General features: G+C 60.2%; 57 protein-coding genes and 1 pseudogene (1 of these 58 only partly in view). 23 read left to right on the forward strand and 35 right to left on the reverse strand.

The window, feature by feature from the left end; translation table 11 throughout:
- Positions 1–511 precede the first annotated feature (511 nt).
- The 3 genes from ACVJNE_RS22740 to ACVJNE_RS22750 all read left to right on the forward strand — a co-directional run bounded on the left by ACVJNE_RS22740 (position 512) and on the right by ACVJNE_RS22750 (position 2,774).
- Positions 512–832, forward strand: a complete 321-nt coding sequence (locus tag ACVJNE_RS22740; protein WP_499569026.1) for a hypothetical protein — start codon at positions 512–514, stop codon at positions 830–832.
- A 691-nt stretch (positions 833–1,523) separates the two neighbouring features.
- A complete protein-coding gene (locus ACVJNE_RS22745; RefSeq protein WP_499569027.1) occupies positions 1,524–2,372 on the forward strand; it encodes a TIGR02587 family membrane protein in 849 nt (282 codons plus the stop codon).
- Positions 2,373–2,381: 9 nt separating this feature from the next.
- A complete protein-coding gene (locus ACVJNE_RS22750) occupies positions 2,382–2,774 on the forward strand; it encodes a hypothetical protein (protein ID WP_499569028.1) in 393 nt (130 codons plus the stop codon).
- A gap of 269 nt (positions 2,775–3,043) precedes the next feature.
- On the opposite strand, the gene ACVJNE_RS22755 is transcribed toward ACVJNE_RS22750, so the two are convergent.
- Positions 3,044–4,354, reverse strand: coding sequence for a type II toxin-antitoxin system HipA family toxin (locus ACVJNE_RS22755; RefSeq protein WP_499569029.1), 1,311 nt, complete (start codon positions 4,352–4,354; stop codon positions 3,044–3,046).
- Positions 4,354–4,605, reverse strand: coding sequence for a helix-turn-helix domain-containing protein (locus ACVJNE_RS22760; protein WP_499569030.1), 252 nt, complete (start codon positions 4,603–4,605; stop codon positions 4,354–4,356). Before ACVJNE_RS22760 ends, ACVJNE_RS22755 begins: the two co-directional genes overlap by 1 nt.
- Positions 4,606–5,149: 544 nt before the next feature.
- Here ACVJNE_RS22760 and ACVJNE_RS22765 point away from each other — a divergent pair.
- A complete protein-coding gene (locus tag ACVJNE_RS22765; RefSeq protein ID WP_499569031.1) occupies positions 5,150–5,848 on the forward strand; it encodes a hypothetical protein in 699 nt (232 codons plus the stop codon).
- A gap of 481 nt (positions 5,849–6,329) precedes the next feature.
- Here the strand turns inward: ACVJNE_RS22765 and ACVJNE_RS22770 are convergent, their stop codons facing one another.
- The 5 genes from ACVJNE_RS22770 to ACVJNE_RS22790 are packed head-to-tail and all read right to left on the reverse strand — an operon-like array spanning position 6,330 to position 10,189.
- The gene (locus ACVJNE_RS22770) at positions 6,330–7,472 is read right to left on the reverse strand and encodes an FAD-dependent oxidoreductase (RefSeq protein ID WP_499569032.1); all 1,143 of its coding nucleotides are present in this window, start codon (positions 7,470–7,472) and stop codon (positions 6,330–6,332) included.
- Positions 7,469–7,942, reverse strand: a complete 474-nt coding sequence (locus ACVJNE_RS22775) for an SgcJ/EcaC family oxidoreductase (protein ID WP_499569033.1) — start codon at positions 7,940–7,942, stop codon at positions 7,469–7,471. Before ACVJNE_RS22775 ends, ACVJNE_RS22770 begins: the two co-directional genes overlap by 4 nt.
- A gap of 45 nt (positions 7,943–7,987) precedes the next feature.
- Positions 7,988–8,626 (reverse strand): NAD(P)-dependent oxidoreductase, encoded by a 639-nt coding sequence (locus ACVJNE_RS22780; protein ID WP_499569034.1) that lies wholly within the window; start codon positions 8,624–8,626, stop codon positions 7,988–7,990.
- 3 nt (positions 8,627–8,629) lie between these two features.
- On the reverse strand, positions 8,630–9,607 hold the full coding sequence (locus ACVJNE_RS22785) for a DMT family transporter (protein WP_499569035.1): 978 nt from the start codon (positions 9,605–9,607) through the stop codon (positions 8,630–8,632).
- Between the two features lie 9 nt (positions 9,608–9,616).
- Positions 9,617–10,189: an NADPH-dependent FMN reductase gene (locus ACVJNE_RS22790; protein WP_499569036.1), complete on the reverse strand. Its 573-nt coding sequence runs from the start codon at positions 10,187–10,189 to the stop codon at positions 9,617–9,619.
- A 246-nt stretch (positions 10,190–10,435) separates the two neighbouring features.
- On the opposite strand from ACVJNE_RS22790, the gene ACVJNE_RS22795 reads away from it, so the two are divergent.
- Positions 10,436–11,233 (forward strand): aminoglycoside adenylyltransferase family protein, encoded by a 798-nt coding sequence (locus tag ACVJNE_RS22795; RefSeq protein ID WP_499569037.1) that lies wholly within the window; start codon positions 10,436–10,438, stop codon positions 11,231–11,233.
- An 80-nt stretch (positions 11,234–11,313) separates the two neighbouring features.
- Here the strand turns inward: ACVJNE_RS22795 and ACVJNE_RS22800 are convergent, their stop codons facing one another.
- Complete coding sequence (locus ACVJNE_RS22800) at positions 11,314–12,237, reverse strand: helix-turn-helix domain-containing protein (RefSeq protein WP_499569038.1); 924 nt, start codon at positions 12,235–12,237, stop codon at positions 11,314–11,316.
- Between the two features lie 24 nt (positions 12,238–12,261).
- A complete protein-coding gene (locus ACVJNE_RS22805) occupies positions 12,262–13,170 on the reverse strand; it encodes an SMP-30/gluconolactonase/LRE family protein (RefSeq protein WP_499569039.1) in 909 nt (302 codons plus the stop codon).
- A gap of 151 nt (positions 13,171–13,321) precedes the next feature.
- Between ACVJNE_RS22805 and ACVJNE_RS22810 the strand changes: the two genes are divergently transcribed.
- On the forward strand, positions 13,322–13,621 hold the full coding sequence (locus ACVJNE_RS22810) for a winged helix-turn-helix transcriptional regulator (protein ID WP_499569040.1): 300 nt from the start codon (positions 13,322–13,324) through the stop codon (positions 13,619–13,621).
- A gap of 24 nt (positions 13,622–13,645) precedes the next feature.
- Here the strand turns inward: ACVJNE_RS22810 and ACVJNE_RS22815 are convergent, their stop codons facing one another.
- Complete coding sequence (locus tag ACVJNE_RS22815; RefSeq protein WP_499569041.1) at positions 13,646–14,056, reverse strand: PaaI family thioesterase; 411 nt, start codon at positions 14,054–14,056, stop codon at positions 13,646–13,648.
- A gap of 228 nt (positions 14,057–14,284) precedes the next feature.
- Positions 14,285–14,743 (reverse strand): carboxymuconolactone decarboxylase family protein, encoded by a 459-nt coding sequence (locus ACVJNE_RS22820; RefSeq protein ID WP_499569042.1) that lies wholly within the window; start codon positions 14,741–14,743, stop codon positions 14,285–14,287.
- A gap of 189 nt (positions 14,744–14,932) precedes the next feature.
- Between ACVJNE_RS22820 and ACVJNE_RS22825 the strand changes: the two genes are divergently transcribed.
- From ACVJNE_RS22825 to ACVJNE_RS22835, 3 genes are all read left to right on the forward strand, one after another.
- Complete coding sequence (locus ACVJNE_RS22825; protein WP_499569043.1) at positions 14,933–15,814, forward strand: RNA polymerase sigma-70 factor; 882 nt, start codon at positions 14,933–14,935, stop codon at positions 15,812–15,814.
- A 10-nt stretch (positions 15,815–15,824) separates the two neighbouring features.
- Complete coding sequence (locus tag ACVJNE_RS22830; protein WP_499569044.1) at positions 15,825–17,081, forward strand: glycosyltransferase; 1,257 nt, start codon at positions 15,825–15,827, stop codon at positions 17,079–17,081.
- 357 nt (positions 17,082–17,438) lie between these two features.
- On the forward strand, positions 17,439–18,335 hold the full coding sequence (locus ACVJNE_RS22835) for an alpha/beta hydrolase (protein WP_499569045.1): 897 nt from the start codon (positions 17,439–17,441) through the stop codon (positions 18,333–18,335).
- 689 nt (positions 18,336–19,024) lie between these two features.
- Here the strand turns inward: ACVJNE_RS22835 and ACVJNE_RS22840 are convergent.
- From ACVJNE_RS22840 to ACVJNE_RS22865, 6 genes are all read right to left on the reverse strand, one after another.
- The gene (locus tag ACVJNE_RS22840) at positions 19,025–19,519 is read right to left on the reverse strand and encodes a MarR family winged helix-turn-helix transcriptional regulator (RefSeq protein WP_499569046.1); all 495 of its coding nucleotides are present in this window, start codon (positions 19,517–19,519) and stop codon (positions 19,025–19,027) included.
- Between the two features lie 68 nt (positions 19,520–19,587).
- Positions 19,588–20,751 (reverse strand): homogentisate 1,2-dioxygenase, encoded by a 1,164-nt coding sequence (locus tag ACVJNE_RS22845; protein WP_499569047.1) that lies wholly within the window; start codon positions 20,749–20,751, stop codon positions 19,588–19,590.
- Positions 20,741–21,985, reverse strand: a complete 1,245-nt coding sequence (locus ACVJNE_RS22850) for an alpha-hydroxy acid oxidase (protein WP_499569048.1) — start codon at positions 21,983–21,985, stop codon at positions 20,741–20,743. The genes ACVJNE_RS22845 and ACVJNE_RS22850 overlap by 11 nt, the downstream gene beginning before the upstream one ends.
- Positions 21,982–22,986, reverse strand: a complete 1,005-nt coding sequence (locus tag ACVJNE_RS22855; RefSeq protein WP_499569049.1) for a fumarylacetoacetate hydrolase family protein — start codon at positions 22,984–22,986, stop codon at positions 21,982–21,984. The genes ACVJNE_RS22850 and ACVJNE_RS22855 overlap by 4 nt, the downstream gene beginning before the upstream one ends.
- Positions 22,983–24,077, reverse strand: coding sequence for a 4-hydroxyphenylpyruvate dioxygenase (hppD, locus tag ACVJNE_RS22860; protein ID WP_499569050.1), 1,095 nt, complete (start codon positions 24,075–24,077; stop codon positions 22,983–22,985). The genes ACVJNE_RS22855 and hppD overlap by 4 nt, the downstream gene beginning before the upstream one ends.
- Before the next feature lie 42 nt (positions 24,078–24,119).
- Positions 24,120–25,013: a M14 family metallopeptidase gene (locus tag ACVJNE_RS22865; protein ID WP_499569051.1), complete on the reverse strand. Its 894-nt coding sequence runs from the start codon at positions 25,011–25,013 to the stop codon at positions 24,120–24,122.
- Positions 25,014–25,102: 89 nt separating this feature from the next.
- Here ACVJNE_RS22865 and ACVJNE_RS22870 point away from each other — a divergent pair, with 89 nt between their 5' ends.
- The 4 genes from ACVJNE_RS22870 to ACVJNE_RS22885 all read left to right on the forward strand — a co-directional run bounded on the left by ACVJNE_RS22870 (position 25,103) and on the right by ACVJNE_RS22885 (position 29,600).
- On the forward strand, positions 25,103–26,116 hold the full coding sequence (locus tag ACVJNE_RS22870; protein ID WP_499569052.1) for a TRAP transporter substrate-binding protein: 1,014 nt from the start codon (positions 25,103–25,105) through the stop codon (positions 26,114–26,116).
- Positions 26,117–26,160: 44 nt separating this feature from the next.
- Positions 26,161–26,673 (forward strand): TRAP transporter small permease, encoded by a 513-nt coding sequence (locus ACVJNE_RS22875; protein ID WP_499569053.1) that lies wholly within the window; start codon positions 26,161–26,163, stop codon positions 26,671–26,673.
- The gene (locus tag ACVJNE_RS22880; protein WP_499569054.1) at positions 26,673–27,965 is read left to right on the forward strand and encodes a TRAP transporter large permease; all 1,293 of its coding nucleotides are present in this window, start codon (positions 26,673–26,675) and stop codon (positions 27,963–27,965) included. The genes ACVJNE_RS22875 and ACVJNE_RS22880 overlap by 1 nt, the downstream gene beginning before the upstream one ends.
- 102 nt (positions 27,966–28,067) lie before the next feature.
- A complete protein-coding gene (locus ACVJNE_RS22885) occupies positions 28,068–29,600 on the forward strand; it encodes a class I adenylate-forming enzyme family protein (protein WP_499569055.1) in 1,533 nt (510 codons plus the stop codon).
- 190 nt (positions 29,601–29,790) lie between these two features.
- Here ACVJNE_RS22885 and ACVJNE_RS22890 read toward each other — a convergent pair whose 3' ends face one another.
- The 4 genes from ACVJNE_RS22890 to ACVJNE_RS22905 form a co-directional block, all read right to left on the reverse strand.
- A complete protein-coding gene (locus ACVJNE_RS22890; protein WP_499569056.1) occupies positions 29,791–30,237 on the reverse strand; it encodes a DUF2441 domain-containing protein in 447 nt (148 codons plus the stop codon).
- A 301-nt stretch (positions 30,238–30,538) separates the two neighbouring features.
- Positions 30,539–31,234 carry a proteasome protein gene (locus ACVJNE_RS22895; protein WP_499569057.1) on the reverse strand — a complete coding sequence of 232 codons (696 nt, stop codon included), beginning with the start codon at positions 31,232–31,234 and terminating at the stop codon, positions 30,539–30,541.
- A gap of 167 nt (positions 31,235–31,401) precedes the next feature.
- Positions 31,402–32,607: an NAD(P)/FAD-dependent oxidoreductase gene (locus ACVJNE_RS22900; RefSeq protein WP_499569058.1), complete on the reverse strand. Its 1,206-nt coding sequence runs from the start codon at positions 32,605–32,607 to the stop codon at positions 31,402–31,404.
- Between the two features lie 157 nt (positions 32,608–32,764).
- Positions 32,765–33,649, reverse strand: coding sequence for a hypothetical protein (locus ACVJNE_RS22905; protein ID WP_499569059.1), 885 nt, complete (start codon positions 33,647–33,649; stop codon positions 32,765–32,767).
- Between the two features lie 824 nt (positions 33,650–34,473).
- On the opposite strand from ACVJNE_RS22905, the gene ACVJNE_RS22910 reads away from it, so the two are divergent.
- Both ACVJNE_RS22910 and ACVJNE_RS22915 read left to right on the forward strand, forming a co-directional pair.
- Positions 34,474–34,881: an antitoxin Xre-like helix-turn-helix domain-containing protein gene (locus ACVJNE_RS22910; RefSeq protein WP_499569060.1), complete on the forward strand. Its 408-nt coding sequence runs from the start codon at positions 34,474–34,476 to the stop codon at positions 34,879–34,881.
- Positions 34,878–35,573: an RES family NAD+ phosphorylase gene (locus tag ACVJNE_RS22915; RefSeq protein ID WP_499569080.1), complete on the forward strand. Its 696-nt coding sequence runs from the start codon at positions 34,878–34,880 to the stop codon at positions 35,571–35,573. Before ACVJNE_RS22910 ends, ACVJNE_RS22915 begins: the two co-directional genes overlap by 4 nt.
- Before the next feature lie 722 nt (positions 35,574–36,295).
- Here the strand turns inward: ACVJNE_RS22915 and ACVJNE_RS22920 are convergent.
- From ACVJNE_RS22920 to ACVJNE_RS22955, 8 genes and pseudogenes are all read right to left on the reverse strand, one after another.
- Positions 36,296–37,229: pseudogene (locus tag ACVJNE_RS22920) on the reverse strand (nucleotidyl transferase AbiEii/AbiGii toxin family protein).
- On the reverse strand, positions 37,207–38,025 hold the full coding sequence (locus ACVJNE_RS22925) for a type IV toxin-antitoxin system AbiEi family antitoxin domain-containing protein (protein ID WP_499569061.1): 819 nt from the start codon (positions 38,023–38,025) through the stop codon (positions 37,207–37,209). The pseudogene ACVJNE_RS22920 and the gene ACVJNE_RS22925 overlap by 23 nt, the downstream one beginning before the upstream one ends.
- Before the next feature lie 151 nt (positions 38,026–38,176).
- A complete protein-coding gene (locus tag ACVJNE_RS22930; protein ID WP_499569062.1) occupies positions 38,177–38,569 on the reverse strand; it encodes a hypothetical protein in 393 nt (130 codons plus the stop codon).
- A 32-nt stretch (positions 38,570–38,601) separates the two neighbouring features.
- On the reverse strand, positions 38,602–39,456 hold the full coding sequence (locus ACVJNE_RS22935) for an NAD(P)/FAD-dependent oxidoreductase (protein ID WP_499569063.1): 855 nt from the start codon (positions 39,454–39,456) through the stop codon (positions 38,602–38,604).
- Between the two features lie 12 nt (positions 39,457–39,468).
- Positions 39,469–40,743, reverse strand: a complete 1,275-nt coding sequence (locus ACVJNE_RS22940; RefSeq protein ID WP_499569064.1) for a TRAP transporter large permease — start codon at positions 40,741–40,743, stop codon at positions 39,469–39,471.
- A complete protein-coding gene (locus ACVJNE_RS22945; protein WP_499569065.1) occupies positions 40,740–41,210 on the reverse strand; it encodes a TRAP transporter small permease in 471 nt (156 codons plus the stop codon). The genes ACVJNE_RS22940 and ACVJNE_RS22945 overlap by 4 nt, the downstream gene beginning before the upstream one ends.
- A 70-nt stretch (positions 41,211–41,280) precedes the next feature.
- A complete protein-coding gene (dctP, locus tag ACVJNE_RS22950; protein ID WP_499569066.1) occupies positions 41,281–42,288 on the reverse strand; it encodes a TRAP transporter substrate-binding protein DctP in 1,008 nt (335 codons plus the stop codon).
- 110 nt (positions 42,289–42,398) lie between these two features.
- A complete protein-coding gene (locus ACVJNE_RS22955) occupies positions 42,399–43,307 on the reverse strand; it encodes a PfkB family carbohydrate kinase (RefSeq protein WP_499569067.1) in 909 nt (302 codons plus the stop codon).
- A gap of 128 nt (positions 43,308–43,435) precedes the next feature.
- Here ACVJNE_RS22955 and ACVJNE_RS22960 point away from each other — a divergent pair, with 128 nt between their 5' ends.
- From ACVJNE_RS22960 to ACVJNE_RS22980, 5 genes are all read left to right on the forward strand, one after another.
- Positions 43,436–44,440, forward strand: coding sequence for an SIS domain-containing protein (locus ACVJNE_RS22960; protein WP_499569068.1), 1,005 nt, complete (start codon positions 43,436–43,438; stop codon positions 44,438–44,440).
- A gap of 4 nt (positions 44,441–44,444) precedes the next feature.
- On the forward strand, positions 44,445–45,152 hold the full coding sequence (locus ACVJNE_RS22965) for a GntR family transcriptional regulator (protein ID WP_499569069.1): 708 nt from the start codon (positions 44,445–44,447) through the stop codon (positions 45,150–45,152).
- A gap of 30 nt (positions 45,153–45,182) precedes the next feature.
- Positions 45,183–46,118 carry an ornithine cyclodeaminase gene (locus ACVJNE_RS22970; protein ID WP_499569070.1) on the forward strand — a complete coding sequence of 312 codons (936 nt, stop codon included), beginning with the start codon at positions 45,183–45,185 and terminating at the stop codon, positions 46,116–46,118.
- Between the two features lie 64 nt (positions 46,119–46,182).
- The gene (locus ACVJNE_RS22975; protein ID WP_499569071.1) at positions 46,183–47,274 is read left to right on the forward strand and encodes a LacI family DNA-binding transcriptional regulator; all 1,092 of its coding nucleotides are present in this window, start codon (positions 46,183–46,185) and stop codon (positions 47,272–47,274) included.
- A gap of 188 nt (positions 47,275–47,462) precedes the next feature.
- Entirely contained in the window at positions 47,463–48,386 is a 924-nt protein-coding gene (locus tag ACVJNE_RS22980) for a LysR family transcriptional regulator (protein ID WP_499569072.1), read from the forward strand.
- Positions 48,387–48,393: 7 nt separating this feature from the next.
- On the opposite strand, the gene ACVJNE_RS22985 is transcribed toward ACVJNE_RS22980, so the two are convergent.
- From ACVJNE_RS22985 to ACVJNE_RS23010, 6 genes are read right to left on the reverse strand one after another with little or no spacing between them, the layout of a single operon-like run.
- On the reverse strand, positions 48,394–49,272 hold the full coding sequence (locus tag ACVJNE_RS22985; RefSeq protein WP_379015231.1) for a transporter substrate-binding domain-containing protein: 879 nt from the start codon (positions 49,270–49,272) through the stop codon (positions 48,394–48,396).
- Between the two features lie 18 nt (positions 49,273–49,290).
- Positions 49,291–50,661, reverse strand: coding sequence for an amidase (locus tag ACVJNE_RS22990; RefSeq protein WP_499569073.1), 1,371 nt, complete (start codon positions 50,659–50,661; stop codon positions 49,291–49,293).
- Complete coding sequence (locus ACVJNE_RS22995; protein ID WP_499569074.1) at positions 50,658–50,840, reverse strand: hypothetical protein; 183 nt, start codon at positions 50,838–50,840, stop codon at positions 50,658–50,660. The genes ACVJNE_RS22990 and ACVJNE_RS22995 overlap by 4 nt, the downstream gene beginning before the upstream one ends.
- A gap of 11 nt (positions 50,841–50,851) precedes the next feature.
- A complete protein-coding gene (locus ACVJNE_RS23000; protein ID WP_499569075.1) occupies positions 50,852–51,622 on the reverse strand; it encodes an amino acid ABC transporter ATP-binding protein in 771 nt (256 codons plus the stop codon).
- Between the two features lie 4 nt (positions 51,623–51,626).
- Positions 51,627–52,292 carry an amino acid ABC transporter permease gene (locus tag ACVJNE_RS23005; RefSeq protein WP_499569076.1) on the reverse strand — a complete coding sequence of 222 codons (666 nt, stop codon included), beginning with the start codon at positions 52,290–52,292 and terminating at the stop codon, positions 51,627–51,629.
- Positions 52,293–52,343: 51 nt separating this feature from the next.
- Entirely contained in the window at positions 52,344–53,351 is a 1,008-nt protein-coding gene (locus ACVJNE_RS23010) for a proline racemase family protein (protein ID WP_499569077.1), read from the reverse strand.
- A gap of 792 nt (positions 53,352–54,143) precedes the next feature.
- Here ACVJNE_RS23010 and ACVJNE_RS23015 point away from each other — a divergent pair.
- The 3 genes from ACVJNE_RS23015 to tnpB all read left to right on the forward strand — a co-directional run.
- Positions 54,144–54,575, forward strand: a complete 432-nt coding sequence (locus ACVJNE_RS23015) for a nucleotidyl transferase AbiEii/AbiGii toxin family protein (RefSeq protein ID WP_499569078.1) — start codon at positions 54,144–54,146, stop codon at positions 54,573–54,575.
- A gap of 132 nt (positions 54,576–54,707) precedes the next feature.
- Positions 54,708–55,127 (forward strand): transposase, encoded by a 420-nt coding sequence (locus tag ACVJNE_RS23020; RefSeq protein WP_499569079.1) that lies wholly within the window; start codon positions 54,708–54,710, stop codon positions 55,125–55,127.
- Positions 55,124–55,191, forward strand: the 5' end (the start) of a protein-coding gene (gene tnpB / locus ACVJNE_RS23025; RefSeq protein ID WP_028032973.1) for an IS66 family insertion sequence element accessory protein TnpB. Its footprint extends 277 nt past the window's final position; 68 of the gene's 345 nt are visible here — the first part of the coding sequence; its start codon is at positions 55,124–55,126; the stop codon falls past the right edge of the window. The genes ACVJNE_RS23020 and tnpB overlap by 4 nt, the downstream gene beginning before the upstream one ends.

A 55,191-nucleotide genomic window follows, 5' to 3' on the forward strand; every position in this document is an offset into this window, starting at 1 on the left:
CGCTTGAACTCGTCACTGAAATTGCCGGTCCCCATCATGGCCTCCTTGCCTCAAATTTAGGGAAGAAGGCGTCCACAAATCTAGGGGCTATTCACTTCTGAGGAGTATTGATCCGGTATCGACACTGTTCGTCCCGCTGACGCAACAGGCAGCACCACGTGTTGTTCCATCCTGCCGGAAGGAAGGCGGCGGAAACATTATCGAGGTGAATGCGATGAACGTCGCGGACGCTTACGGAAGGCATCGGTAGCGTCGGGCGGGAACATTGTGGCCTCCATCAAGTTCGGCGGAGCGAATGGCGGTCCTGGCCTGGGGCAAAACGCGGCTCCATTGGCAGGGGCTGCCAATGAATCGATCGAGAGGAATGACAAGATGGCAGCCAGAGACCGCCCAGCAGTGGTTACCGGGGCATTTCCCGGCATCGATCTGGCGCGATGCTACACGCAGACCCGAACTGCCGGACAGACGATCTCGTAGGCACCGAAAGACAGGTTCAACGAAGGACAAATCCATGGCAGCTAGACAGGAAGCCGAAGTCCGCGGGGCCATTGATGCGGGATTGCAAGGCGATAAGAAGCAAGGTTTCGATCCAGCCGCAGCGCCGATGGAAACGGACGCCGAGGCGGGGACCACACGGCCCGAGTCCGTGGGTGTGCTCGATGACGGGCTTTCAGGGCGAACTGGACGGTCACACATGCAAGACAGCGATGGCGATGCGATGCGAAACATGCCTGGCGCTAAGCGTTCCCCGGTGCACGGTTTCTTGTGGCCGTTCCTGTCGGTGATGCTGCTGCTGGTTCTGGCTGCGCTGTTGTTCGCCCTATGGGTTTAGTATCGACGCGACAGTTTGATCCAGCCGGATCTCGCTCGCACCTGACTGTCGGAACGTTCTGTCGGCTGCAGGCTGTTAGCGGACGACAGGTCTAGGACATTCTGATTGGGCCTCCAAGGGGTGCGAAGGCTCGGTCGCTGTTCCACCCGCGTTGCCTCCAATGCGGGGTGTTCTGGCGGATGTTGCCGCATCGGGGAGAAGAGATTGGGCAGGAGGAGCCCCTGCAAGGCCTGAAAAAAGGCCGACGCGAGGCCGGCCAGTTGGTGCAGGTAGACAAGTCAGGAAGATCGCGGGAGAGTGCGATCTGCCGCCTATCGAACCGCTCACCTATCGATTTGTTCCGACCTGCGGTCCTATGGTCGAAACCGGGCCGGTTCGTGCCGGGAGACTTCAAAGGTCCTTACCGGCTCCGCCGGTATTCGCAGTCCTGTGGTTTTTGCTGGCGTGGCTTTGCGTTTAAGAAGCGCTTGCTGAGGTCCTTCGACTGCGGCGGCGAGATCGCTCTGGCCACGATACCGGAGACACACGACAACGGCCGTTGTCACATATGTCACGAGGCATTCCAGCAAGCAGATCGCCTGAAATGCGCCGCCAAGAATCTCGGTGTGAGGCGACTTCGCCTGCCTCAAATGTGCTCCAACCTGGAACTGATCACCCCCTCGAGAGCTTGTAGGGAGCACGGAGAGACAGGATGAGCAGGGCCCACAACGAAATCCCGGGTACGCGCCGTGCAGTGCGTGACTTGGGCCGCGCGGCCGGAGGCGCTCTGGTCTTTTCGTTACCGATGCTGATGACAATGGAGCTGTGGTGGCTGGGGTTCTACCTGGATCGCCTGCGGCTGCTAGTTCTGGTCTTGACGTCGCTGCCATTACTGGTCGTGCTCTCGCGTCATGTAGGGTTCGAGCAGACCCGTTATTGGCTGGATGATGTTGTTGATGCGCTAATCGCGCTGGGAATATCCGGGCTGGTCTGCATCCTGACGCTTGCCCTCTTCGGGACAATCACTGTTGAGACACCACTCGACGAAACGATGGGAAAGGTCGTCATCCAGATGGTGCCGGCATCGATCGGTGCGCTGCTCGCCAAGAGTCAATTCAAAGCAGGATCGGAAGAAGACGAAAACCACGAGGATCCTGGAGATCCGGAGGAATCCTATGGTGGTGAGCTCTTCCTTATGGCAGTGGGAGCCCTGTTCCTCGGGTTCAATGTCGCGCCGACGGAGGAGATGATGCTGATATCCTACCAGATGACGGAGTGGCATTCGCTCTGCCTGGTAGCGCTATCCGTCGGCCTGATGCATGGGTTTGTCTTCGCGCTTGCCTTCGCGGGCGGATCGGAAGTGTCACCCAACGCGCCATGGTGGAGTCCCTTTTTGCGATTGACTCTGCCCGGCTACGTAATCGCCATTTCGGTCAGCCTGTATCTCCTTTGGGTCTTTGCGCGGCTCGATGGCCTGCACATCGACAGCATTGTCATGGCAACTGTGGTGCTTGCGTTTCCCTCGGCGATCGGTGCCGCAGCAGCGCGGCTTATCCTGTAGAGGCTGATCATGAACAAGAAGGAGAACAAGCGTAGCAATGGTCGGCCTGCTCTGGAGTGGATCGTCGGGGTCCTCTCCGCGATTGTCGTTTTGGGTATCCTGGCTTTTCTGGGCTACGAGGCGCTCTTCGGCGAGGCGCGGCCGCCAGACCTTCTTGCGACGATCGACAGCGCGGATGACATCGAGGGTGGAACATTGTTCGTTGTAACGCTTATGAACCGAGGTGATCAGGCTGCGGCCGAAATCACCGTGGAAGCCACTGGCACCAATTTCCCGCCGAAGGAAATTCGCTTCGATTACGTTCCCTCTCATGCCGTGCGTCGGGGCGCCTTCATGATCGAGGGGCCGGGGGTAATCGCGGAGGATATTCGCCTTCACGTTCACGGCTACGTGGAGCCATAAGTGACTGCCGATCCGAGCGCCGTGTTGTCTGCGTGGCACCGGCGTTCGCCGAACTTGTCGCAACGCTCTCGGCGGTAAGCTAAGGAACCGCAAATTCGACGGAGGGCACGGCCCACATTCCGCGATCTTAGCCAGGCGGTGCAACAAAGATTGATAGCCGCTGGTAGGTTGCATGTGACGAGAAGATCGAGACCGATCACACCTGCCTATTTTGTGCACTTTGGCAAATTGGCATTTGTGGGGGCTTCGATCCCATCGCTCGTCCCTGACTACGATAGTATCATACTCCGTAGCCGGTCAGCGACCGCCTCGGAGACCGACTCGTGAATCACGGCGGGAAAACCATTGGGCAAGGACTTTTCGATCGACTTGATCGCATCGTTCGCACGTGTGGCGATTGCTTCGATTGCATCTGGTACTAGAGATCTCGGCAGTCCGGCTCCAGCGCCAGTTTGAATGAAGTGCCGTGCGTGAATCTGGTCGATGCGGTGGTGGCGGCTATCGCCGACCGACATCGCCAGCTTCATCTGTCTGCGCTGGATTTGATGGGAGTCGAGACTCGGTTGTGCGGTCAGGACGTCGTAAAACGGAGTCAGTTGGTAAGTGCCGCCGCTCCCGAGGAAGACACTGAAATTCTTCGCATGGCCATCCGTCGCGCCGAGGAGCCAGAACAGGATTTGTGCCTTGATGAATACAGACTGGTCTTCTGCCGGTGTATCGCTGCCTTTGAGGAGATCGAGGATCGCGACCATGCCGGGGCCGCCGTCGCTCTGGTATTTCAGCGTTGGAGGAACTGAGAGTGCCTGGCAGCAATCTTCTTGCGGCAGGCGGAGCAATCTGCCGTCTGAGGTCCAGCGGCGATCGAAGCGCTCGACAACGAGCGTCTTCGTTTTCCCGAATGACTTGATTTCGGCTTTATTGACCGGAAGCCCGAACGCTTCGAGAAACTTCAGGCAATAGAATTCGTTCTCGACACTATTCGACAAGTCGATGCCATTGGGCAAGGTGCCGATCTGTGTCTTGAAGATATGCGTTGTAGGGGTCGTACCGTGCGGCTTTAGCCATCGACCATCATACCTGAGCAGGGCGGTTTTTTCCTGGACACCTGCAATCGATATCCGGAAGTCGTCATCGCGAGTCAGGCCAAGCGGTGCTTGCGCCAGGCCGCGCAACAGCTCGTCGATAGCCTCATCACCAACGGTTTCGCCGTTGATCGTGCCGGTTGCATCGATCGCCTCGTCGTCACCGGCGATGAATTGCAGCGCTCCTACACAGTCATGGCCGATTGCCGCGAGCATGCTATGGGGGTCAGTTCCCCGCGCGCCGACTTTTTCGGCCACACGGCGGCGCAGCGCATCGGAGTCGGGGAGCAGGTTATCGAATACGGCGATAACCGGTTCGCCTCGGAAAGGCGTTTCCCGGAGGGGCAGGGATAGTGAAATAGGAAGCGTATGCTCCCATTCGAGCCAGCGTTGATCGTACTGGAAGTCGATCGCACCGCTTGTTTCCTTGCTTAGAAATCCGACCAGCCGGTTGTTAAGATAAACTCGCAGCGGCTCGTATGTGCGGCGTCGCGCCATCAGAATATGTCGTCAAGATCCGAGGGATGGCTTTTCGATCGCGGTACGATCCTGAATTCCAGATCGAGGGCGGCGAGGACGGCGAGGATTGTCTCCATCTTCGCCGCAGGATTGCCGGTTTCGATAAGGGATATGGTCTCCTGCCGTAGTCCGGCTTTGGTGCCGAGCTCCGTCTGATTAAGGCCCCGCTTTTTGCGGGCGCGTTGTACGATGTTTCCGATCTGCTTCGGATTTCGTGCCAAATCTGCCATTCGGTAATTATGGTCTAATTCCGATAAAATGACAACATCGGAGTTAGACCATAGAGTCACTTTATCGCGGTCAGCGAATAAAATCGCTTTATGCCGTCTAGCGCATAAGAAGAATAGACGAGATTGAGGTATTGCGTAGTCTTGCAGCCAAGTCTGTCATAGCTCGCCCACAACCTTGATACAGTCCGCCTCGCATTCTGAAAGGAGATCGCATCCTCCGCGAACCTCGTGTACGAATCGGAGGATAAATGGGCCAGCGAGGATCACGGCATCATCCGGTAGAAGTTGCCCTGGGGCCGGAACGAGGCGGAGCAAATTCGCGGAGTGAACATCATGCACGTTCAGGGGGCGAGATTGTCGAGGGTCTGGGATACGTGAGAGTAAGCGATGTTGGCATCGCACGCGCGGCCACCCGCCCTGGGCTTCGGACCTCTGACTGGAGTGGGCAGATCCGAACTGGCAGATCGCGACGCGGACGCCAGGCGAGGGGACTTGTCTGTAGCGAACTGCCGTCGTGCGTATTCTTCCGCACGGGATACCTGAAGTGAACTCGCCCAAACACAACAGGGTCAAAGGACTGCGCCAATTCCTGGACCCCGCGCAGCAGGAGGATTGGTTAGAAAACGGAACTAGCCTGCGAGACGCTGAGGAGCGCGCGGAGTCCATCGGGCTGCGCCTCAAATACGCCGCCCGGTTCCAGAAATTCCTTCCTCAGCCCCCGGCTGAAGACGTGTTGAGGATACTCAAATTCTACGGTCGGAACTGTATTCCGATCCCGCGCAGGACCGAACGCCATTACTGGTCGATCTCTTGCCTGCCTTCGACTTCGGACAAGCCGCTTGTCCGCATCAACGCAAGCTGGATGGAACTTTTCACGCTTTATGCGGATGACGCGGACGTCAGGGCAAGGTTCCTCGTGCATCTTTCCGATTTCGCCCGCGATTCTTCGTCGGTGCAGAACGACGTTGACGAGGCTTTCCTCAAGCGCTGCGTCACGATGCCGGAAGACGTCAGCTACTTTCTCCCGCGGGGCGAGGATATGTTGGGCATCAATGTGCGGAGTTTCGCCTCGATCCGCCAATTTGTCGCCAGCCAACGTGTGGTACGCGCCATCAGGAGGTTCAATCTCACGCACATGAACCGGGGGCGAAACGCCTATCAAGCAAGCCACTGCTACAGCTTGGCGGATTATCTGGTGGAAGATGAGGGCACATTTCGATTGCTACGAGGAATTGAGCCGTAACTGGACCGGACCCGCAGATTTTTCCGGTGGCAGAAGGCCCCTATCAGGCAGCGTCAGTTAAAGGGTTCTGCGCAGTTTTATCCTCGACCCAACAAAAGAACCGCCCCGGCAGCATGAACTGCAAAGCCTGCAAGGAAGATAATTGCGATCACTACAGATCGTCGGTCGTGCGTCGAGAACAAAACGGGTTGCAAGATCGCGCGGAGAAGCCAAAACCCTGCGCCTGAAATCACAACGGATGGATGCGGCTGCATAGAACCCGAAGCGGCCCACACGAGCGTCCCACCGTATACCAGAAAGCAATATGTCAGAACGATGTTGAGTGTCTGAGTTATCGCAACATTGATCGACCCTGAAGGTCGCAGTCTGCCAGGCCATTGAAACAGGGCCCAGAAAGACGCATGAAAACCTGCAAAAGCTAAGTTGTATAGCCCACAAACCAGGAGCGTCATTGCTTCAAATCTGAGGAGGTCGAAAGCCATCATTCTGTGCCCGACAGCGTTCTGGCCACTCGGCGGCGGACGAACGGAAACGCGGACGCCGTGCGGATGAAAGCATTGCGGGCAACACGTAAAGACCGGTTTCTCAGCGTGGCGATCGCCGTGAGACGATCGGTCATGCGGAGGACATCCTTGGCCGCTGCACGGCGTGTGCTGGCATAGGCGTCAAGCGGTTGTTCACTGCCGATTGATAAGGCTTGCTGCAGGGCGTCCGCGAGGGCGACAGCATCCTTGAGGCCGAGATTCATTCCCTGGCCACCGGCCGGCGAGTGGACATGCGCGGCATCCCCCATCAGAACGATAGGCCCCTCGCGAAACCGGTCGGCCAGTTTGTGGTGAACCTGAAAGCGGGAGCCCCAGAGCACTTCACTCACGCGCGCACCGTATTCCGGTCCGCGTGCGTTGATGACGGCCTGAACGTCTGCAATCGCCGGATCGGAAGGCGCATTCTGCCGCTGCGCGACGACACGGTAGCGCTCCCCCGACATGGGAGCGACAACCAGCGTGCCCTCGCGCGAGAAAAACAGCGTCACCTCGTCTTTGGCGATGGGCCATTCCATCCGCACATCCGCCAGCATGAACGAGCCATAGGTCTCGCCCGGGAACGGTATGTTTGCTTGAGTACGCACGGTGCTTTTCTCGCCATCGGCGCCCACGACAAACTTGGCGTGAATTTGCGAACCATCGTCGGTTGTGACGATGGCTCCGCTGGTACCAGGCGCGATGGCTACGACCCTGCATGGCCTTTGCACCTGATGGCCCAGGGAGAGCAGCCTTGTCGTCATCAGCGCTTCGGATTCATCTTGTGGGATCATCAGGGCGAAGGGGGTAGGCGACTTCAGAACGCCGAAGTCAGCGCGCAGCAAGACTTTCGAGCGTTCACGGATGCGAAAGTTGCGGACCTTGATTCCCTTCTCCACCAGATCGTTTGCGATCTCGAGCTCGCGGAGGGCTTGCAGTGTGCCGGCGTGGATCACTGCCGCGCGCGATGTGTTTTGCGCTTCCGGAAGGGCGTCGAGAATGACGAAGTCGACGCCCCGTTGCGCGAGACCGATCGCAAGGGCAAGGCCGGCGGGGCCAGAGCCGACAATGGCGACATCCACCTTCTGCGGCAGTGATTTCATTTTTGGACCTCGACAGCTTTTGATTGTGTCTCGATTGCATCGGCCTGAAAGCGTGTGTTCTGGCCGAGCGCGATCAGCCAACTCCCGTCGACCTTCGTCACGACGTAGAGCGGTCGACCTTCAGGCTCGTCCCCATTGGGATTCCCGCTCCCGTCAACTGGCTTTTGAACCACGTTTACCGCTGCGACCATGTCCGTCAGGAACGTGACGTGTGCTATCTCATAAGAGGCGTAACGTTCGCCCAGGGCAGGCGTCAGTATTTTCCGCGTGAAGGCGTTGATCTCGTCCCAACCGGTCAGTCGCTTGCCGAGGGCCGTGACCCAGACGGCGTCTCGTACAAGGAGGTGCATGAAGCCTTCTGGATCACGATCGCGTTGGGTCTTCTCAACTGTTGCGACGACCTGCGCGATCAGGGCCAGATCATTCTGCTGATCTGTCGTGCTGCGAACTGACGCTATTTTGACAGTCATCGTAGAGTCCGATCCCAAGGCCGGTCTGGTTGGAAAAGTGTTGGATCAATACGCAACCGTGAAGCGCGCTCGCCGATGCGTGGGCTCTTCTGCCTCGTCAATCAACGCAACAGCCAGGTCCTCCATCGAGATCTGCGACATGCCTTGATCGTCGAGAAGGAGTTGGTCTGTACCCTTCCTGTAGCGCCCTGTGCGTTTGCCCGGCTGCAGCAGGGCGGGAGGGCTGAGATAGGTCCAGTCCGTGTGCGTTTCTTCGCGGCAGACCGCGTATTGTTCGCAGCAGGCGACGGCGATGCCGCGCCAGGCCGGAGCCACATATCGGGGGTCATCGACAATCGCACTTCCCGTATCCGGAGCGATGAGGCTGCCGGCCCCGCCGACCAGAATAAGCCGCGTGTCTGTGAAACTCAGACCTTCCAGGAGGCTTCTGGCAATATTCGGATGCTCGTGCTCGGAACCAGGTTGCGGGCGAGTGGCGCTGATCACGACATCCTGATCGGCGCTCAGCCGGGCAACGTCTCTCGGATCGGCTGCATCGCCGGCGATGATGGTAGCGTCAGCAAGAGATCTGGGTGCGCGCGCCGCGTCACGAATGACCGCAGTGACATCGTGTCCACGCTGCCGAGCCTCGGATATCACCCGACTTCCGACACTTCCTGCAGCTCCAAAGACGAGAATACGCATGTTTCAGACTCCAGTTCCGCCGGATGTGCCGAGTGTGTTTCGCGTGACCTCGAGGTCACGCCGTTTCGCTGTCGAACGGCGCAGCAGGAGAAAAATTGCAAGGATCACCGCACCGCTGCCCGGCAACCACTGCCAGCCGAACGATCCCGGTGTGGTCACGAACAGGATGACCATGGAAACGAAGGGGATGAGATAGGTGTATGCCGTTACCGTACCTGGACTCAGGATCCCTGTTCCTCTTTGCAGAAGCCAGAATGTGACGCCGCTTGAGAAGATGCCCAGATAGGCAACGAGCAGAAGGTCGGTTGCCGTTATCCTGCTGAGTGCATGGACTGGCTCAAAGAGCAGTCCGAGCATACCGATCAGCAGCCCGCCGGCAACGAGGCTCCAGAATGTCCTTACCGCTGCGCTGTCCGACAACCAGCCGTGTTTCATTCCCCATTTGCTCAAGACGGGATAAAGGGCGGAGGCGACGCAGCCGAGGAAGAACAACCCCTCCGCAAGACCAAATTCCAGACCTGCCGCCGTGTCTGCTCTACCAACCCATGCCAGCGCCAACGCACCTGCTGCACCAAGAACCAGAGACGCCAGAAGCACCATGTCGGCACGTTCAACCCCGACCATCCGTCCGAAGGCATAGGCAAGCAGTGGGACGCTCACATAGGAGGTAGCCATCGACAGGGCGGTGACCTGATGCGCTGCCGAGAACATCGCGCCGAAGAAGCCGGCGAGACAAAGTCCCATTACCGCATAGAGGATGGCCCCCGAGCGGCTGGGCCGACGGTCCGGCGCGCGCCAGACCAGTGTGGCGAGGGCCGCGGAAGCGATGGCAAATCGGATCGCCGTCAGAAACAGCGGCGGCAGCCCCTCGTTCAAAAAGCCAACGGAGGGGAACGACAGGCCAACGATCAGCGTCCACACAAACATGCCGGCATGGGCGCCGTGTGGTGTTGTGGCCGGTGCGTTTGAACTTGACAGCATCTGGTGGCCTCACGCTCCATAGGGTTGGCGAGCACGTGCATCGCGCAGCGCCGTTGCCCACCACAGAAGTTGATCCAGCATGACCTTGACGGCCGTTTCAGGACCCTGCGGCTCCTTCAAAAGCCCCCGCTCATCGAAAAGCCCATGGCAATTGTGCAGGCTCACGCAATCACGGGTGGAGACCATGTGGAGTTCCGCACAGATCTGCCGGAGTTGCTCGACCGATCTGAGACCCCCGGCCATCCCGCCATAGGAGACGAAGGCGACTGGTTTGCCCATCCACTCTTCCCGGGCTGAATCGAGTGCCGTCTTCAGCGAGGCCGGATAGCCGTGATTGTATTCAGGCGTGATCATGATGAAGGCATCCGCATCCGCGAGACGTGCCTTCATGGCCATTACAGCAGGTACGGGCGTGTTCGTCAGCCGTGCAGGAAGGTTGGCTTCCGCGAGGTCGATGACGTCAAGATCAACCATCTCGTTCAGGGCAGCGCGGCCGAGGAACCAGCGTGCCACGGTCTCGCCAAAACGTCCTGCGCGGGTACTGCCGACGATCACAACTGTGCGAAGTCGTCCTTCGTTCATATCCGTCTCCCGCTACACGATGCTGATATCTGGCAGGCAGCCAGGGGGCATTCTTTCGTGCGGAACGAGCGGAGTATTGAATGAAGGGAAACGAAATGTAGAACGATATTGCTGCAACGGTCGCAGCCGCTGTTCTGGCCGGTGCCACGCAGTTTCGCGTCTCGCCAAACTGCCCATTTGTCGAACCTCGTGGCGCGATCAACAGGCCGACTTCAAGCCTGAAAGCTGGACGATATCGGCGCTCTGATGATAGTCTCTACCGGAATGGTTCAAATTCCCTCCGAAGCACTGCAAGCGCTAGCGCTTTTGCAGCGGCGGCTCGGTGATGCGCTTGCGGCGGTCTATCTGCACGGTTCCGCCGTAGCTGAGGGTTTGCGCAGGCGAAGCGACGTCGATCTGCTCGCTATCGTAAATGAGGCGCCAAGCGCCTCAACGCGCGCCCTCCTGACAGTCGATCTCATGGCCATATCCGGGCATTATCCATGCGATCGAACGGGCAGACGTCCACTTGAAGTCTTGATCGTGTGGCGGGACGACCTTGCTTGCTTGGCCTATCCGGCGCATGCGCAGTTCATCTATGGAGAATGGCTGCGGAAGGCTCTGGAGCAGGGTGCTGTTTCGGAGCCCGAAACGAGCCCGGAGTATACCTTGCTTCTCGCACAGGCGAGAGAAGAGGCGATATCCTTGATCGGCCCAAAGGTTACCGATCTGGTGCCAGATATACCCTTTTCGACTGTATGTCGCGCGATCGGAGATCTGCTGCCGGACCTCGTCCGGTCTATTGAAGGGGACGAACGCAATGTTTTGCTGACGTTGGCAAGGATGTGGCGAACCGTCACCACAGGCCATTTTGTTTCCAAGAATGCGGCTGCGGACTGGGCGCTTCCGCAATTATCTGGTCAGGCGGAAGCGACGCTCACGATCGCGCGCGATAGCTATCTCGGTAGCGGTGCTGATGATCTGCATCTTCGTCAAACGGATGCATGGTACACAGCCCAGGAAATGAAAGAGCGCATTCTTACTCAACTTCGGGGTCTGACGTGACGCCGGCACTCTGGCGAAGAACAGCCGCAAATGCTCGAAGCAATTGTTCGGAACACTGGCTCTCCCGCCGTCGCGGCAATTCATTCCACCGACGTGAACTGGCGGCGGTACTCGCCCGGCGTGAGGTTCAATGTGCGCTTGAAAAGCCGTGTCATGTGGCTTTGATCAGAAAAGCCGCTCGCTGCAGCGATGGCCTTCAACGGTATGGTTTTTCGGGACAGTTGGTCTTTGGCGAAGTCCAGCCGTCGTTGTAGCACATAGGCATAGGGCGGGCAGCCGAATTCAGTGTGAAACCGGCGACTGAGGTGAAAGATGCTCATTCCCACGATGTCGGCAAGTTTGCTCAACGATATACTGCTTCCAATGTTCTCTTCAATGTAGTCAATCAGCACCTTACGTTGGGCTTGGGACAATCCATCGCGGTGATGATTTTCGCGGAACTTGACGGTCGCATAGGTTCGAAGGATGTGGACGGACATCTGACAGCGTAGCGCCTCCACGTAGAGACGGCCGCCGAGGCTTCTTGCCCTCGCCTCGCGGGCGAGGCGGAGACCCACTTCCGTAAGAACCGGGTCATCGACCGCAAGGACATTATCAAGCTCCATGTCTTCAATATCGCGGTCAAAGACTTCCCGTGCGGTTCGCGTGAGTGCCTCGAGAGGCAGATAGATGTGCAGGGCTTCGATCTCCTTCTCCCATCGCCAGTGAGACGTTTCAGATCGTGTAAGCACCGATACGCAGCCCGGGCCGACTGCTCTTTTTTCCCATGAACTGCTTCCGCGTCGCCAGCTTATCGCCTCACGATTGACATAGGCCACGACCGAGAAATCCGTGAGTGGCGGAACCCTGATTTCCTGAGGGGGCGAGCGGTATTGCCTGACCTTTATGCCGCTCCAATCGAGAGGCGTACTGTTGACGACCAGATCCCCTGCCATCCATTGGGGCAGTTCTTCGGGGTGTATCAACGGACCCACCTTTTCCTCCGGATGTTCGGAACGGATCATATCTGAGCTGGGATTTGTAGCGCCTCAACGCATGGGACCTGACGAGGCGAGCAGGACCGTGTAGAGGCTGCTGCTGGCGGTGATGTAGAGGCGATTTCGTTTCGACCCACCGAATGTCAGGTTGGAGACCTCTTCCGGCACAAAGATCTTGCCGAGCAGAGTTCCATCGGGGTGGTAGATGTGCACGCCCTCTCCCGTTGATGTCCAGATGCGTCCCTGAGCGTCGAGCCGGAAGCCGTCAAAAACGCCGGCCTCGCAGGTGGCAAAGACTTCGCCACCCTTGAGTGTGTCACCCGCGACGCGGAACGCGCGAATGTGGCGTGGACCGTCCGGGAAGCGCGTTCCGCCTGAATCGACGATGTAGAGGATGCTCTCGTCCAGTGAGAACGCGAGGCCATTGGGGCAGACGAAGTCTGTCGCGACCCGCGTCACCGCCCCGGTCGAGGAGATACGGTAGACATGCTGCCCATCCTGCTCCGCCTCGGCGGCGAACCCCTCATAGTCGGTCTCGATGCCATATGACGGGTCGGTGAACCATACAGATCCGTCGGACTTTACCACCACGTCGTTGGGGGAGTTGAATCGCTTGCCATCGTAGTGATCCGCCAGCACGGTCAGGCGACCGTCGTGCTCGATGCGGGTTACGGAGCGCGTGCCGTGATTGCACATCACCAGACGGCCTTCCCGGTCCAGCGTGCTTCCATTGGTGTATGCGCCGAGGCCTGAGCGGTAGTCCGCAACGACACCAGTCAGTTCGTCATAGCGCAGCCTTCTATCGTTTGGAATGTCGCTGAAAATGACCGAACGCCATGGCGCAGAATATACCGGCCCTTCGGTCCAGCGCCCGCCGGTCCATATCTTTTCCACCGGCTCGGCAAGCTGAACCGAGCGTTTGAAGCGGGCGTCACGTATCTCATAGCTTCTGTCATTCATGGTCTATTCCGGTCGCTGGTGGCGTGCTACAAATTAAATAGCACGCGATCAGCTCGATTGCTATGGAATTTGTAGCATGCACCAGAAACGCGGAACACCGATCCCCAAACCGGGACAACCTGTGCGTGGATCGCGATCTGGCGCGCCTGTGATGGCACTGTTCGACTTACTGGGCAGGCGCTGGGCCATGGGCGTGTTGTGGTCGCTGTCGGAAGGTGGGCCGACAACCTTTCGCGGATTGCAGGAGCGGTGCGAAAGCATTTCGCCGGCGGCGCTGAACCAGCGGCTGAAGGAGTTGCAGGAGGCCCTGCTGGTGCACCGGGTGCCGGAAGGCTACGGAGTAACACCACTGGGTCGGGCAATCTATGACAGGCTCGTACCTTTGGGAGCTCTGGCCAAGGAATGGGGCAGGGCGCTTGGAAACCAGGGCGGCGATGAGACGAATGAGTGAACACCGGTCGCCTCGGGTCGGTCATCATTTGCCCAAAGCGACAATTGTTCCCTGCGCCAGCGCGCAGAGTATCTCTTGCTCGCCTTCGATCGAATAGATCTCACAGAGACAGACAGCTTGGCGCCGACCGACACTTTTCGCTCCCGCCCTCGCCTCCAGTCGGCTGCCTTTCGCAGGCTTGACGAAGTTGAGTTTGAACTCGGAGGTCAGTGCATCGCCACCCAAAGCAAGGCCACCAGCAAAGGTGAGTGAATTGTCGGCGAGGTAGCTGATCACGCCCCCATGGACATATCCATGCTGCTGCTTGTGATGATCCGCGACAGGCAGGGACAGGGTAACGCCATCGGGAGTCGCCTGGACAAGCTCAGCTCCAAGGAACCTTGAGAAGGGCTGTGAGTCGAACACTTGCTGAGAGGAGTGGTGGTAATTTTCCATGATCTTTTCCCAAGAATCCCTGTGGATGTTCAAATCAGTCCCGAATAATTCGATCCCTAGCGACGATCCGTGCCAATCAGTAGAAAGCCGATCCGGCCGCCATGGCACCACCCGTCAAAGCGCTGGACCGCGCCTTTGGTGACGGCGTGGGGGATGCGCGACGTATGGTCGTCATCACCCAACGCCGGTTGACCAAGCTCATATCAGAGGTCGCGAATGCGGCGCTCCTTACGCCTCGTTGCCGGGTCTAACGGGGTGGATCGCATGGAAGGCGATGCAGAGCCGGTTGAATATGTTCATCATTCCCAGAGCAATCGTGAGCTTTGCGAGCTCGCTCTTGCTGAAATGATTGAGCGCCTCCTCATACAACGCGTCGGCAACGCCACCCTGCGAGATGAGCGTCACCTGCTCGGTCCAAGCGAGCGCAGCGCGTTCGCGAGCGGAAAAAAGGGGAGATTCCTTCCATGCCGAGACAAGAAACACCCGCTGCTCGCTTTCGCCATCTTCGCGAGCTTCCCGGCTATGCATATCGACACAATAGGAGCAGCCATTGATCTGCGAAGTGCGCAGGTTGATCAGGTGCAGCAGAGGCTTTTCCAGCCCGCAATCATCGACCGCCTTTTTCAGCTCCATCTGGGCGCCCATGAGATCAGGGGCTTCTTTGTAGAAATTCAATCTGGGTTCCAATGTGTGGCTCCTCGTTGAGTTCGGGCCAGGGGTGTGGATTGCCCGTGGCGCTATCAACAAAGACGGAGGCGCTGTTCCGTTGTGACAGCTCCATGGAAACTATTTCGAGAAAAATTGACGGGCGCCTGTCACAGCGGCCTGTGCGGCCCCGTCTAATCTCTTGACCGCAATGCTAATCGGGAGACCGACGTGCAAAATATCGCGGAAATTGACAGGCTGAGACCGCGACTGTTTGGCCTGGCTTATCGCATGCTTGGCTCCCGGCAAGAGGCTGAGGACGCCGTGCAGGAGGCATTCTTGCGATGGCACCAGGCCGGCACGGAAGAAATTCGTTCTGCCGAGGCTTGGCTCGTCACCGTGTTATCGCGGCTCTGCGTTGACCGGCTCCGGGCTGCTCAAGCAGAGCGCCAGAAATATGTTGGACCCTGGCTGCCGGAGCCCTTGCTCTCTGTTGAAGAATCGCCCGACCACAAAGCAGAACTGGCTTCCGATCTCTCCATGGCTCTTCTGGTCGTCCTGGAAAGGCTGTCTGCCGAGGAGCGGGTGGGATTCTTGATGCACGATGTCTTCGACTGCAATTATTCAGAGGTGGCCATCGCGCTTGGCAAAAGCGAGACGGCCTGCCGCCAACTCGTGCATCGCGCGCGTCAACGCATAAGGCAGGACAAGCCTCGGTTTGAGGTGTCCAGTGACGCACACAGTCAGCTTGTGGAGAAATACATCCAGGCCGTGCAGGAGCGAAAGGCCGAACGCATTGCGGCACTGCTGGCGCAGGATGCAGTTTTTGTTAGCGACGGCGGAGGGAAGACCTGGGCAGCGCTTCGCCCTATCGTGGGCTCCGACCGGATCGCGCGCATGGAAGTCGGAGTGCTGACAAAGCTTCCGCAAAGCTTCGCCTTGGAACGGGTAGATGTTAACGGGCAGGCTGGCATGATCGGCAGAGCGGATGGCCGAATTCATGCCGTCACTTCCTTCGCGTCAGACGGGTTGCGAATTCTGTCGGTCATGCGTGTCCTCAATCCTGACAAGCTGTTGGACGATACACGGCCGCGCCAGCCTCCGAGCGGGTGAAGCAGCAACGATGCGCTTTTCCATCCATACTCTTGGCACACGTGGCGATGTTCAGCCCTATCTTGCGCTGGCTCGAGGGCTGAGGGTGCGCGGTCATGAGGTCCTTCTCGTTGCACCTGCCCAGTTTGCCGATGCGGTCGAAACGCAAGGCGTGGGTTTTGCGCCGCTTCCGAACGAGTTTCTCGCATTGTTGGAGAGCCCGGAGACCAAGAAGATCATAAGCGGCTCGGGTGCGGGCTTTGCAGCAGGTTTCAGATTGCTCAAGCACTACAGGCACCTCATGCGCGGCTTGCTTGATGCGGAATGGGAGGCTGCGCGTGACTTTGATCCTGATGCGATCCTGCATCATCCCAAAGCACTGGGTGCTCCCCATATCGCCGCAAAGCTCGGCGTGCCGCTATTTCTTGCGTCCCCTTTGCCCGGCTTCACACCCACCGCAGCCTTTCCGACGCCACTTCTGCCTTTCGGGTCGCTCGGACCGCTCAATCGCCTGAGCCATTGGCTGATGATCAATGGCGGCAGTATCATCTTTTCTAAAACACTGCGCCGCTGGCGCGTCGAGACACTCTCACTTGCTCCCAGAGATCAAGCAGCGCCGCTTGCCGGGACGCTCTACGGATACAGTCCGAAGGTGATTCCAAAGCCTTCAGATTGGGGGCGGGACATCGCGGTGACCGGTTATTGGTTTCTGGATATGCCCCACTGGACCCCCGATCCTGAGCTTGCAGCGTTTCTGAAGGCTGGCGATTCCCCAGTCTATGTCGGCTTTGGCAGCATGCCAGGGATCGATCCTGAGCGGCTGACTGACATCGTGATCGACGGTCTGCGGCAAGCAGGCAAGCGAGGCCTCATCGCAACAGCCGGGGGAGCACTCGGAACGGCATGCCGATCGCCAGATATTCACGTGATTGCAGGTGCTCCACACGACCGGCTTTTCCCCTTCGTCCATTCGACGCTGCATCATGGAGGTGCGGGGACCACAGGGGCGGCGATCCGTGCGGGCAAGCCGACAACTATTTGCCCTTTTATCGGAGACCAGTCCTTCTGGGCGCGCCGCGTTGCGAACTTGGGTGTCGGACCGGCTCCGATCGACAAACGGGGCATGACCGCCGGTAAACTCGCCGATGCATTCCGGGCGATGGATGACGAGACAATGCGGGTGCGAGCCTCAGTCATTGGCCAGGAGGTGGAAAAGGAGAACGGCATCGCCAATGCCATCTCCTTTGTCGAAGAACGCGTGGCGGAAAGCCCCGTTGGGAATGGGTAGGTTTTGCGATGACTTCCTGCCCGCCCGATTGTGTGGAGGGCATGGGTCACGCCACCGGTCCGGGCCGCAGATACTCCGGAGTCATTCTTGGCTCGGCGCGATCTGGTTGCATAAGCCACGCGCGCATAGATACATCGCGTCGCGCCTGGGCACCGGCTCCCGGTACGGCGGCGGCCTGCCTTGAAGGTGGTGGAGTTGGCCGAACAATTGACGAAGATTACGACTCGTTCGAACCCGGATCACGATTACTTCGCAACCAACTGATCGCGGTGGTGTTTTGGCATCTTGGGCCAATCGGGCCGCCTTCAAGACATCGGCCCGTTTTCGATGAGACCATCAGGATCGCAGGAGTGCGACGTGACTGAGCCATGCAGGAAGGAGTTCGAGGTAGCTGGTACTCGATGCGTCGGCTATCTCTATCAGAGCAAACAGGCCGGTCAGCTTCCCGCGATCATCATGGCGCACGGGTTCAGCGGAACGCAGCAGGGATCGCTCGCCCGCACGGCGCACGATTTTGCCGACGCTGGCTTCACGGTCTTCACCTTCGACTATCGCAGCTTCGGTGAAAGCGACGGGACGCCGCGGCAGGTTATCGAGATTGCCGATCAGCTCGAGGATTGGAAGACTGCGGTGGCGTATACCCGAGAGCTCGAGCGCGTCGATCGCGGTCGCATCGGATTGTGGGGCAGCTCGCTCAGTGGCGCGCATGTCGTCCATGTCGCTGCTAGCGATCCCACAATCGCTGCTGTGGTTGCCCAGGTGCCATTCAACGGGTTTCCTTCAAGAGTCGAAGGGCGCAGGGCGACTGAAAGCCTCGGACTGATGTGGGCTGCTGTGAAAGATCGGGCGCAGGCACTGCTGGGGCGTCCGCCACTCTATGTTCCGGTCGTCGGGCAACCGGGAGAGGGTGCGATCATCGCCACAGAGCGGGCTGACAGGATCGTGGCTGCCCTGCAGGGTACCCATTGGGAAAACAGTGTGGCGCCTCGGGTAATCCTCGACATGATCGTCGGGCATCGCCCAGGTTCGGTAGCACACCGGCTCAAGATGCCGCTTCTCGTCTGCGTGGCCGAGCGGGATGCGCATACGCCGCCGAAACTATCACGCGAAATCGCCGAGCGCGCACCCCGCGGCGAAGTACTGTCGTACGACTGTTCTCATTTCGACATTTACGAAGAGCCTTTGCGCCAGACGATCGTCGCTGACCAGATCGCCTTCTTTAGACGTCCTCTTGGTTGCTATCAGAGGCACTGATAGCAACGGCTTGAGCTAGCGGGCGATCTTCATCCAAGGAAACCGGCCGATTGCGTGCCGCCTGCTAAAGTTGTCCGTTCGCTAGTGTCGCGCTGCCGCCGATCGCCTCACAGGTCGAATGCGCCAGATGCAGCATACCGTTCGGTGTTGCTTCGCAGACTACATCTTCGCGTTCGGACAAGGGAGCAGGCCTGTTTTGGTGTATCGGCCTAGCCTACTTCAGTTAGGACTACTTTTCAGGGGGCAGTCCAATTTGGGTGAGCGATGATCAGGTACGACTTCCTCTTCACCAATTTTTCAGAATTTCTCTCGTTGCGGCGAATTTTATTCGTCCGAGTGGCGAAGGGTGGAGCGTCTCCGTCGCGCCATCCGGCTGCCATCAACGACGCAGACGTTGTGCCTCCGCTTTCGTCGGCCGCCACGGCGGGACGGAGGGTATCGTGACGATAGCGCAAAATCGGAAGGACCTGCTGCTGCAGTCTTGTTCATTATCCGGCGTCTCGAGCGAGCGCAGTTGAAGCGACATTCAACGACGAACAGCACCGATCACGCGCGGCTGCCAACCCTGCATATTCGGATGACGTTGTCGAGGGCCGCATCTTACCTTGCTGCTTCCAGTCCCTTGGTCTTGCTGTCACGGGCCGGTGGGGACACCAGCGATCCTCGAACCTAAGGGAAGATCGACTAGTTCATGGAAGCTTCTTTGCGTTCTCAACGAGACGCGTCGCAGCAAGGCGCAGGCTTTCAATCTCCGCGGTCGACATTGAGGCCAGCAGCTGATCTTCAATCTCTTGGGCGCGTGGAATAATCTGCAGGTAGACTTCCTGTCCCTTAGCGGTCAGGCCCAGAAGGGCCTTCCGACGGTCCCCACGGTCGGTTCGCCTTGTAACGAAGCCGAGCGTGCGCAAATGGTTGATGGCGCGCGTGACCTGTACTTGATCCATTGCAGCGAGTTCGGCCACTTCGCGCCCCGAGAGGGGCGCCCTGAACCCAAGCACTGCCATAACGCGCCATGCCGCGACGGTCATCCCGTATTCACTGCGGTAGATGGCTTCGAGAGCTCGCGAAACGCGATTGGCCACGAACGACAATTGATATGGAAGCCAGTGTTCCAACATCAAACGAAGCGCCCCGTTGTGTAGGTCAGCTTCAGTATCTGTTGTGGCAACGCGCTTGCCGGCCATTCGCAGCTCCCGTTCATGCACTCATTCACGATCTCTCCTAGCAAAATGCATCTACCGATTACAGCGCATCACGCGTCGGGAATTGAAGGCGGCACAACCGGCCCCGACGTTTTCCAGCTTTCGGCATAACCTTCAAACTCCACGCTGTCGGACTGAGGGCTCGAATCGAGCCCGTCGCGGGTGTCGAGCATGACGGCGTACTCCTTGGTGAAGTCATTCTTCGGCTTGTACATGGCTTGTAATGCCTTGGGGTGCGGGCCGTGGGTGAAACCGCAGGGGTGCCAGGTCACCATGCCGGGATGAATGTTGTCACGGGAGAAGAAGTCGCCGTCGTGGTAGAAGACCACCTCGTCGTAGTCGTCGTTGTTGTGGAAGAACGGGACCTTCAGGACAGCCGGGTCTGTTTCAAACGGCCGAGGGACGAAGGTACAGATTGCGAATCGATTGCCGACCCACGTCGTGTGAGCTGAGGGTGGCAGATGATACCGGTGCGAGGATACGGGCCGAATGTCCTTGATGTTGAGACGAACAGGTGCAAGGTCACCGTGCCAACCCACGGCATCCAACGGATTGAACGGGTACTGCACGCTGGAGATGGCTTTGCGTCGCCAGATCAAGACGTCCCAATTTCCTTGCCGCTGATCTTCGAACGCCTCGTCTATCTTGGGCGTGTCGAACAGAGCCTCGTCGTAGAGCGCATGGCGGCCTAGCATTCCACGGTCAGGTGCCTTGATCGCCCCGTTGGTGGACTCCACGAGCAAGAGCGTCAGAGGCGACGTGATCTCAAATCGCCACATTGTCGACCGCGGAATGACGATGTAATCGCCCCGTGTCACCTCAAGATGTCCGTAGTCGCAGTAGAGATGCCCAGCGCCTTCATGGACAAAAAGAAGTTCGTCGCCGTCACCGTTTCGAGCGAGGTAGGGCATGTCCTGCTCGATCTTGAAGATGCGCATTCGGACAAAGGGGTTCGAGACTATGAGAGGTGCGTCCCAAATAGTCTTTCCTAGATCAGATAGTTTTGTCAGATCGAATGCCCGCGGACGAAGCGGCCCGGTCCAATGGGTCCATCCGGTAGGCGGATTGCGATGGTACATCATCGTGGCGGGACCGAAAAACCCCTCGCGTCCCAACTCCCGCTCGAACGTGCCTTCAGGCAGATCTGCGTGTGCCTGGCGAGAGGATTTGCCCTCTATGCGTGGGAAATTGAAATTGTGCGAGCTACCCATCATGTCTCTCCCGAATGTTGTTCGAAAGCCGTTGGTTGGCCACGATTGCCGGGCAACCAAATGAGCCGCTAACCCTCTGCCCCGGCTGGTTTGTAACGATGGAGTGCGCGCCGATCTCCGCAAGCGTGCGTGCGCCCGTCAGGGCCATGGTACGATCGATATCGGCTCTGAAGAGTTCAAGAATCCGTCTTGCTCCGTCCGCACCACCGGCTGCGACCCCGAACAGTGTCGGACGTCCCATCAGAATACCCTGGGCACCTAGGGCCAACGCCTTAACTGCATCCATGCCTCGTCTGACGCCGCTGTCGTAGAGAACGGTCAGCTTGCCACTTGCGCGCTCGGCAATTGCCGGAAGTTGGAACAGCGGCGAGGCAGATGCGCCGAGCTGCCGACCGCCGTGATTGGAAACGACAATGCCGTCGGCCCCGACATTTATGGCCTGAGCCACATCATCGGGCGACAGAACCCCCTTAATGACCAAGGCCCCCTTCCAGAGCCGACGCAGTTCGCGCACGTCCTGCCACGTAACCGCCGGGTCCAGCTGGCTGTCCATAAAGGCAAGCAGCGACAAAGCTCCGGTCGCACCGGCTGCTTCGACCATGTTGACCGGTTGTGGTGCGCCGTTGAAGGCGAGCCGCAAAAGCCAAGGCATGTGCCGCAAGGTGTCGGCAACGGCGGCTGCCGATGGTCGATATGGCAGTGAGAATGCATTGACGAGATCCCGCTCCCGATGCGCTCCAACCGGGCAATCCATTGTAATTACAAGGGTTTCGAAACCTGCATCTGCGGCTCGCTCCATCAGCCGTATGGAAATCGCCCTATCGCGCAAGATGTAGAGCTGGAACCAGTGAGGTCTGCGCGCGGCGTCACCAACCTCTTCTATCGAGGTCGATGACACGGTTGAAAGGGTGAAGGGGACATTCATGGCCTCGGCGGCCTGCATGAGCATCAGTTCGGCCTTCGGCCTTGCCAAACCGGCGAGCCCGGTCGGGCCGACACCGAGCGGCGAGTCGTAGCGCCGGCCAAAAAGAATGGCGGATTGGTCGCGTGCAGACACATCCACACCGACCCGGGGAACCAGGCGGTACGCCTCAAACTGGTCCGAATTCCCCCGCAGAGCGGCTTCGCCATCGGCGCCGCCGTCGATGAAATCAAATACCGCGCGCGGAAGGACGTTTCGTGCTGCGCGGCGGGCCATTTCGACCGAGTGCCAGGACATAGGACGACGAGCCATCATGGATGAGCCAACGAAGCCCGGTGCGGCACCACCACCTGGTTGATCTTTCCGAAGATCGAGCTGCCGCTTGGATCGCGCATTTCGATTTCGACACGGTCACCGAAGCGCAGATAGGGTGTGGTAGCCGCACCGGACTCGATGATTTCGCGAACGCGGCGTTCAACGAGGCAACAGCTTCCGGTGGCAGGATCTACATTGGACACTGTACCGGAACCCAAAAGCGTGCCAGCCGAGAGCGGCCGCGTCTTTGACGCGTGCATGATGAGCGCGGCAAAGTCGAAAGTCAGATCGACGCCTGCGTTGGGATTGCCAAACCGAGCACCATTCAGATGCACGAGAAGCGGCAGCGAAATCTTGGTTCCGTCCCAGGCGCTTCCGAGCTCGTCGGGCGTGACGAGGACCGGAGAAAGCGCACTTTGGGGTTTGCCGTGAATGAAGCCAAAACCCTTCTTGAGTTCATCAGGAATGAGCCCGCGGAGGGAGACGTCGTTCACCAGGCCGATCAGGCGAATAGCCTTGATGGCAGTCGCGCGGTCTGCACCCATGGGGCAGTCGCCCAATACCACGACGACCTCCGCTTCGAAGTCGGTTCCCCAGCTGTCTTCACTGATCACGGGAATCGGCTCGGACGGCGCCAGGAACGCGTCTGAAGCGCCCTGGTACATTACGGGATCCCGATAAAGGTCCTCCGGCATATCGGCCCCGCGTGCGCGCCGAACCAGCGCGACATGGTTCAGATAACCACTCGCGTCGAGCCACTGGTAGGCACGTGGCAAAGGAGCGAGCACTGCGGTGGGATCGAACGGAAATGCCGCGGCGACGTGGCCACCTTCGATGTCGCGCGCAATCGTCTCGAGATAGCCGCTATGGCGCTCCCAGTCATCCAGAAGTCCCTGAACGGTGGCGGGGCCCTCGGGAGGGACTACCGCCTGCCGGAGATCACGGCTTACGAGAATGAGCCTTCCATCCCGCGAACCATCTCGTAGAGTTGCCAGTTTCATTTTCTGACGACGCCCCGTTCGATCTGATCACGCTCGATGGCTTCGAACAGCGCTTTGGCATTGTTGTTGCCGAAGCCTTCATTGCCTTTGCGCTGGATGAACTCGAAGAAGATTGGCCCGATCAGGTTCTTGGAAAACAGCTGAAGAAGAATACACCACGTGCCATCCGGCTCCCGGTCGCCATCGATGAGAATTCCGTTCCGTTGCAGCCGCGCCAGATCCTGGCCGTGGCCGGGCATCCGGTCTTCGACACCGGCGTAATAGGAGTCCGGGATCTTCATGAACGGTATGCCGTTCCCGGCGATCTGTTCGATCGACCCGTTGAGATCGTCGCTCGAGAAGGCGAGGTGCTGAACGCCTTCGCCCTTGTACTGGTCGATATACTCCTGCACCTGCGATTCCTTGTCGGTCGGCTCGTTGACTGGGATGCAGATACGATTGCAGGGGCTCTTCATGGCACGCGTGCGCAGGCCAGTCTTTTCCCCCTTGGTATCGAGGTAAAATACCTCACGGAAGTTGAAGGCATTTCGATAGAAGTCGGCCCATCGATTCATGTTTCCTTCCATCACGTTGTGCGTGAGGTGATCGATCTCATAGAAGCCTGCACCTTTGACATCGCGCAGCGACGAGCCTTGGTGCGGAAGGAATTCGTTCGCCTTGATGCGCTGCTCCTGTTCGCGGGTCATCAGGTAGAGCAGGCTATGACCGATCCCATCCATCGCGAGCGTATCGACAGGCAATTCGCCACGGTCACCGTCATAGACGACGATACCGTTCTCCAGCGAGCGATCGCGGCCCAGCTGGACGTCGGCAACGCGAAAAGAGATCGCAGAGATGCACGGTCCATGTCGTTCTGCGAAGCCATAGCCGTAAGTCGAGGAATCACTGTTGAGAAGGACGTCGATATCGCCTTGACGCCAGAACGTAATCGCCTTTGTCCGGTGCCTGGCGATTTCCTCAAACCCTGACCGCATCAAAACATCTGCGATCGGCTTGGGATCGATCGCGCTGAATTCGATGAAGGGAATGCCATCGGTGCCTACGGGATTTTCGTAAGTCTTCCGAATTTCGAGTTCCACGGGTACGCCCATGATCTATCTCCGCTTATATCTGAAATTAATTTCAAACAGAAACTATTGCGATTTGCAAGGAAATAGTTTCTCGATTTCGCCGCTCTTCAGCTCCCGAACGAGAGCGAACGCTTCGTCACCCGGCTTGCCCACAGGACGCCTGAGAAGCAAACTTTGCCCTCGTTCGGCAAAAATGGGCACAGCGCCGTCCACCGCGAACGGGTGATCAGTCGGCAGTGTATCGAACTGGTCTATGGAACCGATGAAGGTAACATCGCCGTGCGCGGACCTGTGCTCGCGCTCTATCCGATAGTAGCGGCCCGGCGGCAAAGACGCGGCAGGATCCTGCCCCTCAAGCATATCGAAGCTGGCGAGAAATGCTTCTGCTGCTGCACGCGCAATCGCGCTCGCTTCACTGGACCCGTGCCGTCCACATTCGACAACCACGATGGGTATCGACTCTGGCAGTTTTGCTGTCTGGAACAATGCGCGACCTCGGTTTGCAGGCGCAGGAGCGACCACTATGCGTTCGACCGCGGGAGCGAGCAGTCGCGCTACGGCCAGCGATGCCGGGCGCTCCTCGGACACAAGCGCGAAAGTAGATTCATCCTCAGGCATGGAATGAACATCGAGGACGGCGTCTGATTGCCGTAATAGCGGCAGCAACTCGGCAACGCGCCTGCCTTCGTAACTGTCCGGCAGTTGCTCATCCCCCCACAGACGGTTGAGGTCCACGTTCACAAAACGCCTGGGACCACCTTGAGCCTCGTGGGCTTCTTTATTCAGAACGACAATGTGGAGACGCCCGCGCTTCAACCGAAGTTCCGGGCCCAGCACGAAGTCCCGGACTGCCAATCCGCAGACTTCGTCTCCATGCATAAGAACAGATATTGTCAGCGTCGGCCCGGGGGCGGGAGCGGTGACGGTTTCAATGAGTGACAGCGGGAACGTGTTCATAAATTGATTTCTAAATGAAATTATTTCCCATTGCAACTTTTTCGATTGTTTGGCATATTCGCCCTGCCTAACAAGAGGGAGGACTCGATATGGGCTACCGAGGAAGACTATGCGCAGTCACGGCGGTGATGGCCGTAACGACATTTCCGGCCACCGCTGAAACCGTCCTGACGTTCAACAACTTTCTGCCCGCAACGCACGGTCAAACCGTCGACGTGTTTGTCCCCTGGGCAGACAAGGTGGCGGAGGTGACAGAGGGGCGGGTGCGCGTGCAAATGCTACCCTCTACGCTAGCCGCGCCGCCGCGCATGTTCGACCTTGTCGAAAGCGGGGGCGCCGACATCGCTTGGGGCGTTCCCGCCTATACGCCCGGGCGCTTCGTCCTGACCCAAGCCCTCGATCTGCCGTTTTTGGGTGACAACGCCGAGAAGCTTTCGGTTGCCTACTGGAACGTCCACGAGGAGTTCTTCGACGCCGCCGACGAGTTCAGCGGCGTGAAGGTTCTGGCAGTCTATACGACAGGCCCCGGGACCATCTACACGACGGGAACCCCTCCCAAGTCGCTTGCGGAATTCTCCGGCAAGAAGTTCCGCGTCGGGGGTGAAATTCCCTTGCGCGTCGCCGAGGCGCTGGGGGCTGCGGCGGTCAGCGCGCCGTCAAGCGAAGTGTCGGAAATGCTGGCCCGTAATGTCGTGGATGGCGCGTTCTTCACCCACGAGGCCTATGAATCCTACAAGCTCGACGATGTGATCAAAGGCCAGTTCATGGTTCCCGATGGCGCCTATAACGCCGCCGTCTACATCATCATGAACCAAGAGAAGTGGGATTTGCTTTCGGAGGAAGACCGCGAGGCGATCTGGTCGGTTTCTGGAGAGGCGCTCGCAAGGATGGGCGGCCAAGCCTGGGACAAGGCAGACGCCAGCTCGATTGCACTGATGGAAAGCAACGGCGTCGACCGCTTCACCGCTTCGGGAGAGATGCTCGACGAGATCCGGACTCGCCTGCAATCTCTGGAAGCGGACTGGATCAAGCTGGCTGCTGAAAAGAACATCGACGGTGCGGCCGCGCTCTCGCGCTTGCGTGAACTGTCGGCAGCTCAGTAAGGGTCATGCGCCCCTCCACACACACGAAGCGCGCACCCGGGTCAATGAGCGAACCGCCCGCTGATCCGGGTGCACCTGTACGACTGGCAGGCGTGTCCCGGCTGGCGGCCGTCGCTTGCGGGACGGTCGCAGTGGCAGCGCTCGCCATGCTGTGCGGTGTCATGACTGCCGACGTGATAGCCAGGTATGTGTTTACGCGCCCTTTGTCCTGGAGCGGAGAAGTGGTGAAGTTCCTGATGTCAATCATCTTTTTCAGTGCCTTGCCAATCGCCTCGATCAGAAGCGATCACATCGTGGTCGACGTCTTGTCTCGTCGTTTCGTCGGCCGAATGAAGACCGTCTCCGCTTCGTTGGCGAGCCTCGCCTCGGCAGCTCTGATGGCCCTTTTTGCCTGGTATGGTTTCGACTTTGCCGAACGTCTCATGAGGTTTGGGGACCGCACCTTTTCGCTAGGCCTTCCGCTTCATTACGCCGCCTGGGCTGCTGCCGCTGCGTTTGCTGTCGCGGCCGTGGCGTTTTTGCTGCACGCACTGAATGCCCTGGGGAGAGATCGCTGATGCTGGTCGCGGTTCTCACGTTCCTAGGCGTATTTTTGCTGCTTGGTTTCGGCATACCCCTGGCCGTCTCGCTCGGCCTGTCAGGCGTGCTCGGCCTGTTTTTCATCATCGGCCCGAAGGCAGCCGGGGTGATGGTTGCCCAGACAGCGTTCGATATCGCGCATAGCTATACGCTAGCGGTCTTGCCACTCTTTCTCTTCATGGCAAATCTCATTTCACGGGCCGGGATAGTGGGGGCGTTGTTCGATGCGTCGGCGGCCTTTCTTGGCCGCTTGCGTGGGGGACTTGCGATGTCCACGATCGCGGGCTGCGCGGGATTTGGAGCGGTCTGCGGATCGAGCCTGGCGACAGCGGCCACGATGGGGTCAGTCACGCTGCCCCAGATGAAGCGGTACAACTACGATGACGGACTGTCGGCGGGTTCGGTTGCAGCGGGCGGTACTCTGGGCATACTCATTCCGCCCAGTATTCTCCTCGTCATCTATGGGGAAATGACCGAGCAAAGCATCGGCGACCTGTTTATGGCAGGCATCCTGCCGGGCCTGCTTGGTGCGGTCTTATATATCGTCGCCATTGCCGTCGCGGTCCGGGTGCATCCGAAAAAGGCACCCGACCCGGACATCTCGGCGCTGCCGTCACGGTGGGCGGCCCTTGGGGGAATTTGGCCGGTCGCGCTGCTTTTCATGGTGGTTGTGGGGGGGATTTATGGCGGCGTTTTCAGTGCCACTGAAGCGGCCGCGATAGGCGCCGTGGGCGCGTTGCTGATTGGGCTGTTGCGGCGAAATCTGAGCCTCGCTGACATCGCCGGCAGCGCCTACGAAGCGGTGGTTCTGACTGCGGTTCTGCTGTTTGTGCTTATCGGCGCGACACTTCTTTCGAATGTGATGATCTATTCAGGGCTGGCGCAAGCGCTTGTGGACGTCGTCACCATGAGTGGTGTTCCGCCATACGGCGCAATCGTGGTCATCGTGCTGATCTATCTCGTTCTGGGCTGTGTGTTCGACAGCCTTGCCTTGATGCTACTGACCGTTCCTCTTTTTGCTCCGATCGTAGCTGGGATGGGCTTCGATCTGATCTGGTTCGGGATCATCGTTGCGGTTGCGATTGAGGTGGGGATGATTTCCCCGCCGATCGGGATGAATCTCTTCATTATCCGGTCGATTCAGCCTGATATCCCGCTATCAGCCATCTATCGGGGCATCATTCCTTTCCTTGCCGCTGATGCGGTTCGGCTCGCGATCCTCATCTTCATACCGGCCGTTGCGCTCGTGCTGCCTTACACCATGAGGTGAACCACTGGTGCCGGAGCGGACGCCCGGCTGTTCACCGGCCGAAGTTCCATAAGGACGATCGCGTGCCCGTAGTTTTGCGGGCGCGCCCTGGAGGATTAACGAATGAATATCAGCAGCTGGCTCTATGCTGCGGCCCGGCGTGCGCCCTCATCGCCTGCTCTTTTGTCTGGGGCGTGTGAGGTGGGAAGCTATTCTGATTTCGCTACCGCTGCAGCGCGTATTGCCGCCTTCCTATCAAGCCAGTTTGAAATTTGCCCCGGGGACCGGGTCCTCCTGTTTGCGTCAAACAGCGTCGACTATCTCAAAGCGATGTATGGAATATTGTGGGCGGGCGCAGTCATCGTGCCGGTCAATCCGAAACTGCATGAAGACGAGGTGCTATGGATCGCCGCAGACGTCGATGCAAAACTCATGCTTTCTTCGTCGGGATTGGTTGCACGCCATTCGACTCCATCACCCGATCTCGCCGAGGCGGCGATTGGAGACCTGTGCGAGCAGGCGGCCAAATATGCCGGTCGCGTTCAGGACGTACCTTTGCACCGCGACCATGGCGATCTCGCCTGGATTTTCTACACGTCAGGCACGACAGGCAGGCCAAAGGGAGTGCAGCTTACCCACGGCAACCTGATCTCCATGTCGACGACTTACGCGCTTGACGTCGACCAACCTGACCAGTCCACTGTGAGCCTGTATGCCGGGCCGCTATCTCACGGGGCCGGCCTCTATTCATTTGTCCATGTGCGTGCCGGCGCTCGACATCTCGTGCCGGCCTCCGCCAGTTTCTCTGCTTCCGAGATACTCAACCTGGCCGAGGAGGTGGGCAATCTGTCTTTCTTTGCAGTGCCCACGATGGTGCGACGCCTCATCGAGGCGGCTGAACAGCAAGATTCAGTCTGTCCCGATGGCATCCGGACGATCGTGTACGGCGGCGGTCCGATGTATCTGGCCGATATTGAGCGCGCTCTTGAGGTGTTTGGGCCGAAATTCGTGCAGATTTTCGGCCAGGGCGAATCCCCCATGACGATCACTGTCCTGCCGCGGGACGTGATCGGAGAACGAACTTCCCCCCGCTGGCGTGAGCGCCTGGCATCGGTCGGCTATGCACAGGCTTGCGTGCAGATTGCAGTCGTCGACAGGGAGCGGCGAACCCTTCCTGCGGGTGAGACGGGCGAGGTGGTGGTGAGGGGCCCCACAGTCATGAAAGGCTACTGGCGCAATCCAGAGGCAACCGCTGTCGCAGTGCAGGAGGGATGGCTGCACACCGGCGATCTGGGCTTTCTGGACGAAGATGGATACCTGACGCTCACCGACCGCTCAAAAGACGTCATTATCTCCGGCGGGTCGAATATTTATCCGCGCGAGGTCGAGGAGGTGCTGCTCCAACATGGGGATGTTTCTGAAGTTGCCGTTGTCGGGAGGCCGGATCCAGAGTGGGGCGAGGTCGTTGTCGCATTCATCGTATCGCAGGGAGGTGGTTTTGATCCCGGCAATCTGGATGCGTGGTGCAGGTCCCGCATCGCGGCCTTCAAGCGCCCACGCCACTATATCGAAACGAATGAGCTCCCCAAAAGCGGAGTTGGCAAGGTACTGAAATCCGAGTTGCGCAAACGCCTACAGGCGAAGCTCGGCTCGTAATAAGCCTGCGCAGGATCGGTTCGCGCAATCGCGGTCATATGTCCAGGGATGGAAGCAGTTTCAATTGGCGCATGTGAAATGCGCGCAAACCACCCCATTCTGTCGCGCATTGACAGGGGCAGCTCGATTGGTTGAGCGACGGTGCGCAGCACGGGACGGCACGGCCCACACGCCAACAACATCTGGACAGCTAGACCGGCAGACGCCTTAGGACTCGCAAGTTGCTCGGTGCAAATCTCTGCCTGAACAGGTGATCGTTGCCAACAGGGGGCATCAAGTCTCCGCACCAGTATGCTCGCGCCCAGCCCAAACCGAATGGTCCAGTCGGATTGACGCGACGAAAATCGACGTCTGCAATGACCACATCAGCGTCGACCAGTTCGACCTCATAAAGGTCCAGTGAGCGTATTTCCTTCACATCGGCATATTGCGCTGCCTGGTCTCTGGTATGAAAGAAGAATGATGAAGTGAGCCGTGAAGGCATGAAAGCGAAGTGGTTCAGCCGAATATCTTCAAGGACACTTTCACGCAGTGCGTTTCTGTGGCGCTGACCTGCCGCCCTTACGGCACGGCCATAATGACCTGCTTCGAGAATAGCTTCCTCGGCTAATGACGGTTGCGCCCAATGATATGGCATGTGCTCCCTCCCAGATCGCATATTCTGTAAGTTTCACCTAAGCGTTCTCGGAGAGCAACGAGATTGCTGTCCCGTGCACAAGCCGGGAGGGGTAGCGCGTTGGCGCCTGTGTCGGAGCCGCTAAGGGCGTGAGGTGCAGAGCGTGCGCATCGGCGCCGGCCCCCTAAGTCAGGCCGCTGCCGCGCAAAAGGGTGTTCAGCTTCACTATCTGGTTGTCCGTTAGCGGCCACCCAGACGGCGCAAGTGTCGGACCCCAGCTTCCGCAATATCCGTTCCGCCAGGTAGAGCCGGAGCCGTGGCGTCAATCGAATATTTCGCCAATAGCCGCCTGCTCGGCATTCTCCCAACGATGCACATCCTTTCCCACCTTCTCGATTTCCTTGTCACTCAGGTGGTGGGCGCCATCCTTATCGATGCAACACAGGCTGAACGGTTCACCTACGCTCGAAGACGTCAGGTCGAGCGCTTGCAGGACGCGCAGAACGGCAGCGCAGCCGAAACGCACCGACCGCTCGGTCAAATGGAAATGGGACATTAGCGAACCAGCCTGCTGCGCCATGGCCGCGCCGCTGCCAATTGCGTGGAAACCAATCTCGGCATAGTGACCGATCATGCCTGACGGCGTTATCTCGATAATCCACGGTTCGCCGTCTCGCCATCCGGCGGCCATCACGTAGGCAGACGGTGTGCCCCCGCCTTCGTCGCCTGGCACATCGGGAATGAACGTGTCGTAATGATGCCGCATGATCGGCAGCACCTGTTCCTGCAGAGCTCGTCCAATGTCCGGCGCCTCCAGGATCGCAGCACTGTTTTCATTGAAGCAACGTTCAACCTCGAACAGTACCGATCTGGCGCCGCTGCCACCCCACGCCGCCAATTTGCCCAAGGGGTGAATCTTCTCAGCGGGATAGGTCATGCCGCGCCCTTTGTCCGTGATCTGCGAGTCCGAGCCGAGCACGACCCCATCTCGGCAAACGGTTGCGAGTACGACTGTCATATTTGGATTCCCTCAAGTGTGATTCTCGGATTCGGCTTAGTAACGCGTGAGCACCCATGGTCGACTTTGACAGAGCAGGGGCTTGGGGCCTTCCTCGTGTCCATCAGCCTGAGGCCCCTTTGCCTCGCACCCAGTCAATGGATAGTGGTCATAAACGTGACATGACCTCACAAGGCGAACAGGTCGGCATCGGAGTCTTCCCGTCCGGCGAGTTTGTTCCTCACGACTTCTGCGGCGATGCGGGCGTAGGTAATGCCGTTGCCTCCATACCCCATCAGCGAGAAGAGCCGTGGCCGCCGGGGGACCGGACCAATAAGAGGCAGGCCGGTTGGAGTGGTGCCAAAGCTACCGGCCCAGGCGAATTCAGGCGTTGGATCGATGTCCGGCAAGAGCTTGCGAAGCTTGTCGACAATCCGTTGCGTCTTCTTTGCTATCAGCCTGTCTCTGGACTGTTCGTCCTGGAAATCCTCATCCTCCCCACCGCAGATAATGCGGCCGTCATGGGCGGTGCGAAGATACAGATAGGGATCGGAGGCTTCCCAAATCATGGCCTCGCCCGGCCAGAGCCGGCCCTTGGGCTGCCGTTTGGTCGCGATCGCCCAAGTCGAAATGATGTCATGACGATCCGTCTGCACGACATCCATCAGTTCGTAGCCAGTCGCGAGAACGACATGACCTGCTTCGATTCGGTGGCCTGAACGCATGGTCATCTCAATCGACGATTTGTGAAACTTGAATTTCGAAGCTTCCTCGGGTGCGAAGAGTTGAGCACCTCGCGCCTGTGCCTGCAGCAACAGACCCTTCGTCAGCTTGACGGGATCGACAACGAAATTGCCGGTTGAGAAAATCGCGCCATCACGGTCTATGCCGAACTGTCGCGCGAGTTCGCCGACGGTAAGATAGTGCGCCGGAAGACCCGCCGAGGCTCGAAGTTCGGCCTCGTCGCGCAGCTTGCTCCCGGTGAGCACATTTCCCGCAAGGTAGAGCGTCTGGCGATCCCTCATCCGACAGGCGATCGCCAAGGTTTCAATCTGTCCGCGCAGGTTTGCAACGGCGAGCCGCGCGCGACGCCACGCACGAAACGCTTTTTCGGCTCCAATCGCCTTTTGCAATTTGGACAATGGTACGTCGATTTCGAATTGCACCAACGCCGTCGTTGCCGGCGTGGAGCCTAACGTCGATCCACGCCGGTCTACCAAAATAACCTTGTGACCCTCTGCAGAGAGCAATTCCGCAGCCATCGCGCCCGTGATGCCCATGCCGACGATGAGGACATCGGTATTGAGGTTTCGCGTGAGCGTTGATTGCTGGATAGCTGGTGACCGATAGGCTTGCCAGACGGGCTTTCCGGTTCTCAAATCGAGCTTACGCATAGTTCCTCGGCTGCTATTCTGATGCTCGCGCTCCTATTTCCCCAAGGTGCCGTTCTGCGTGCAAAATCCCACGCCTCCCAGATCATCGCGGAGCGTATCCGCAGTTGAGAAAGCCGCCCCGATCGGGCGGGGCGGCTGTTCTTTGCGGTGATGACGGCTACCAGGGACGATACCAGCCGGCGACGACAGTCTGTTTGTCGCGATGGTTTCCACCAAGCGTGCCGCCGAAGTAGGCCGCTGCGGCACTCACAACCAGCGACGCCGCTGCGATAAAGGCTGCGAGCATTGCCGTACGCCGAGCCTGATCAGCCAATTCGCGCGCGTCCTGCTCGAGCTCTTCTGCTTGGGCGACCACTTCATTGATGCGTTGCTCCGCTTCCTCAGGAGGAATCCCTGCACGCTCAGCTGCAACTGCGATAAGATACTGGCGGTCTGCGTCAGCAAGCCCGTCCTCGGTCGTAACGGCCGAGAACAGGATTCTAGCGACCTCGTCGCGCGTGCCATCGTCGATCGGGTCCGCGCCCGGTGCGCCTCGAAGCGCTCTGTCCACCAGCAGTTCATTCGGATCAAGAGCATCGGTCGCCGCGCCAGCGGCCGTGCCGGCAGCCGACACGGCTGCGCCCGTTACCTGACCAACGACCGTCGCCGTGCCCATTGCTCCGGAATAGGCGAGGGTGGCTGCAAGGAGAGTTGCCACAGCCCAAACGATAACTCCGTGGGAGCCATCGCGCAGGTCGGATTCATACTCGGTCGCATCGCCGACGCGTCGCCGCATGCGCCCCGCAAGATAGCCGCCCGCCATCGAAGCTGAGATCTGAACCCATAAGAGCCAGAGCCCGCCGACGACCGCGATCCAGAAGACGGATGCGGATTGGCCTTCGTGAGCAGATGTCAGCGACAGGCCGAGCGCCCCGCCGAAAGTCAGCAGCACCAGCGAGATGGCAGCTGCAACCGCGGCACCGGCAAATATTGCCGGCCAATCCACATACGACCGGCCCTCGTCTGCCTGAGGTGTTACGATTGGTTCTTCGACAATTGCCATGTCATCCTCCCTCAGCGTAGACCGAAGAAGGACAGGATCGCCAGGATCACGACCACGAGCCCGACGAGATATATGATTCCGTGCATAGAATCCTCCTGCGTTGCGGAAAGCTTAACGCCGCATTCTCGTCAAAGTTCCGCCGGATGTCCGACCTATTTGGTGAACTGTGGCGTCCGATCCGCCGTATTTCCACGGTTTTGATCATGATATTTGAGTCAAATCGATCAGCAGTCACAACGAATGCTATGCGACCGCTAGGAGGTCTCGCAAGGATGTGCGCCTTCTTTTCCTGGCGCCTCGGCGTCGGTTTTTAGGCGAGATGTCCAGACGGCTGAAAAATCCTCGACTACGTCCGGGATATCATCTTCTTCACCCCTGCAAGCCTATGCGACTGGCCCCGGTCGGATGGCTGACTTGCTGCGGCGTGCGGAGCACGCGATCTCGCGCGTAGCGACTTACTGCGTCACGGACCGGGTTGGGCTTTCCTGAATCATCTGCTCGATTTGCTCCGCGCGCAGAATAACACCCCTGGCGAGGCGATCGTCATGGCAGAGCGAATGCGTTGGCGGCCCCACCGTCACATGTTCGCGTTCCAGCGTGATGGCGTGACGCCCGCCATCGTGACCTTTGTCGAAAACGCCGGGCCCCGGCCTGCCGCTGACCGCCGTGATGACGACGGCCGACATCGACCGATGACGGAGATCATGCCGCAACAATCGCAACGTCGCAGATGGTCGGCTAAAGGATACAGCCGTTTGGCAGTAGTTGTGCCTATATTGCCAAACGGCAATATCGCACCTATCTTCTGAGACACGGAGACGCTCATGCTTCAGGAACTGCCACGCACACACGCGATACCTGAAACGCCGCAGATCACCGCCAGTGAGGCGCAAGCAATGGCGCGTGCGGTGTTGCGGCTTTTCGAGCATTGGGGCATTTCGGACGCTCAGGCACGTGAAATCCTCGGCGGACTGGCGGCGCGCACCTATGCGCGATGGAAGGCCGGCGAGACGGGACGCATCGACCGCGATCTTGCTACAAGATTGTCGCTGCTGATGGGCATTCATAAAGGCCTGCGCTATCTGTTTGCCGATCCGGCGCGCGGCTATGCGTGGGTGTCGAAGCCGAACCGCGCATTTGGCGACCGCGCGCCGATCGATGTGATGGCGCAGGGTGACATCTTCTCGCTGGCACGTGTGCGATCTTGGCTCGATGCGGATCGTGGCGGCTGATGAGCGACACCATCGCGACGACATCTGTGCAGTGGCCGCACGCCTTCCGCATCATTCGGTCCATCCATCCGCCGATCGACCTATTCGAGGACATCGCCGATCCACGCGACTGGGAAGCGCTCGCATCGGCGGAATCGAAGACCAATCCGCGCATCTGGGAGCATCTCGGCCGTCTCGACCTGGTGCCGCCGCACCGCCGCGTCAGTGGTCCAGGATCTAGCTATGTGATGGCCCCGTTTGTCCATGTCAGTACCGACCGGCCAGGGCGCTTCACCGACGGTCGCTACGGCGTCTACAGCGCCGGTAACTGCGAAGAGGTGGCGATCCGCGAGGTCGCTCACCATCAGGCCAAGGCGATGGCCGCAAGCCGCGAGGTCCCCGGCTGGACCTCGCAATTCCGCCTGCTTGTCGGCAGGCTCGCCCTGGACCTGCACGATGTGCGCGCCATCGACGCCTGCCATCAGCCAGACGACTATTCTACACCGCAGGTACTTGGCCGTCGGTTGCGAGGCGAAGGATCAAACGGCGTTGTCTATCGCAGCGTGCGCTGTCCGGGGGGCGAATGCGCAGGCATCTTTTGGCCAGATCTTGTTGGCCTGCCCGTGCAATCCGACCATTTCGACTATCACTGGGATGGCAGTCGCGTCGACAAGGTGCGAAACTGCCGCGCAAGCGCGATCTTCGCCCTTTAAGCGATCTTTAAGCGACCCGGAAGCCTAGTACTCTGGGCTCATCGCCACCGTGAAGACCGCTCTGATCGGGCTGATCAAACCGTAGACGGACGCCCCGATGACAACGCGCGTGTACCGATTTCCCTCATCCCGAACCGCTGGCCGATCCGCGTTCAAATTGGTGCGGCGTTAGGGTCTCCAAATGGCCTTTTAACCGGAGTAACCGTTTATTCGTGCAGTCATAGCGGCTCCAAACCGGTAGTGTCGGGCTTGATAATGGGGCACCTGCTGTGTTTCAGCCTGTGTCTCAGTCGCGCAAACTCCGCAACGTGATCTCCCGAAATGCGGACAACGTTCCCGCTCAGTCTGAGAAGCAGCGGCCTTACTTAGTTCGTTGTGTGCATGTCTTCGCCCGAGCATCCCGCCGCGCGGCACCGCTCTTCGGCATCATGGCGCGGGAGGATTCCGGTGCGCGGGTCACCCGTGCGCCACTTCTCTGAGGACGAATTCTAGCCTGGCCGTTCGTCTTCGCATCCGCCGCATGCCATAGGGGCGATATGAAGCTGCTCTCTTACATCAAGGATAAGGCCCGGTGCGCAAAGGTCGCTTTTGAGGTTGTGCTGGCCCAGCCAGGAGCCAGCACCGAAACCGCGACTCCAGAGATATTGCGGATGCTGGCTACGACGAAGCTGTTTGCTGACCAAGACGAGGCAAACCCGGTCCCTGGTGGTGGTCTCCCGCGCCTAGCCGCCGAAGAGATTTTCCAGTTCCGCCCGTAGCGCTTCGTGCTTGGCGGGGTTCTCGTCCTTGAGCTTCTTGAGATTGAGAAGCTTCCAGCGCACGGCCGGCAGGGTTTGCGCCTTCGGCACGCCGATGGCGGTGAAATCCGGAGCGCCGTCATGCAGGCTCAGCAGGAATTGCCGCGTGGTGTCGTCAAGGCGGTTGCGGATATCAGCGATCAGTTGGTCGCGGGTGGCGACAAGCTCAACGAGGGTAATCGGGATGGTCGTCATGCCGATGAATTCCCTGGCGAAGGGCTCGGCGAGAGCGCTCAGGCTCGGTGACAGCAATTCATGCGCGGGGCGCGGGGAGCTGGCCACATAGACCAGGAAGGTGCGGAACAGCGCGTCGGTCAACCCTTCATTTTCGTAAAGCAGCTTCACATCGAACAGGTCGCGGGGATGCTGGCGGTCGACAGCTGCATGGAGCTTGCCACTGAACAAATCTTCGAAGGAGACGGCGTTGATAGCGGCGTAGCCGAACTCGTCCTCGACGGCCGGAGAGACGCCCCTGCGCTCCGGGTCATGGACCACACCACGGGTGACGGGCGAGGTCTCGATCTTTACTTCCGCGCCGTCCAGCCGGGCGCGGATGCGGGTGGCGCCGCCACCACCGCCCTCGATGCGTTGCGCCTGAAGGCGTGGGATGCCTTCATTGGCGGAATTCTTGATCCGGTCCAGCGTTTCGTTGATCTCGGCGAGGCTTTCTGCGCGGTCTTTGACCGGCAGGTAGGTCAAGGTCGATATCGACCGACAGGCGTGGCATGTCGCGGTAGAACAGGTTGATGGCGGTTCCGCCTTTGAGGGCAAACACCGGTTCGTCTGCGATGAAGGGCAGCAGGCGAACCAGCAGCGAGACCTGTGCGGCATAGGCGTCACGGGACATCGGTCGCTCCATCTGTCGTGAGGGCAAATTCCGGGGGGACCATGATGCGGTAGCGCGGATGGATTTTGCCGCCCTTCATCAGGGCGCGGTCGCCCGTGCCGAGATTGAAATCCTCCGGGTTGAGACGCTCGCGCCAGGCGTGCTTGTGGCGGTCAGCGAAGACGAAGAACAGGCGTCTTACCTTGATCGTGCGGCAGCTGTGCAGCAGCGCCGTAAGTTGGCGGGGTCGCATCGTCGTCAGCCCTTCGAACACCATGTCGAGATTGTGGAAGCTCTCCTGTTCCGGCAACTCGTCCAGCGCTTCGAGGATCGCGCGCTCGGGTGAGGACAGGCGCAGCGCCCAACCCCAAGGCAGTGTCGTGCTGCTGCCAGACTTGTTCTCTGTCAGGCCGAGCGCCGGGTCGCCGAGGAGCGACAGAGGACGGCTTTTCAGTTCTGCGTCGAGTTTCAGGCGGTTTAGCCAAGGCGGCGTGTCGTCGCCATAGAGCCAGACGGGGGGCGGTGCGCCGAGGGGAAGATAGTGGCGATAGCCCTGAAGGCCGAGGGCGGATATGCCGCCGACATGGAGCTGATAATTCATTATGTGCTGGAGCGAAAGGATGGCGCTTTGCCAGTCGAGCGGTGTTGGCTGGGGCGCGGGACGGCGGAACACGCCGCGTTCCAGCCGCTCCAGCCAGCCGCTGTCTATATAGCGGCGGGTGAGAAAGCGACTGACCCCGTGCGCCTCCAGCCAGCGTGCATCCACGAGGAAGCCGGCAGGGACAGCTTCCAGCACGCTCTTAAGCTTTTCTTCCCGTTGTGCACTCATAGTACACATTATAGCACATATTCAAAGAGGTCGCCACGGTCACTTTGAAGAAATCAGATTAGGGGTACTGTGGATACACAGATAATCAAGTTGTTAAAGTGAACTATGGCGCGTTCGAGTGGCACGGAGCACAGGGCCCGCGCGAAAAAGGCTACGCGTCTCCGCCGATTGATGCGTGGACCAACACCGCGCCGCTTTCGTAATACACAGCGCGCATGGCTGCCAATCGCTCCCGATGGTTGTCGACGGGTGCCACCGGCAGGCCGTTCTCGCATCCGTCCGGCAGTGAAGCGGCTACGCGCGTGCCGAATACGGTTCCCGGGCCGATGCCGCGCCCGGAATAACCGAAGCAGGCATAGGCCGAAGGGCCAAGCCTGACGATCTTGGGAATGTGATCGCTGGTCATGGCAATGCGCCCGTGCCAGGAATACTCGAAGGAAAGCCCTGCCAATTGCGGGTATACCTGCCGCAGCTTGCGACGGGCCCAGCCGGCATGGACCGCAGCGCCCCGCCCTCCGGCATCGCCGATGCCGCCCAGGATCATCCGCCCCTCCCTGTCTGTCCGGAAAGACGACATCACCAGCGCGGTATCCCAGCAGCCTTCCCCCCGGAAAGAATCTCAGCACGCAGTGGCTTCGGCATGGGAGCGGTCGCGAATTGGCAATAGTTGACGGCAACGAATTGCGGCCGAACGGCGATGTCGATGCCCTTGAAGTACGCATTGGTGGCCAGAAGCAACGATCTGGCCCTGACCGTGTGACCGTTGGCTGTGACCTGCCAGCGGTCGCCGATGCGTTCGACGCGCTTAACCGCGGTTTGTTCATGCAAGCGGGCGCCGGCGCGGATCGCGGCGCATGCAAGGCCGCGCGCATAGGACAGCGGCTGAATGGTGCCGGCGCGCGGATCGAAGAGTGAGCCGTGGAATGCGCGGCTGCCTGTGCGTCGCGCGGTTTCGGCCGCGTCGACTAGCTGGACAGGCGCTCCCAGTTCCACGCCCTGGCGATGCCGCTCTTCCAGATTGCGCAAGCCCGCGGGCGAATGCGCCAGATGCAGCGTACCGTTCGGTGTCGCTTCGCAGTCTATATTCTCGCGCTCGATCAGCGACCAGACCAGCCTTGGTGCATCGGCCAGTAGACCAATCAGCTTCTGGCCCGCCTCCTGACCAATCTGTGCCACCACGTCGTGCGGGGGCAACCACAGGCCGGCGTTGACAAGCCCGACATTGCGGCCCGAGCCACCATGGCCGACCGTCTCCGCCTCGAGCACGATGACCGAAGCGCCGCGCCGCGCCGCCTCAAGGGCTGCCGCGTTCCCGGTGAACCCACCACCTATGATGACGAGGTCGGCATCCGCATCCGCCGTCAGCGGCGGCGCTTCGACGTGCACCGCGCTGCTGGCACGCCACAGATTACCGTCTGCTCTACCCGTCACGATGTTCCTCCTTCAAAAGAACAGATTGGGAAGAAAGGTCACCAGCGCCGGAACGTAGGTGAGCAGCAACAACACCCCGATTGCAGCGGCGAGGAAGGGCAGGAAGGCCCGTGTGAAATCTTCCACCGAACAGCGGGTGATCGAGCAGACGGTGAACATCACGGTTCCGACCGGTGGCGTCAGCGAGCCGATGGCGGTGTTGAACACCAGCACCACGCCCAGATGCACCGGGTCGACGCCCAGGCCTTGCGCCACCTGCACCAGCAGCGGTCCGAGAATGACGATGATGGCCAATCCCTCGAACACGGTGCCGAGGAGCAGCAGAGCGATGTTGATGACCAGCAGCACCACGTATTTGTTCTCGGAGATCGAAAGCAACGCTGTGATGAGCTGTTGCGGGACCTGTTCAAGACTGAGGATCAGCGAGAACACCGAGGCGGAAGCGATGATGAACAGCACGCCGGCCGTGGTGACGGCCGATTCGGAAAACAGCGACAGCGTCTCGCGGAAAGTCAGCCCGCGATATACCAGCACGCCGACGAAAAAAGCGTAGACGGCTGCGACAGCCCCCAGTTCCGTCGGCGTGAACCAGCCGCTGCGCAAGCCGAACAGCAGCATCACCGGCATCGCCAGTGCCCACAGCGCAGCGCGCGCGTTCTTCATCATCTCGCGCGGTCGCGCACGGGTCTCGCGTGCGGGAGCAAGGTCCATGCGCCTTGCCGTCCAGCGCACGGTCAGCATCAGCGCGACGGCGATCACGAAGGCCGGCACGACGCCGCCGACGAAAAGCCGGCCGATCGAGGTGTTGGTCAGGAGCCCATAGACGATCAATGCGATGCTCGGCGGCATGATCGGAGCGATGATGGAGGAAGCCGCACTCACCACCGATCCGTATGCGTTCGAATAGCCGCGCGCGCGCATCACCGGCACGATCGTGCGCGCATCGATGGCCGCATCGGCATTGGCAGATCCCGACATTGCGCCCATGAAGACGGAATTCAACACGGCGATCTGCGCCAACCCGCCGCGCCAGTGGCCCACCAGCGTCTCGCAGAAGGCGTATAGCCGGTCGGCGATGCCGCCGCGCGCCATGGCCGCGCCGGCCACGATGAACAGCGGGATAGCCAGGAGGGGAAAGGATTCGAGGCCCGACGACATGCGCTGCGCGACCAGGCTCGTCATCATCGGATTGATGGCGAAATAGGCCATCGATGCGCCAAGCATCACGAAGCCGACGGGCAGCCCGAGAACGAGCAGAGCAACGAAAACGATGGCGACGACGGTCACGGGCGCTGTTTCCGGAGACGATCGGTGATCTGCATCAGGCGGCCGACGATGACGAGGCCCATTCCCGCAGCCAGAATTGCGGCCATGATCCATTTCGGCCAGCCGAGTGTGAGAAAGGTGGTGAATCGCGCCGTCGATATCTGGGCAAACGCCGCGCGGATCACCTGCGCCGCGATAAGCAGCACAAGGAGATCGGCGACAAGCTTTGCATAGGTAGCAGCGCGCTCAGGCAGCCTGTCGACGAAAAGAGAAATTCCGAACAGCTGGCCCTGCATGGCCGCTCCGGACAGGCCGAGCCACACAGTCGCGGCCAGCAGGATCACAGCCATCTCCTGCGCCCACATGATCGACATGGCGAAGAAGTTGCGCGCAACCACATCGGCCATGACGACCGACACCAACGCCGCAAGCAACAGCGCGGGCAAGGTCATGCCCAGAAAATCCAACAGCGCACGCAACGCTTTCATCACTTCAACCGCCTCCTCCGGTCTCAGGGAAGAACCGGGCAGACCCTCACAATCTGCCCGGCCGATGCCATCAGTTGCCGGCCGCCGCGGCCCGAACCTGATCATAGAGCCCTTCCGGCCAGTCCGGGAAGCTCGTGTAAAAGCTCGCGGTCGCTTTGCGATAGGCATCCAGATCCGCTTCGTGGAAGGATACGCCCGACGCCTCGAACTCCTTGCGGATCTCGGTTTCCAGATTGGCGGAAATCTCGGTCAGGTCCTGGCCACCCTTGCGGAACTCTTCCAGCAGGATGGCGCGGTCGTCCTCGCCGATCTGCTGGAAAGCGGCCTCGCTCATCACCCAGCCAGTGAACAGGTTGAAGTGACCCGTCAGTGTAATCTCCTTGGCGACTTCCGGCCATCCGGAAGCGCGCAGGCCGGTAAGCGGGCTTTCTGCCGCGGTGACGACCCCTTGCGACAGCGCCGAATAGACTTCGGCCGCCTCGACGGTCGTCGCGACCACGCCCAGAGGCTCGAATGTCTTCAACCAGGTCTCCACCGGCGGCACGCGCATGCGCACACCTTGCAGGTCCTCAGGCGAAGGATAGCCTGCATTGCCGATCATATGGCGCGGGCCGTCGAACCAGTTTAGGGCGACGACACGGATGCCGGCCGTTTCGGCGAGGCTGTCATAGTAGCCCTGCATCAGGTCGGAAAATGCGAGGTTTTCCGCCTCATCAGTGTTGGAAACGACGAACGGCCCCTCCACGATCGACAGTTCCGGCACGCCGAAACTGGACAGGAACGACGCCGAGGTGAATGTCATGACCGGCAGACCCTGGCTGGCCTGTTCGATGGAATCAGTAGTCGTGCCGAGTTGGCCTGACGGGAAGCCCTCGAACTTCACGCGGCCCTCGGTGCGTGCGGTCACACGTTCGGCGGTCGCCATGACTCCTTTCCAGGATTCGCTCGTGGGCGCATTCACGGTGGCAATGCGGATTGTCAGCTCCTGCGCCAAGGCCGCATCCGACAGGCCTGTCAGCATCGTTGTCACGGTCGCAGCGGCGGCCAGCCGCCGCAGGGATTGAGTGATTTGGTTCATTGCGAGTCCTCCTGTTCGGGTTGATCCCATAGTGGCCCCGGCTGGTTGTTGCCGGCAGTTCCAGAATGAAAAGGGAGCGTGTTTATGAGAACGTTTTCTTTCCCCTTTTCTCATACGCCTGCCGCCGCCGGCTCGACCTCGGGGCCGGGCACGGGTCTGGTTCGGGCGTATATCTCTTCAATCGTGAGCGCGGACGAAAGGTCTACCATCATCGGTGCGTCGTAGCCGAAGGCACCTGACGACAGACATGTTTGCGCGGCAGCTTCGCCGGCCGACCGCAAGATCGCCTCCGGCGGATCGTTACGCAGCAGGCCGACGAGCGTGCAGGCGATGAAGGTGTCACCTGCGCCGAGCGTGTCCACCGGTTGCACCGGCACGGCCCGAGCCTCAAAGATGCCGTCCGGTCCCGCCAGCAGCGCGCCGTCGCGACCGCGCGTGATAACCGCCCACCGCGCCCCGTGGTTCAGCGCGGTGGCTGCAAGTGATCGCGCGTCCTCGCGGGTCATTCCTCCACCTGAAAATCCCGCCAGGAAGCAATGGGGGGCGACGGCTGCGATGCGATCCTCATCGCGGATCGTGGCGAAATCGTATGATACGCGGGTCAACGATGCAAAATGCGCCAGCCACGCATCGACATGACTTGAACGCCCGGTATGGACGGCATCCGCCGTCTTCATCCAGGCAAGATCAGCGGGCGAAGGCGCGATGATCGAGACACCCAGATTGGCCCCGACGAAGACGCGCTCACCGCCTTGCGTCGCGATCACGCAAAAGGCCGTCTGCCCCGGCAGGAAACGCAGCAACGAAGTTTCCACACCTTCGGCCAGGAACGCGTCGCGGATGGCGCGGCCGGCGGCATCGTCTGAAACGGCACCCGCATAGGCAGTCTCTGCACCGAAGCGCCGAGCGAATACGGCGTGGTTCACGCAGTTGCCGCCCGGGAACATGCGCTTTTGGTCGCGGTAGCAGTCCACCACATTATCGCCGAAGGCGAGGATTCTCGGGACAGTCTGTGACATCTGGTTTTCATCTTTGTGGCAATGTGAGAACGTTCGCAGAAAATCGCATGGCTTGTCAACGGCCAGCTTGACACCCGAGCGATGAAATTAATATGTCTTATGTCGTCATATTCGAAAGGTGATAGAAAATGCCCCTTCCAGACCGCTTCCATCCAGCAGTCTCGGCTGCGCTTTCGGCCATCGATGCTGCTGCGCTCCGTCATGTCTTCTTCGTGGCGTGCGGCGGATCGCTGTCGATCATGCATCCGGCAAAATTCATGCTCGACCAGCACGGGGCATTGCCTTCGGACGTCTACAATGCTGCCGAGTTCGTCGCCCGTGCGCCGAAACGCCTTGGGCCGGGCACATTGGTCGTGCTGTGCTCGATGACCGGGACGACGAAGGAAACGACGGCTGCCGCGAAATTCGCGCGGGAGAAGGGGGCGGTTACGATCGGCCTCACGGTGGAGCCCGATTCGCCGCTCGGCACCGCCGTCGACTATCCCGTCAAGTTCGAGGCACCCTATACGACCGGCGTGCCGATCGACGCTCGCGACAGCAATTATTCTATCATCTACCAGATCGTCATGGGCCTCGTGGCCGCCACTGGCGGCGAGGACCTGACCGAACCACTGATCGACAGTCTGTATAACCTGCAGGCTGCCATCGACCGCGCGCAAGTAGCCTATGACCCGCTGTGGGACCGCTATGCGGAGCACTTCGCGAAGCAGGACGTCGTCTACACCATGGCGTCGGGCGCGAGCTACGGCGCGGCCTATTCCTTCGCCATCTGCGTGCTCATGGAGATGCAGTGGATCAACAGTCAGGCGATCCACTCCAATGAGTTCTTCCACGGCCCGTTCGAGGTGCTGGACGAGACGCGCTGCTTTGTCCTGATGAAGGGGCTCGATTCGACCCGCGCGCTAGACGAGCGCGCCGAAACGTTCCTGCACCGCTTTGGAAAGGCCGCGAACGTGCTGGTGCTGGATGCGGAGAAACTCGACCTGACAGGCATCGACCCGCGCTTTCAGGGCAATGTCGTGCCGCTCATCTTCTTCGACACGTTGTGGCGCTTCATCTATAAGGTGGCCGGTTTCCGCCAGCAGGTCATGTTGGAGGGCCGCCGCTACATGAAGAAGCTCACCGACTACTGAGGTCATGATGGTGCAAGACGGCCTTTTGCCGCTCTACGAACAGGTCCGGCGAAAGATCCTGTCCGAGATCGAGGCCGGCCGTCTTGCAGAGGGAAGCTTCCTGCCTCCAGAACTCGAGCTGTGCGCCACCTACGGCGTCAGTCGCATAACGTTGCGCCGCGCGGTGGGCGAACTGTGCGCGGAAGGCCTGCTTGTGCGCCAGCAGGGCAGGGGCACTCTGGTCGCGCCGCGCAAGTTGCAACAAACCATCTCGCTGTCGGGCTTCTCCGATGTGATGGAAGGGCAGGGACACAAGGCCGGTCACCGCATCATCGAGCGCGAGGACGATGCGGACGCGCCGGCCATCGCCTCCCGGCTCGCAGCATCGCGGCTGATTCGCTTCGTGCGGCTGCTCGAGATGAACGACAGGCCGATGACACTGGAATCGCTGCACTTCGACGCCACGCGCTTCGCTCAAGCGCTCGATCCCGTAGCGGCGGGAAAAAGCTTCTTCGCCACCTTGCGTAGCGTCTACGGCATCGTGCCCGCCGGGGCCGAACGACTGATCGACGTAGGCTTTGCGCGAAGCGCGCAGGCGGATCTGCTTGGCGTGTCCCCGACCGAGCCGGTCTACCGGATCGAAAAGCTGGTGCTTGGTGGCGATGGCATTCCCCTTGCCCTGTCGCAGACTGTAACCCCGTGCCGTCTCGTCACGCTGACCATGAAGAACTGAGCCACGCCGAAGCGCTAAAAGGAAATGCCCATGAAAGTCTTCGACGCCGCCGCGGTGCATGCTGCCTTGCCCTGGTCCTATCTGATCACGGCCCTGTCACAGGCCCACCGCGGCGCAATGCCCGTCTCCGACGTGATGGTGCAGGACGATCCTGCCGGCAGCGGCAACCAGTTCATCACCCTGCCGGGCTGGGTGCCGGGCGGCCCCGTCGCGGTCAAGATGGTCGGCGTGTTCCCGGGTAACGAAAAGCTGTCGCCGCCCCAGCCCAACGTGCAGGGGCTGGTCGCCATGTTCGACGGGACGACCGGCGCGCCGCTTCTGGTGGCTGATGGCGCTGCGATGACGGCGCGCAAGACCGCCGGCGACTCGGCATTCGGCGCATCACTCCTTGCTCGGGAGAACGCCGAGGTTCTGCTGGTCGTGGGCGCGGGCGCGCTCGCGCCGCACTTTGCCGCCGCGCACATGGCCGCGCGACCGTCACTGAAGCGCGTTCTGGTCTGGAACCGCACCGCCCCCAAGGCCGAAGCGGTTGCAGGAGGCCTGCGGGCAGATGGCGTGGATGCGCAGGCTGTGATCGCCATCGATGCGGCAGTTGAACAGGCCGACATCATTACCTGCGTGACCATGTCCGACCGCACGCTGGTCAAGGGCACGCTCCTGAAGCCCGGCACTCATCTCGACCTCGTCGGCGCATACATGACGAGCCTGCGCGAGACCGACGAGGCCGCACTGAGGCGTGGCCGCGTCTTCGTCGATACACGGCGCGGCATGGAAAATACCGGCGATCTGGGACCCGCGCTCGCCTCCGGGGTTTTGCATGCAGACGCAATTGCCGGCGACCATTTCGATCTCGCGCAAGGCAAGGTGAAGGGACGGCGGTCGCCCGACGAAATCACCATCTTCAAGAATGTCGGTGGCGCCCATCTCGACGTCTTCACGGCGATCGCCCTGAATGAAGCGGCGTGACGCAAAAAAAGGCGCCGCCCAGGAGCGTATCCTGCCATCAAGCGACAATAGGGAGCGATAGACGGTGGCAAAGAAGTCCAAGGCGACGATAGCGGATGTTGCCCGCCTAGCCGGCGTGTCGACGGCGACCGCCGGCCGCGTCCTCGGTCGCTACGGCTATACGAAGGAAGAAACGCGCGAGCAGGTGCTTCAGGCGGCCCGCAAGCTCGGCTATCGCACTAACGCGCTCGCGCGCAGCCTCATAACGGGCAAGACGCGTACCATCGGCGTGGTCGCCGGCGACATCCAGAACCCGTTCTACGCTTCGATCCTGCGCGGCATCTCCGACGTTGTGGAAAGTCGCGATTTCGGACTGCTGATCGTCAACTCCGACGAAAACCTCGACAAGGAAATCCGCGCGGTCAACCTGCTGATGGAAAAACAGGTCGACGGGTTGATTGTCTCGCCTTGCGACACACGCAATTCGCGCCATCTGCGCGACCTTCAGGCAGCCGGCCTGCCGCTCGTTCTGCTCGACCGCAGCGTGGCTGGACTGGAAGTTGATCGGGTCGCCATCGACAACATCGCGGCATCCGAACGTGCCGTCTCCGCCCTGATTTCCGCCGGTCACCGCCGTATCGGCCTGGTCGGCGAAATGATGGAGTACCAGGAAGGCGGGCTCGACGCCTTCCTGCAGCGCGGCCTCGCAGGTGAAGTTTTGTCCACCGACACGCTCTTTCCGAGCTGGCAGCGTTTGCTCGGATATCTGCGCGCGCACCGGCAAACGGGACTGGCGATCGACGCATCGCTGGTCCGGCGCGTGGGTGCATATTCGGCAGAGGCCGCACAGGCTGTCGCGCGTGAGTTGCTTGGTCGCTCCGACCGGCCCTCCGCGGTATTCTCCACGGATGGCACCATGTCGGAAGGCGTCATGGGCGCAATCTCCGCCGCCGGTCTTTCTGTCCCGAGAGAAGTCTCGCTCGTCTGTTTCGACGATCTGGAATGGATGAGCTTTCTGTCGCCAGGCATTTCCACCATGGCCCAACCGCGCCTCTCGATGGGCGAGACGGCGGCAACCATGCTTCTGGAGCGCATTGAGGGGGGGCAAGCGCCTGCCCGGGCGGTCATGATGCGCGCGGACTTTATCGAGCGCGGATCCATTGCCTTGGTTTCATAATGGGTCGATTACACACCGATTGCCTCAGCATCAATTCAGAGCCCCCTCAGCAAAGTGGGCCGACCGGGAGCTGCCGTGTGGCTTCGCCGTTGCGTTCCGCACCGCAAAATAGCGGCTACCGGGTTGCAAACCGGGCCTGCAAGCCGTTTTGTCGATGCCATGCAATCAAGCCCCGAGACTGAGCTACGATGAAATTCAGCAGGCGCATGCTGCCCAACATCGAGAGGCTGCAGGCGTTCGAGTGCGCGGCGCGCCACCAGAGCGTGACGCTCGCCGCACAGGAGCTCAACCTCACGCAAAGCGCGGTTAGCCGGCAAATCCAGGAGCTGGAAAGCCAGCTCGGGGTCGTCCTGTTCAACCGCGTACGCCGGCGCATCGAGCTTTCGGCAGCGGGTCGCAAATTCCGGCCGCAGGCGTTGCGATTGCTTCAACACGCCGAGGAACTGGTCATCCAGACGGTGACGGCGGCTAACGCGACGTCAATTTTCAGCATCGCCGTATTGCCGACCTTCGGCTCTCGCTGGCTGATACCGCGCCTGTCGAGTTTCCTGGCGTTGCATCCGGGCATCTCGCTCAACCTCGCGACCCGCGATGGTCCGTTCGATCTGGCCGAGCATGCGCTGGATGCGGCGATCCACTATGGAACGCCGATCTGGCCGAAGGCGACCTGTCGATACCTGTTCAGCGAGGTGGTTGTGCCTGTGGCCAGTCCCGTGCTGTTGCGCCAGCCGGATCTTGCGGGCCTGTCTGGGGCTGAGGTGATTGCGCGTGCGCCGCTGCTGCACCTGTCGACGCGCGCGCGCGACTGGACACTCTGGTTCGAGCATGTCCTGGATGCCGAACCCGCCGGCCTGGGTCATCGTTTGGAGCACATCTCGTCACTTATCAGCGCGGCTGTCGCTGGCCTTGGCGTGGCGCTTGCACCAAAATACCTTCTGGAAGACGAATTGGCCGGCGGAGAGCTGGTCATCCTTTCGGACCACCAGCTTCCCACCCAGGCCAGCTATCATCTCGTGGTTCCCGATCACGAACCGCAGAACCATGTGACTGAAAGCTTCTATACGTGGATCACCACGCAGATCTCTCTCGAGACCCAGTGGAAGACCCTCTAGCGAAGCTTCAAAGCTTCACGTCGGACGGGATGTCGTCGGGTTCGACGCCGGCGAGTTTCATGCCGTTGGTGAGCCATTCGGTCACCTGTCCGATGCCGCGGTTGTATTCCACCCAAACGTCGAGGAACGTCTTCCAGTCCTGATTGTCTTCCTTGGGGATCGCCAGACATGCCGGCAGGCCAATGACTGGCTCTGTCAGCATCGAGAACTTGCCGATGGCAGGGTTCTTTTTCACGGCGGTCATGCCAAGCAGAGCGGCGAAGACGGCGCAGTCCACGCGCCCCGTTTGCAGGGCCAGCATAACCTCGTCTCTTGTCGCGAAAGCCGTAATATTGGCCTTTGGCGCGAAGCGTCTTGCGGCCATTTCCTGCGTCGAGCCAAGGTCGACGGCAACGCGAATATCGGGATTGTTCAGCTCCGCCCAGGTCGAGACCTTGAGCGAATCCGGCGCGACCAGCCCGTATCCATGCAGGAAATACGACTTGGAGAAGTTGATCGACAGTGAGCGGACGGGAGTGGGCGTCAGCGACATAGCTATATCGACTTTGTCGGTCTGTAACTGGATAACCGAATTGCCGTAGGTCGAATCCACGAACTCGATTTCGACCTCGAGCAGCTTGGCGATGTCGTTGGCCATGTCCACGCATGCCCCGGCCCATTCCCCGGTCAGCGCGCTCTTGGCGAAGTAGGGTGGCTCGCCCACCAACGCGGCGACACGCATTTTGCCGGCGGCGCGGATGCGGGCAAGCGTGGAGCCGGCAGAGGCATCCTGGGCTGCGGCAGAACCGCCGCTGGCGCCTAGTGTGGTGGCGGCCAGCGAACCCGCTGCGGCAAGTTGCACGAGCCGCCGGCGCGAGACGTGATGGTCGAAACTGTCTTTGCTCATTTTCATTCCCCTTTCTTCTTAATGGCCGTTACGGCCTTCTGCGAACGGAATCTGATGAGGGTAGGCGAGAAGCCGTTCGAGGCGTTCGCCGACCGTCAGCAGGCCGGACTCGGTTCCACGCGCTGCCATGAGCTGGATGCCCAGCGGACGGCGTGCGGCGTCGCGCAGCACCGGCAGCGACAAAGTCGGCATGCCGGCACAGTTGGCGATTGCGTTGAGATTGGGTCTGGCAAGGAAGTAGAACTTGTCGACAGCCGCCAGCGGAGCAGGGCCGACAGGATAGGCGGGCAACAGCATCCCGCCGGTCCCGGACAGAGTCGCCTCGAGCTGGCCTGCGAAGTCCTCGCATTGCGCAAGCGCCATCCGATAATGTCGGTCGGTGATCTTCTCACCGAGAAGAACGCGGTTGCGGAACATCTCGCCGAAGCCTGAGTAGTGCCCTCGAACCTCGTCTGCGTAGAGATCGGCGACCTCGCGCATCATAACCACGGCGCTGGCTGCGTGGATCGCCGGGAGAGGCGGCATCGATACCGTGCGGAGTTCGAAGCCGCCAGCCCGGAAGGCGTCGCAGGCTTTCTGATATGCCGCAACGACATCCGGCTCACACTCGAGGCGAGCCATCCATGCTCGTTCGGGCACGGCAAGCACAGGGGGGCTGTCTGCGTTTGTCGAAGTGGCTTCTTTGCTGGCCATGGCCTCGTAGATCGCCGCGCAATCCGCCACCGAGCGGGCCATGGGGCCGACGGAATCCAGCGACGGGCTCAAGGGGGTGACGCCGTCGAGCGGCACGCTGTCCCTGCTGCATTTCAGGCCGACGATGCCGCAATGGCTGCTTGGCAGCCGGATTGAGCCTGCCGTGTCCGAGCCGATCGAGGCATGACAGAACGCCGCAGCCACGGATACGCCCGAGCCGCTGGAGGAGCCGCCGGGAAACAGATCGCTGTCCCACGGATTGCGCGCGGGCGGAAAGGGCAGGTCGAATGCCGGTCCGCCAAAGGCGAATTCATGGCAGTTGGCCTTGCCGATGATGACGGCTCCGGCTTTACGCAGGCGCTCGACGAGGGGCGCATCACATTCTGCCCGCCTGTCGAGGCGGCTATGCGATCCACAGGTCGTTGGGGTGCCGGCGACGTCGATGATGTCCTTGACCGACAGGACCATACCGTGGAGCGGACCGCGACTGTCTGGATCAAGCGCATCGAGCATCGCAGCCTGCTGCCCGGCTTCGTCAGCCATAACGTGGATGAACGCGGACACTGTGCCGTCGTGGCGGGCGATATGCGCCAGATGATCCTCGACCAGTTCAACGACTGTCGTCGTATTTGCGGCGAGTGCTACGGCAGCACCCTCGCTGTAGGAACGCGCGTCCTGCTCAGCCTGGACCTTCATCGCTGCTCACCCGACGGGATGAGGGCGTCGGCACCGGCCTCAATCTCGCCCAGCAAGTCGGCGAGCAGCGTCAATCCTCGGGCAAAATCGGCTCGTTCCGTTTCCGATGCTTCGTCAGGCAGTACCGTATCGAGCAGCTCGAGAATGGCGGGATCAGCGTCCGGAAAGTCGCAGGCCATGGTTCGCGCGCCTATCGGTGAAAGTGGGACAGGAATGCCTTGGTGGAGGCATTGGTCGGGTTGCTGATAACCTGCTCGGGCGTCCCGTTCTCGACGATGACGCCGTCGCGCATGAAGACCACCCGGTCGCCGACGTCGCGGGCAAAGGCGATCTCGTGCGTGACGATGATCATGGTCATGCCCTCCCTTGCGAGTTCGCGCATCACCGAGAGCACCTCGCCCACCAGTTCCGGATCAAGCGCGGAGGTTACTTCGTCGAACAGCATTACATCGGGCTTCATGGCGAGCGCTCGGGCAATCGCCACGCGCTGTTTCTGGCCTCCGGAAAGGCGCGAAGGCGGTGAATCCGCCTTGTCTGAGAGACCTACTTTTTCCAGCAATGCGATAGCATTTGCCCGTGTTTCGTCCCGCGGTCGCCTGAGGACGGTTAGCGGCCCTTCCATGACGTTCTCGATTACCGTCATGTGCGGGAACAGATTGAAATGCTGAAACACCATGCCGGTGCGTGCGCGAAACTGCGAAAGCGAGCGGTCACCGGGTAGCCTCTGCCCGATTCCGAAGGTGAAGCTGCGCCCATTGACCGAAACGCTTCCGCCGTCCGGCACCACCAGCAGGTTTAGACAGCGCAACAGCGTCGACTTGCCGGAGCCGGACGGGCCGATCAGTGCCACGACATCGCCGCGCGGGATGGACAGGTTGATGTCGCGTAGCACCTGCAGCGAGCCGAAGGCCTTGCTGAGGCCGCAGATTTCAATGATGGGATCGCCGGGCGTCTTCGACATGGGTTCAGGCTTTCGTGTCGAAACGACGCTCGAGGCGCTGCACCAGCAGCGTCGCGGGGAAAAGGATCGCGAAGTAGACGATCGCCACCGTGGTGTAGACTTCCAGCGGCCGGTAGGTCTCATGCGTGACGAGCTGTCCCTGGTAAATCAGGTCAGGCAGCGCCAGGACGGAAACCAGCGATGTGTTCTTCAATTGCAGGATGGACTGGTTCATCAGGGGCGGCACCATGCGGCGCAGAGCCTGAGGCAAGATGATCCGACGCATGGCGTCGCCGCGCCGCATGCCCAGCGCCTGGGCGGCTTCGCGCTGGCCGATGTCGATCGAGATAATGCCGGCGCGGATAATCTCGCCGTAGAATGAGCCGCCATAAAGGGAGAGTGCGAGCAGGCCTGCCGTGAGCGCCGATATCTGGACGCCCAACAAGGCGGGCAGGGCATAGTAGAACCATATGAGGATGACGAGCAGAGGCGTGCAGCGGAAGATTTCGACCACAAGCTGCGTTGGCCACCGCACGATCATCAACGGCGACAGCCTGCCGAATGCCGCCAGCAAACCGACGAGCAGGCCGCCGACGATACAGGCGAACGTGTAAAGCAAAGTGTTGCCGAGACCGACGAGGAGCACCTCGCGATAGGTGTAGATGACGTTGAAGTCCCAAGCATACGTCATGGACAAACCTTCATCGGATTGGAGGCACGTGTCGCCGGCCTGGCGTCGGCGTCAGGACTCGACGATGAAACCGTGGGCGAAGGGGTCCGCCGGATCGATCACGAACTGGTTCATGCCCATCATGAAGGATTTGGTGCCGATGCTCGGCACGACGCAGGGATGGCCGTTTGGCAGCGTCGAGCGTGTGGCCGTGCCGGTGAAGTGAGTGCCCAGCAAGCTGTGCTGCACGAAAGGCTCGTCCGGGTCGTGAATGCCCTTGGCGACGCGGAGCGCCAAATGGGCGCTGCTGCCGGTGCCGGACGGCGTGCGGCCCATCCGGCCTGGCCGGTAGACGTTTGCGGCCAGATAGCTACTGCCGCGATCGGCCTCCTGCCGCTGCACGAAAGTGAACAGGTCCACAGGCACCGGCTTGCCTGTGGCGGGGTCTGCCAGAGCGGTCGTTTCGCCGATCGCTTCCCACAGCGCCTGCGCGGTGCTGACGATCTCCCGCTCGACCTTCTGGGAAAGCTCGATGCCGGCCGATGCGGCGTCGACGAAGCCGTAGAACAGCCCGCCGAAGGCCATTTCTATACCGATGGTGCGGCCGTCGGGCAGTGCGACCTCGAAGTCGCCGACATGGTAGGATGGGACGTTGCGGAAACGCACTTGGCGAACAATGCCGTCTGTCACGTCGGCCTCGATCTCAAGTGGCCCCAGGACCGTATCGAGCGAAAACCGTGTTACCGGCTCGGTTGCGGGAACCATGCCCAGTTCGATCAAGGCCGCGGCAGTGGCGAACGTGCTGTCGCCACACCCGTCGAACATGCCCGATGGATGCAGGAAGATAACGCCGTAGGCGGCTTCGTCGCTGACAGGGTCGGTGAGCACGGCGCCCAGCATGTTGCGATGGCCGCGCGGCTCGCGCAGCATCGATTCATGCAGCCAGGACATGTTCGCGATGTAGTAGTCCGCCTTCTCGCGCATGGTTGTGCCGCGAATGGCCGGATAGCCGGAGAGAATTGTTCGCGACGCCTGGCCATGATGGTGGTCGACGCAGGTGACGACATTTCGTGCAAACATTAGAAAAATAACTCCAAATCCCCAGCAAGCCTTACGAGGTCAACATCGACTACGCGGCTCGTCATATGTCCTTGGAGACAAGACTACCGGCCGCCGAGTGATCGGGAAAATGGCCAATTGCGATAAGGTCATGCGTGTAGCGCATGGATAAGCTTAACAGGAGCTATGCTAAAGCACAGTTGATCGCGGATACGGCGTGCGGCAAAGGACCAATGCCGGTGGGCTGGTCAATCGCGGTTCTTCGGCCGTAATGTGAGATCCAACTCTCCCCCTAATTTTCCACGCGCTCCAGTGAGGCCCGGCCATTCCACGTCCGCGCCGTCCCGTCCACCAACGATGGCGTACATTGGAATGCTGGGAATGCTGCATTCACAACAACGGGTCGCTTCGACGGGTTGTGCAGCGACAAGGGGCCTTTGGTTAAGGGCGGCGTTGAACCGTGAGCGACATGGCATCGCAGCACACAGAGTATCCTCTTTGGTCATACGGTCGGCGGGGCGGCGAGATATCGGCGACCCGTGTCATCTGATCGACATGTCGGGGAGATGCGTCGATCTTTGCGACCTAGCTCGACATGTCCCGGCCTGCGGGTACGCTCCAAGCTGTCCTTGAAAAATCCCTGCTTAAGGTGCCTAGAGCGCTCGATCTGAGCGTTTTTTAAAGAGCTTATGCCGCATCCTTTGAAAAATGCCGTCATAAGCGTCATGGCCACCGAACGAACACAAAACCTGAAGCAAGTCCTTGATGCAGTGCCCTCCGGGTATGTGGTCGATGCGCCATGGCTGACGGCGCGTGGCATCGCCTACGAGACGCCAACTCCCGCATGTCGCGAAGGAAAAGGTATTCGCACTCAAGGGCGGCACGCCGATCAACCTGTTCTACCGTGATGTGCCCCGCCTGTCAGTCGATATCGATCTCACCTACGTGCCGATCAAGGATCGCCATGAGAGCCTCGTTGAAATCAACGAGGCAATGAATGGCATCGCGGCCGCTATCGAGGACAGTATAACCGGCGCGAAGATGCAACGCACCCACGGTGGGGTAGGCGGTACCATCCGCATTCTCGCTCGTCTGGGCAGTGCGAGATCAAGATCGAGACCTCGCCTGTCATTCGCGGCGTCGAGCATGATCCTGAGATGCATCCGGTGTCAGATGTGGTGGAGGATGAATTCGGTTATGCAATGTGTTCAGTTACTCGCTTGCACGTCGATGTCCCGGTCTTGAGAAAAGCGGCTCCGGCGCTGCGCGCTCAACAATGGCGCCCTGGTCCATGAACGTAAGCGCCAAGCTGACCCCGTGTTTCGCGGGTTGATGAAGGCAGCGACACTCTCGTGATGATTCTCGCGGGAGGTTTGTTTGCAGTCTGCACCCAAGTCCAGACACGGAACGTTTGCAGTCATCGAGGCGGTGCCGGACCGCCTTGATGCCAGCCCTGCTGTCCCTCGCCGTCGCTGGTCGGACGACGCGAAGGCTCGGATACTGGAAGAGGCGATGACGCCGGGAGCGAATGTCTCGGCGGTTGCCCGTGCGCATGACGTGAGCCCGCAGCAGGTGTTTGCATGGCGGCGCAAGGCGATCCGTTCAGGCGCCATTGCTATGTTGCCGGAACGGCCGCTGGCGGAGGCGCAAAGCTTTGCGACGGTGGAGGTGGCGCATGGCGAAGATGATCGCGTGGGCCGCCTGGAGATCGTCATCGGCGATGCGACCATCCGCGTGGTTGCCAATGTGTCGTCAAGCCTTCTGGTCGAGGCGATCCGTGCGTTGCGATCGGCATGATCCCAGCGGGAGCCAAGGTCTATGTGGCGACGCGCCCGGTCGACTTCAGGAAAGGCCCGGACGG

Source organism: Mesorhizobium sp. DxT (genome assembly GCF_058448885.1).

Excerpts from the sequence above, each read along its gene's own strand:
- ACVJNE_RS22840 (WP_499569046.1), bottom strand. The coding sequence starts at position 19,519 with ATGGCCGGCAAGCGCGTTGCCACAACAGATACTGAAGCTGACCTACAC.
- ACVJNE_RS22815 (WP_499569041.1), bottom strand. The coding sequence starts at position 14,056 with ATGGAAAATTACCACCACTCCTCTCAGCAAGTGTTCGACTCACAGCCC.
- ACVJNE_RS22785 (WP_499569035.1), bottom strand. The coding sequence starts at position 9,607 with ATGCTGTCAAGTTCAAACGCACCGGCCACAACACCACACGGCGCCCAT.
- ACVJNE_RS22850 (WP_499569048.1), bottom strand. The coding sequence starts at position 21,985 with ATGATGGCTCGTCGTCCTATGTCCTGGCACTCGGTCGAAATGGCCCGC.
- ACVJNE_RS22780 (WP_499569034.1), bottom strand. The coding sequence starts at position 8,626 with ATGCGTATTCTCGTCTTTGGAGCTGCAGGAAGTGTCGGAAGTCGGGTG.
- ACVJNE_RS22745 (WP_499569027.1), top strand. The coding sequence starts at position 1,524 with ATGAGCAGGGCCCACAACGAAATCCCGGGTACGCGCCGTGCAGTGCGT.
- ACVJNE_RS22885 (WP_499569055.1), top strand. The coding sequence starts at position 28,068 with ATGAATATCAGCAGCTGGCTCTATGCTGCGGCCCGGCGTGCGCCCTCA.
- ACVJNE_RS22830 (WP_499569044.1), top strand. The coding sequence starts at position 15,825 with ATGCGCTTTTCCATCCATACTCTTGGCACACGTGGCGATGTTCAGCCC.
- ACVJNE_RS23000 (WP_499569075.1), bottom strand. The coding sequence starts at position 51,622 with ATGTCGAAGACGCCCGGCGATCCCATCATTGAAATCTGCGGCCTCAGC.
- hppD (WP_499569050.1), bottom strand. The coding sequence starts at position 24,077 with ATGGGCGTACCCGTGGAACTCGAAATTCGGAAGACTTACGAAAATCCC.
- ACVJNE_RS22800 (WP_499569038.1), bottom strand. The coding sequence starts at position 12,237 with ATGATCCGTTCCGAACATCCGGAGGAAAAGGTGGGTCCGTTGATACAC.
- ACVJNE_RS22960 (WP_499569068.1), top strand. The coding sequence starts at position 43,436 with ATGCCCCTTCCAGACCGCTTCCATCCAGCAGTCTCGGCTGCGCTTTCG.
- ACVJNE_RS22895 (WP_499569057.1), bottom strand. The coding sequence starts at position 31,234 with ATGACAGTCGTACTCGCAACCGTTTGCCGAGATGGGGTCGTGCTCGGC.
- ACVJNE_RS22760 (WP_499569030.1), bottom strand. The coding sequence starts at position 4,605 with ATGGCAGATTTGGCACGAAATCCGAAGCAGATCGGAAACATCGTACAA.
- ACVJNE_RS22890 (WP_499569056.1), bottom strand. The coding sequence starts at position 30,237 with ATGCCATATCATTGGGCGCAACCGTCATTAGCCGAGGAAGCTATTCTC.
- ACVJNE_RS22740 (WP_499569026.1), top strand. The coding sequence starts at position 512 with ATGGCAGCTAGACAGGAAGCCGAAGTCCGCGGGGCCATTGATGCGGGA.
- ACVJNE_RS22965 (WP_499569069.1), top strand. The coding sequence starts at position 44,445 with ATGATGGTGCAAGACGGCCTTTTGCCGCTCTACGAACAGGTCCGGCGA.
- ACVJNE_RS22810 (WP_499569040.1), top strand. The coding sequence starts at position 13,322 with ATGGCACTGTTCGACTTACTGGGCAGGCGCTGGGCCATGGGCGTGTTG.
- ACVJNE_RS22775 (WP_499569033.1), bottom strand. The coding sequence starts at position 7,942 with ATGACTGTCAAAATAGCGTCAGTTCGCAGCACGACAGATCAGCAGAAT.
- ACVJNE_RS23005 (WP_499569076.1), bottom strand. The coding sequence starts at position 52,292 with ATGACGTATGCTTGGGACTTCAACGTCATCTACACCTATCGCGAGGTG.
- ACVJNE_RS22805 (WP_499569039.1), bottom strand. The coding sequence starts at position 13,170 with ATGAATGACAGAAGCTATGAGATACGTGACGCCCGCTTCAAACGCTCG.
- ACVJNE_RS22755 (WP_499569029.1), bottom strand. The coding sequence starts at position 4,354 with ATGGCGCGACGCCGCACATACGAGCCGCTGCGAGTTTATCTTAACAAC.
- ACVJNE_RS22750 (WP_499569028.1), top strand. The coding sequence starts at position 2,382 with ATGAACAAGAAGGAGAACAAGCGTAGCAATGGTCGGCCTGCTCTGGAG.
- ACVJNE_RS22995 (WP_499569074.1), bottom strand. The coding sequence starts at position 50,840 with ATGGCCTGCGACTTTCCGGACGCTGATCCCGCCATTCTCGAGCTGCTC.
- ACVJNE_RS22865 (WP_499569051.1), bottom strand. The coding sequence starts at position 25,013 with ATGAACACGTTCCCGCTGTCACTCATTGAAACCGTCACCGCTCCCGCC.
- ACVJNE_RS22795 (WP_499569037.1), top strand. The coding sequence starts at position 10,436 with ATGATAGTCTCTACCGGAATGGTTCAAATTCCCTCCGAAGCACTGCAA.
- ACVJNE_RS22910 (WP_499569060.1), top strand. The coding sequence starts at position 34,474 with ATGCTTCAGGAACTGCCACGCACACACGCGATACCTGAAACGCCGCAG.
- ACVJNE_RS22855 (WP_499569049.1), bottom strand. The coding sequence starts at position 22,986 with ATGAAACTGGCAACTCTACGAGATGGTTCGCGGGATGGAAGGCTCATT.
- ACVJNE_RS22925 (WP_499569061.1), bottom strand. The coding sequence starts at position 38,025 with ATGAGTGCACAACGGGAAGAAAAGCTTAAGAGCGTGCTGGAAGCTGTC.
- ACVJNE_RS22980 (WP_499569072.1), top strand. The coding sequence starts at position 47,463 with ATGAAATTCAGCAGGCGCATGCTGCCCAACATCGAGAGGCTGCAGGCG.
- ACVJNE_RS22945 (WP_499569065.1), bottom strand. The coding sequence starts at position 41,210 with ATGAAAGCGTTGCGTGCGCTGTTGGATTTTCTGGGCATGACCTTGCCC.
- ACVJNE_RS22905 (WP_499569059.1), bottom strand. The coding sequence starts at position 33,649 with ATGGCAATTGTCGAAGAACCAATCGTAACACCTCAGGCAGACGAGGGC.
- ACVJNE_RS22970 (WP_499569070.1), top strand. The coding sequence starts at position 45,183 with ATGAAAGTCTTCGACGCCGCCGCGGTGCATGCTGCCTTGCCCTGGTCC.
- dctP (WP_499569066.1), bottom strand. The coding sequence starts at position 42,288 with ATGAACCAAATCACTCAATCCCTGCGGCGGCTGGCCGCCGCTGCGACC.
- ACVJNE_RS22985 (WP_379015231.1), bottom strand. The coding sequence starts at position 49,272 with ATGAGCAAAGACAGTTTCGACCATCACGTCTCGCGCCGGCGGCTCGTG.
- ACVJNE_RS22955 (WP_499569067.1), bottom strand. The coding sequence starts at position 43,307 with ATGTCACAGACTGTCCCGAGAATCCTCGCCTTCGGCGATAATGTGGTG.
- ACVJNE_RS22880 (WP_499569054.1), top strand. The coding sequence starts at position 26,673 with ATGCTGGTCGCGGTTCTCACGTTCCTAGGCGTATTTTTGCTGCTTGGT.
- ACVJNE_RS23010 (WP_499569077.1), bottom strand. The coding sequence starts at position 53,351 with ATGTTTGCACGAAATGTCGTCACCTGCGTCGACCACCATCATGGCCAG.
- ACVJNE_RS22845 (WP_499569047.1), bottom strand. The coding sequence starts at position 20,751 with ATGATGGGTAGCTCGCACAATTTCAATTTCCCACGCATAGAGGGCAAA.
- ACVJNE_RS22990 (WP_499569073.1), bottom strand. The coding sequence starts at position 50,661 with ATGAAGGTCCAGGCTGAGCAGGACGCGCGTTCCTACAGCGAGGGTGCT.
- ACVJNE_RS22770 (WP_499569032.1), bottom strand. The coding sequence starts at position 7,472 with ATGAAATCACTGCCGCAGAAGGTGGATGTCGCCATTGTCGGCTCTGGC.
- ACVJNE_RS22875 (WP_499569053.1), top strand. The coding sequence starts at position 26,161 with ATGAGCGAACCGCCCGCTGATCCGGGTGCACCTGTACGACTGGCAGGC.
- ACVJNE_RS22930 (WP_499569062.1), bottom strand. The coding sequence starts at position 38,569 with ATGATCCTGGGCGGCATCGGCGATGCCGGAGGGCGGGGCGCTGCGGTC.
- ACVJNE_RS22790 (WP_499569036.1), bottom strand. The coding sequence starts at position 10,189 with ATGAACGAAGGACGACTTCGCACAGTTGTGATCGTCGGCAGTACCCGC.
- ACVJNE_RS22870 (WP_499569052.1), top strand. The coding sequence starts at position 25,103 with ATGGGCTACCGAGGAAGACTATGCGCAGTCACGGCGGTGATGGCCGTA.
- ACVJNE_RS22900 (WP_499569058.1), bottom strand. The coding sequence starts at position 32,607 with ATGCGTAAGCTCGATTTGAGAACCGGAAAGCCCGTCTGGCAAGCCTAT.